This window comes from Methylobacterium sp. J-070 (genome assembly GCF_022829385.1).
In the GTDB taxonomy this organism is placed as follows: domain Bacteria; phylum Pseudomonadota; class Alphaproteobacteria; order Rhizobiales; family Beijerinckiaceae; genus Methylobacterium.
In genome coordinates, this window is the sequence record NZ_JAKSXX010000291.1 from 1 (window position 1) to 56,937 (window position 56,937).

General features: G+C 71.1%; 52 protein-coding genes and 1 pseudogene (1 of these 53 only partly in view). 28 read left to right on the top strand and 25 right to left on the bottom strand.

Going from position 1 to position 56,937, the window contains the following annotated elements:
* On the top strand, positions 1–141 hold a 141-nt coding region (locus MKL01_RS33440; protein WP_243904274.1), incomplete at its 5' end, for a fasciclin domain-containing protein.
* An 84-nt stretch (positions 142–225) separates the two neighbouring features.
* Here the strand turns inward: MKL01_RS33440 and MKL01_RS33445 are convergent.
* The 4 genes from MKL01_RS33445 to croR form a co-directional block, all read right to left on the bottom strand.
* Positions 226–921: an anti-sigma factor domain-containing protein gene (locus MKL01_RS33445; protein WP_243909475.1), complete on the bottom strand. Its 696-nt coding sequence runs from the start codon at positions 919–921 to the stop codon at positions 226–228.
* Positions 918–1,469, bottom strand: coding sequence for a sigma-70 family RNA polymerase sigma factor (locus MKL01_RS33450; protein ID WP_243909476.1), 552 nt, complete (start codon positions 1,467–1,469; stop codon positions 918–920). Before MKL01_RS33450 ends, MKL01_RS33445 begins: the two co-directional genes overlap by 4 nt.
* 243 nt (positions 1,470–1,712) lie before the next feature.
* Entirely contained in the window at positions 1,713–2,540 is an 828-nt protein-coding gene (locus tag MKL01_RS33455; protein WP_243909477.1) for a TrmH family RNA methyltransferase, read from the bottom strand.
* A 2-nt stretch (positions 2,541–2,542) separates the two neighbouring features.
* A complete protein-coding gene (gene croR, locus MKL01_RS33460) occupies positions 2,543–3,016 on the bottom strand; it encodes a 3-hydroxybutyryl-CoA dehydratase (RefSeq protein WP_243909478.1) in 474 nt (157 codons plus the stop codon).
* Between the two features lie 203 nt (positions 3,017–3,219).
* Between croR and MKL01_RS33465 the strand changes: the two genes are divergently transcribed.
* Together MKL01_RS33465 and MKL01_RS33470 are read left to right on the top strand one after the other, a co-directional pair.
* The gene (locus MKL01_RS33465) at positions 3,220–3,810 is read left to right on the top strand and encodes a cation transporter (RefSeq protein WP_243909551.1); all 591 of its coding nucleotides are present in this window, start codon (positions 3,220–3,222) and stop codon (positions 3,808–3,810) included.
* A gap of 8 nt (positions 3,811–3,818) precedes the next feature.
* Positions 3,819–4,670, top strand: a complete 852-nt coding sequence (locus MKL01_RS33470) for a metallophosphoesterase (RefSeq protein ID WP_243909479.1) — start codon at positions 3,819–3,821, stop codon at positions 4,668–4,670.
* 41 nt (positions 4,671–4,711) lie between these two features.
* Here the strand turns inward: MKL01_RS33470 and MKL01_RS33475 are convergent, their stop codons facing one another.
* From MKL01_RS33475 to mnmA, 4 genes are all read right to left on the bottom strand, one after another.
* Positions 4,712–6,187 carry a sensor histidine kinase gene (locus tag MKL01_RS33475; protein ID WP_243909480.1) on the bottom strand — a complete coding sequence of 492 codons (1,476 nt, stop codon included), beginning with the start codon at positions 6,185–6,187 and terminating at the stop codon, positions 4,712–4,714.
* 190 nt (positions 6,188–6,377) lie between these two features.
* Positions 6,378–7,169, bottom strand: coding sequence for a TVP38/TMEM64 family protein (locus MKL01_RS33480; RefSeq protein ID WP_243909481.1), 792 nt, complete (start codon positions 7,167–7,169; stop codon positions 6,378–6,380).
* Positions 7,166–7,819, bottom strand: coding sequence for a class I SAM-dependent methyltransferase (locus MKL01_RS33485; RefSeq protein WP_243909482.1), 654 nt, complete (start codon positions 7,817–7,819; stop codon positions 7,166–7,168). The genes MKL01_RS33480 and MKL01_RS33485 overlap by 4 nt, the downstream gene beginning before the upstream one ends.
* A gap of 25 nt (positions 7,820–7,844) precedes the next feature.
* A complete protein-coding gene (mnmA, locus tag MKL01_RS33490; RefSeq protein ID WP_243909483.1) occupies positions 7,845–8,999 on the bottom strand; it encodes a tRNA 2-thiouridine(34) synthase MnmA in 1,155 nt (384 codons plus the stop codon).
* Positions 9,000–9,413: 414 nt separating this feature from the next.
* Here mnmA and MKL01_RS33495 point away from each other — a divergent pair, with 414 nt between their 5' ends.
* The 8 genes from MKL01_RS33495 (at position 9,414) to MKL01_RS33530 (ending at position 17,592) form a co-directional block, all read left to right on the top strand.
* Entirely contained in the window at positions 9,414–11,045 is a 1,632-nt protein-coding gene (locus MKL01_RS33495; RefSeq protein ID WP_243909484.1) for a flagellar hook-length control protein FliK, read from the top strand.
* Between the two features lie 163 nt (positions 11,046–11,208).
* A complete protein-coding gene (locus MKL01_RS33500; RefSeq protein WP_243909485.1) occupies positions 11,209–11,895 on the top strand; it encodes a flagellar hook assembly protein FlgD in 687 nt (228 codons plus the stop codon).
* Positions 11,896–11,986: 91 nt separating this feature from the next.
* Positions 11,987–12,262 (top strand): DUF1153 domain-containing protein, encoded by a 276-nt coding sequence (locus MKL01_RS33505; RefSeq protein WP_007569077.1) that lies wholly within the window; start codon positions 11,987–11,989, stop codon positions 12,260–12,262.
* 218 nt (positions 12,263–12,480) lie between these two features.
* Positions 12,481–14,112, top strand: a complete 1,632-nt coding sequence (fliF, locus tag MKL01_RS33510) for a flagellar basal-body MS-ring/collar protein FliF (protein WP_243909486.1) — start codon at positions 12,481–12,483, stop codon at positions 14,110–14,112.
* A gap of 49 nt (positions 14,113–14,161) precedes the next feature.
* Positions 14,162–15,208: a flagellar motor switch protein FliG gene (locus tag MKL01_RS33515; RefSeq protein ID WP_243909487.1), complete on the top strand. Its 1,047-nt coding sequence runs from the start codon at positions 14,162–14,164 to the stop codon at positions 15,206–15,208.
* Positions 15,205–15,816 carry a FliH/SctL family protein gene (locus tag MKL01_RS33520; protein ID WP_243909488.1) on the top strand — a complete coding sequence of 204 codons (612 nt, stop codon included), beginning with the start codon at positions 15,205–15,207 and terminating at the stop codon, positions 15,814–15,816. The genes MKL01_RS33515 and MKL01_RS33520 overlap by 4 nt, the downstream gene beginning before the upstream one ends.
* 10 nt (positions 15,817–15,826) lie before the next feature.
* A complete protein-coding gene (gene fliN / locus MKL01_RS33525) occupies positions 15,827–16,156 on the top strand; it encodes a flagellar motor switch protein FliN (protein WP_243909489.1) in 330 nt (109 codons plus the stop codon).
* A 74-nt stretch (positions 16,157–16,230) separates the two neighbouring features.
* Positions 16,231–17,592, top strand: a complete 1,362-nt coding sequence (locus tag MKL01_RS33530; RefSeq protein ID WP_243909490.1) for a sigma-54-dependent transcriptional regulator — start codon at positions 16,231–16,233, stop codon at positions 17,590–17,592.
* Positions 17,593–17,934: 342 nt separating this feature from the next.
* Here MKL01_RS33530 and MKL01_RS33535 read toward each other — a convergent pair whose 3' ends face one another.
* The gene (locus tag MKL01_RS33535) at positions 17,935–18,219 is read right to left on the bottom strand and encodes a hypothetical protein (RefSeq protein ID WP_243909491.1); all 285 of its coding nucleotides are present in this window, start codon (positions 18,217–18,219) and stop codon (positions 17,935–17,937) included.
* A gap of 103 nt (positions 18,220–18,322) precedes the next feature.
* Entirely contained in the window at positions 18,323–19,630 is a 1,308-nt protein-coding gene (locus MKL01_RS33540) for a capsule biosynthesis protein (protein ID WP_243909492.1), read from the bottom strand.
* 179 nt (positions 19,631–19,809) lie between these two features.
* Between MKL01_RS33540 and MKL01_RS33545 the strand changes: the two genes are divergently transcribed.
* From MKL01_RS33545 to MKL01_RS33570, 6 genes are all read left to right on the top strand, one after another.
* Entirely contained in the window at positions 19,810–20,244 is a 435-nt protein-coding gene (locus MKL01_RS33545; RefSeq protein WP_243909493.1) for a hypothetical protein, read from the top strand.
* A gap of 64 nt (positions 20,245–20,308) precedes the next feature.
* Positions 20,309–21,376, top strand: coding sequence for a lysylphosphatidylglycerol synthase domain-containing protein (locus tag MKL01_RS33550; protein WP_243909494.1), 1,068 nt, complete (start codon positions 20,309–20,311; stop codon positions 21,374–21,376).
* A gap of 5 nt (positions 21,377–21,381) precedes the next feature.
* Positions 21,382–22,164, top strand: coding sequence for a flagellar type III secretion system pore protein FliP (gene fliP / locus MKL01_RS33555; RefSeq protein ID WP_243909552.1), 783 nt, complete (start codon positions 21,382–21,384; stop codon positions 22,162–22,164).
* Positions 22,165–22,239: 75 nt separating this feature from the next.
* Positions 22,240–22,785, top strand: a complete 546-nt coding sequence (locus MKL01_RS33560) for a TadE/TadG family type IV pilus assembly protein (protein WP_243909495.1) — start codon at positions 22,240–22,242, stop codon at positions 22,783–22,785.
* 53 nt (positions 22,786–22,838) lie between these two features.
* On the top strand, positions 22,839–23,558 hold the full coding sequence (locus MKL01_RS33565; protein ID WP_243909496.1) for a TadE/TadG family type IV pilus assembly protein: 720 nt from the start codon (positions 22,839–22,841) through the stop codon (positions 23,556–23,558).
* Positions 23,543–25,093 (top strand): pilus assembly protein TadG-related protein, encoded by a 1,551-nt coding sequence (locus tag MKL01_RS33570; RefSeq protein WP_243909497.1) that lies wholly within the window; start codon positions 23,543–23,545, stop codon positions 25,091–25,093. The genes MKL01_RS33565 and MKL01_RS33570 overlap by 16 nt, the downstream gene beginning before the upstream one ends.
* Before the next feature lie 12 nt (positions 25,094–25,105).
* Here the strand turns inward: MKL01_RS33570 and MKL01_RS33575 are convergent, their stop codons facing one another.
* The 4 genes from MKL01_RS33575 to MKL01_RS33590 all read right to left on the bottom strand — a co-directional run bounded on the left by MKL01_RS33575 (position 25,106) and on the right by MKL01_RS33590 (position 30,006).
* Positions 25,106–25,558, bottom strand: coding sequence for an AAA family ATPase (locus tag MKL01_RS33575; protein WP_243909498.1), 453 nt, complete (start codon positions 25,556–25,558; stop codon positions 25,106–25,108).
* 8 nt (positions 25,559–25,566) lie between these two features.
* Positions 25,567–28,920 (bottom strand): hypothetical protein, encoded by a 3,354-nt coding sequence (locus tag MKL01_RS33580; protein WP_243909499.1) that lies wholly within the window; start codon positions 28,918–28,920, stop codon positions 25,567–25,569.
* A gap of 134 nt (positions 28,921–29,054) precedes the next feature.
* Positions 29,055–29,738, bottom strand: coding sequence for an invasion associated locus B family protein (locus MKL01_RS33585; protein ID WP_243909500.1), 684 nt, complete (start codon positions 29,736–29,738; stop codon positions 29,055–29,057).
* A gap of 91 nt (positions 29,739–29,829) precedes the next feature.
* Positions 29,830–30,006: a hypothetical protein gene (locus MKL01_RS33590; RefSeq protein ID WP_243909501.1), complete on the bottom strand. Its 177-nt coding sequence runs from the start codon at positions 30,004–30,006 to the stop codon at positions 29,830–29,832.
* Positions 30,007–30,386: 380 nt separating this feature from the next.
* Between MKL01_RS33590 and MKL01_RS33595 the strand changes: the two genes are divergently transcribed.
* Positions 30,387–31,835 carry a homospermidine synthase gene (locus MKL01_RS33595; RefSeq protein ID WP_243909502.1) on the top strand — a complete coding sequence of 483 codons (1,449 nt, stop codon included), beginning with the start codon at positions 30,387–30,389 and terminating at the stop codon, positions 31,833–31,835.
* A gap of 54 nt (positions 31,836–31,889) precedes the next feature.
* Here MKL01_RS33595 and bioB read toward each other — a convergent pair whose 3' ends face one another.
* The 3 genes from bioB to MKL01_RS33610 form a co-directional block, all read right to left on the bottom strand.
* Positions 31,890–32,906, bottom strand: coding sequence for a biotin synthase BioB (gene bioB / locus MKL01_RS33600; protein ID WP_243909503.1), 1,017 nt, complete (start codon positions 32,904–32,906; stop codon positions 31,890–31,892).
* Positions 32,907–33,050: 144 nt separating this feature from the next.
* Complete coding sequence (locus MKL01_RS35895) at positions 33,051–34,133, bottom strand: methyl-accepting chemotaxis protein (RefSeq protein ID WP_279605056.1); 1,083 nt, start codon at positions 34,131–34,133, stop codon at positions 33,051–33,053.
* Positions 34,134–34,339: 206 nt separating this feature from the next.
* Entirely contained in the window at positions 34,340–35,212 is an 873-nt protein-coding gene (locus MKL01_RS33610; RefSeq protein ID WP_243909504.1) for a fumarylacetoacetate hydrolase family protein, read from the bottom strand.
* Positions 35,213–35,627: 415 nt separating this feature from the next.
* Here MKL01_RS33610 and MKL01_RS33615 point away from each other — a divergent pair, with 415 nt between their 5' ends.
* Positions 35,628–36,929, top strand: a complete 1,302-nt coding sequence (locus MKL01_RS33615; protein WP_243909505.1) for an OmpP1/FadL family transporter — start codon at positions 35,628–35,630, stop codon at positions 36,927–36,929.
* Between the two features lie 85 nt (positions 36,930–37,014).
* Here the strand turns inward: MKL01_RS33615 and MKL01_RS33620 are convergent.
* Positions 37,015–38,637: pseudogene (locus MKL01_RS33620) on the bottom strand (PHA/PHB synthase family protein); the annotation flags it as partial.
* Positions 38,638–39,073: 436 nt separating this feature from the next.
* Between MKL01_RS33620 and MKL01_RS33625 the strand changes: the two are divergent.
* Together MKL01_RS33625 and MKL01_RS33630 are read left to right on the top strand one after the other, a co-directional pair.
* Entirely contained in the window at positions 39,074–39,397 is a 324-nt protein-coding gene (locus tag MKL01_RS33625; RefSeq protein ID WP_243909506.1) for a hypothetical protein, read from the top strand.
* A 168-nt stretch (positions 39,398–39,565) separates the two neighbouring features.
* Positions 39,566–40,783, top strand: coding sequence for an LL-diaminopimelate aminotransferase (locus MKL01_RS33630; protein WP_243909507.1), 1,218 nt, complete (start codon positions 39,566–39,568; stop codon positions 40,781–40,783).
* Between the two features lie 175 nt (positions 40,784–40,958).
* Here MKL01_RS33630 and MKL01_RS33635 read toward each other — a convergent pair whose 3' ends face one another.
* Positions 40,959–41,294 carry a hypothetical protein gene (locus MKL01_RS33635; RefSeq protein WP_243909508.1) on the bottom strand — a complete coding sequence of 112 codons (336 nt, stop codon included), beginning with the start codon at positions 41,292–41,294 and terminating at the stop codon, positions 40,959–40,961.
* 435 nt (positions 41,295–41,729) lie between these two features.
* Here MKL01_RS33635 and MKL01_RS33640 point away from each other — a divergent pair, with 435 nt between their 5' ends.
* The 3 genes from MKL01_RS33640 to prfB all read left to right on the top strand — a co-directional run bounded on the left by MKL01_RS33640 (position 41,730) and on the right by prfB (position 43,880).
* A complete protein-coding gene (locus tag MKL01_RS33640) occupies positions 41,730–41,942 on the top strand; it encodes a hypothetical protein (RefSeq protein WP_243909509.1) in 213 nt (70 codons plus the stop codon).
* A 115-nt stretch (positions 41,943–42,057) separates the two neighbouring features.
* Positions 42,058–42,417 carry a hypothetical protein gene (locus MKL01_RS33645; protein WP_243909510.1) on the top strand — a complete coding sequence of 120 codons (360 nt, stop codon included), beginning with the start codon at positions 42,058–42,060 and terminating at the stop codon, positions 42,415–42,417.
* 334 nt (positions 42,418–42,751) lie between these two features.
* Positions 42,752–43,880, top strand: a protein-coding gene (gene prfB / locus MKL01_RS33650; protein WP_243909511.1) for a peptide chain release factor 2 whose coding sequence is annotated in 2 segments (ribosomal slippage) — positions 42,752–42,820 and positions 42,822–43,880 — 1,128 coding nt in all. Because the reading frame shifts where the segments join, the coding sequence is not laid out codon by codon here.
* Positions 43,881–44,054: 174 nt separating this feature from the next.
* On the opposite strand, the gene MKL01_RS33655 is transcribed toward prfB, so the two are convergent.
* The 6 genes from MKL01_RS33655 to MKL01_RS33680 all read right to left on the bottom strand — a co-directional run bounded on the left by MKL01_RS33655 (position 44,055) and on the right by MKL01_RS33680 (position 51,539).
* A complete protein-coding gene (locus MKL01_RS33655) occupies positions 44,055–45,656 on the bottom strand; it encodes a gamma-glutamyltransferase family protein (RefSeq protein ID WP_243909512.1) in 1,602 nt (533 codons plus the stop codon).
* A 333-nt stretch (positions 45,657–45,989) separates the two neighbouring features.
* Complete coding sequence (locus tag MKL01_RS33660; RefSeq protein ID WP_243909513.1) at positions 45,990–46,913, bottom strand: ABC transporter ATP-binding protein; 924 nt, start codon at positions 46,911–46,913, stop codon at positions 45,990–45,992.
* Positions 46,910–47,926: an ABC transporter ATP-binding protein gene (locus tag MKL01_RS33665; protein ID WP_243909514.1), complete on the bottom strand. Its 1,017-nt coding sequence runs from the start codon at positions 47,924–47,926 to the stop codon at positions 46,910–46,912. The genes MKL01_RS33660 and MKL01_RS33665 overlap by 4 nt, the downstream gene beginning before the upstream one ends.
* Positions 47,923–48,837 carry an ABC transporter permease gene (locus MKL01_RS33670; protein ID WP_243909515.1) on the bottom strand — a complete coding sequence of 305 codons (915 nt, stop codon included), beginning with the start codon at positions 48,835–48,837 and terminating at the stop codon, positions 47,923–47,925. The genes MKL01_RS33665 and MKL01_RS33670 overlap by 4 nt, the downstream gene beginning before the upstream one ends.
* Positions 48,838–49,078: 241 nt before the next feature.
* Entirely contained in the window at positions 49,079–50,023 is a 945-nt protein-coding gene (locus tag MKL01_RS33675) for an ABC transporter permease (RefSeq protein WP_243909516.1), read from the bottom strand.
* Positions 50,024–50,036: 13 nt separating this feature from the next.
* Positions 50,037–51,539 (bottom strand): ABC transporter substrate-binding protein, encoded by a 1,503-nt coding sequence (locus tag MKL01_RS33680; RefSeq protein WP_243909517.1) that lies wholly within the window; start codon positions 51,537–51,539, stop codon positions 50,037–50,039.
* Positions 51,540–51,881: 342 nt separating this feature from the next.
* Here MKL01_RS33680 and MKL01_RS33685 point away from each other — a divergent pair, with 342 nt between their 5' ends.
* From MKL01_RS33685 to MKL01_RS33700, 4 genes are all read left to right on the top strand, one after another.
* Entirely contained in the window at positions 51,882–52,490 is a 609-nt protein-coding gene (locus MKL01_RS33685; RefSeq protein ID WP_243909518.1) for a HupE/UreJ family protein, read from the top strand.
* Entirely contained in the window at positions 52,487–52,852 is a 366-nt protein-coding gene (locus MKL01_RS33690) for a winged helix-turn-helix domain-containing protein (RefSeq protein WP_279605067.1), read from the top strand. Before MKL01_RS33685 ends, MKL01_RS33690 begins: the two co-directional genes overlap by 4 nt.
* A 423-nt stretch (positions 52,853–53,275) precedes the next feature.
* Complete coding sequence (locus MKL01_RS33695) at positions 53,276–54,925, top strand: porin (protein WP_243909519.1); 1,650 nt, start codon at positions 53,276–53,278, stop codon at positions 54,923–54,925.
* Between the two features lie 1,360 nt (positions 54,926–56,285).
* Positions 56,286–56,937: the 5' portion of a porin gene (locus MKL01_RS33700; RefSeq protein WP_243909520.1), read on the top strand. Its footprint extends 938 nt past the window's final position; 652 of the gene's 1,590 nt are visible here — the first part of the coding sequence; the start codon lies at positions 56,286–56,288; its stop codon lies off the right edge, out of view.

Sequence of the window (56,937 nt, forward strand, 5' to 3'; positions counted from 1 at the left end):
GGCGAGCCGCTCGGCGTCTCGGCGCAGGGCAAGAAGGTCTACGTGACCGACGTGAAGGGCAACACCGCCACGGTGACGATCCCGAACGTCATGCAGTCGAACGGCGTCATCCACGTGGTCAACGGCGTGATGATGCCCTGATCGCGTCGCGGGGGAGCGCCTGAGGCCCCGATCGGGCGCGGGCGCTCTCTCGCCCCGGCCCGCGGCGGGACCGCGGTCCGCGTGTCATTCGGCGATCAGCTTGCCGGTGTAGACCACCGGACCTGTGGGCTGGCCGGTCGGCGAGCCCCCGGGCGGCTCCACCGAGACCGCGATCACTCCGTCCGGCGTCGTCTCCGCCGGAAGCCTCACGCGGCTCTGCCCGGCGTCGACGAGACCGAGCGGCTTCGGCCCCTGCGTACCGACATACCACAATTCCAGGCTCCGATCCGCGGGGGCCTCGGCGTTGACGCGCCGCACCTGCGCGATGCCGGTGCGCGTGTCCACGCGCACGATCAGCGCCGGGAGCGTACCGCCGCCCTGCACCACCGCGAGATAGCGGCCGTCCGCGGGCTTCAGCGACGGTCCGACGGCCAGGAACAGCGCGAGGCCGGCGGCCAGCAACCCGGCCCCGCCGGCAGCGGTCCGCCAGCGGCGGAGCTGCGCGCGAAGCGCTTCGATCTGGCGCGCATCCGCTCCCCCCGGCTTCGGCAGGGCCCGGAGCAACGCCGCGCGCACGCGCGGCGGCGGCGGCTCGGCGGGAACCGCCTCCGCCAGCGGGCCCAGGCGACGCTCCCAGGCCGCGATCCGCGCCCGGGCGACCGGATCGCCGGCCGCCTCGCGCTCCACGGCCTCGCGCTCCCGCAGGTCCAGCGTCCCCAGGACGTATTCCGCCGCGCGCAGGTCGGCGTCGTCCGGGTCTGGCGCGCCGGTTCCGGTCACGACGCGGTCTCCAGGCAGGTCTTCAGGGCGGAAAGAGCCCGGTGCAGCCAGGTCTTGATCGTGTTCACGGGCCGATCGAACCGGAGGGCCAGCTCCTCGCGGGAGCGGCCTTCGCAATAGGCCCGCACCACGCACTCCCGGTGCAGCGGCTCGAGCCGGCCGAGGCAGGCGACGAGGGCGTCGCGGTCCAGGAACGCGGCGGCCCCGTCATGCGGATCGATCAGCCGTGCCACCCAGTCCTCGCCGCTATCCAGTTCCGGCCCCTGAACCTCGATCTTGCGGCGCACGCTGTCGATGGCGCGATTGCGTGCGATGGTGGCGAGCCAGGGCATCGGCCGGCCGGCTTCCGGCCTGTAGCCGCCCGCCGCCTGCCAGATCCGCATGTAGACGTCCTGAAGCACGTCCTCGGCCAGGGCCCGATCGCGCTGGATACGCAGGATCAGACCGTAAAGTTTCGGGCTCGTGAGATCGTAGAGCGCGGCCAGCGAGTCCGCCTCACCTCTGCCGATCCCCGCAATCAGCCGGCGCAACGCGGCGTCGTCGGCCAAGGTGGCTCCCCGTAAACACCGGGGCATCCTCCGCCGGACGCCCTCCCGAAGGCTGCTGTAGACCATTTTCCGTGAAGGAGAGGATACCGTGCGCGCGACGGCGGCTACGGTGCGAGGATCCGGCCGTCACGCGATCGCCGCGACCCTGGCCGGGAGCCCGGACGGCGGACCGTCGCGATCCCTTCGCGCATGGATCGCGCGTTGGGGCGCCGAACACCCGATCTCGCCCCAGGGGAGGGCCCGTCACCCTCGGCCGAGCCGCCCCTGCCCGAGGGCCATCGCGTGCAGGGCGATCCCCGCCGCGGTGGCGACGTTGAGCGAGTCGAAGCCCGCGGCCATCGGGATGCGGACCGGCCGGGCCCGGGCGAGCGTCGCCGCGTCGAGCCCGGGCCCCTCCGTGCCGAGGAGCAGCAGCGCGCGCGCCGGCACCGGGACGGCGTCCAGGGTCTCGGCGGCCCCCGGGCTGAGCGCCAGCACGTGCAGATCCAGCGTGGCGGCGCGCGCGCACCAATCCGCCCCCGCGGGAAGCCGCGCGAAGGGCTGGATCAGCGCGGCGCCGGCCGAGACGCGGATGCTCTTCCGGTAGAGCGGGTCGCAGCTCTCCGCGTCGAGGAGCACCGCGTCGGCCCCGAAGGCGGCGGCGTTGCGGAGGGCGGCGCCGACATTGTCGTGGTTGGTCAGCCCGGCAAGACCGAGCACCAGCGCCGACGCGGGCGGCGGCGGTACGAGCGCGGCCGCGTCGGGCTCCGGGCCGCGCAGGCCGATCGCCAGCACGCCGCGGTGGATCGGGAACCCCGCGACGGCGCTCATCACGCTCTTGGCGGCCAGATACACCGGCGGCGGCTCCCGGCAGGAGGCCAAGGCCCCGGCGAGCCCCGGCCAGCGCTCCGGCGCGAGCAGGATCGATTCGGCGCGGAAGCGGCTGCGGCGGCCGAGCAGCAGCCGCAGGGTCACCTCGCCCTCGGCGACGAAGCGGCCGGCGCGGCCGACGAGGTCGCGCTCGCGCATCCGCGTGTAGGGGTCGAGGCGGGGATCGTCCGGGTCGGTGACCGTCTCCGGAACCGGACCCACGTTCAGCCCTGCGACCGCTCGGTGCGGCCGGCGAGGGGGTCGGCCTCGGCCTTGGTCGGCACCTTCACCAGCGCCTCGCCGTCGAGCACGGTCTCGCCCGCCACCGAGCATTGGCAGGCGAGACGCGCGCGCCGCCGCTCGGGCATCAGCTCGGCGACCGTGACGGTCACCTCGACGACGTCGCCGATCCGCACCGGAGCGCGGAAGTTGAGGGTCTGCGAGATGTAGACCGCGCCCGGCCCCGGCAGGCGCGTGCCGAGCACCGCCGAGATCAGCCCGGCCGTGTACAGGCCGTGGGCGATGCGGGTGCCGAACGGCGTGCGCGCGGCGAAGTGTTCGGACAGGTGGATCGGGTTGCGGTCGCCGGTGATCTCGGCGAACCCCACCACGTCCGAGGAGGCGATGGTCTTCGACAGCGTCTCCGACAGTCCGACTTCGAGATCCTCGAAATAGAGCACGCGCAGTTCGGGCAGCATGGCTCGGCAGACCTCCGCTTCCGGCCGGTCTCTCGTCTCGCGCGGCCGGCTCCGGACATCGCCTCGCACGATCGCGGCGCCGAATCCACCCGGACGAAGGCGGAAGAGGCTCGAACTTTCTTGAGGCGCGGACAGGGTTTTCTCAACGGCCCTCGACTCGCGTGCCGCTCTCGGCGAAGACGCGCCCCGTGACCGACACCGACATTCCCCGGCCCGCGCCGCCCGCCCTCCGTCCGATCGTCGCCCGGGTGGCGGCGCTGAACCTCGGCTATTTCGGCATCGAGATCGCCGTGGCCCTCGCCATCGGCTCGGTGGCGCTCATCGCCGACAGCCTCGATTTCCTGGAGGACGCGGCGATCAACCTGCTGATCTTCGCCGGCCTCGGCTGGAGCGCGCGCAACCGCGCCCGGCTGGGCACCGCCATGGCGGGCATCCTGCTCCTGCCGGCCCTGGCGGGCGCCTACGCGGCCTACGGGAAGGTGGCGGATTTCACCGCCCCGGCGGCCCTGCCGCTGACCCTCGCGGGGATCGGGGCGCTCGCGGTGAACCTCACCTGCGCGCTGATGCTCGCCCGGCACCGCACGGGCGCGGGCAGCCTGACCCGGGCCGCCTACCTCTCGGCGCGCAACGACGCCTTCGCCAACCTCGCGATCATCGCGGCCGGCCTCGTGACGGCGCTCCATGCCTCGCCCTGGCCGGACCTCGTCGTGGCGGCCGGGATCGCCATCCTCAACGCCGATTCCGCCGCCGACATCCTCCGGGCCGCCGCGGCCGAGCGCCGGGCGGCGCGGTAGCCTCTCCCATGCGCATCTTCCCCATCTCGGACCTGCACCTGGAGCGGCGGCAGCTCGACCGGATCGCGCCGCCGACGGAGGCGTTCGACCTCCTCGCGTGCCCGGGGGACCTCCACGAGGGGCATCCGGAGCGCGGGCTGGCGGCCCTGCTGCAGCTCGCGCAGGGTCGGCCCATCGTGCTGGTGCCGGGCAATCACGAGCGCTACGCCCCGACCGGCGACTCGCGCACCGCGCCGGCGCTGCTGGCCGCGCTGGAGGCGGAGGTTGCGCGGCTGAACCGGGTGGGCGCCCGGATCCACCTGCTCCAGCGGGCACAGGGCTGCATCATCGACGGCGTCCGCTTCCTCGGCACCACCCTGTGGAGCGACTGGAGCCTCGCCGGCCGCTGGCTCGCCCCCGACACCCCCGACCGGCCGGACGATCCCGTGGCCTACGCGGCCGCCCGCATGACCGACCCGGTGACGGGCTCGCGGGAATACCGCGGGTCGATCCGCAAGGGCGACGGCACCCCGTGGCAGCCCGCGGACGCGATGGCGGAGCACCGCGCCGAGCGGGCGGCGCTGCACGCCGCGCTCCGGATCCTCCATGACGGTCCGACCGTGGTGGTGACCCATCATCCGGCGAGCCCGCTGGCGGCGGACCGGTTCCGGACAGCCCCCGGGGTGCCGTGGTGGGTGCCGGCCTTCTACGCCTCCACGGCCCTCGACGATCTCGCCGATCCCGAGCGGCCGGATCTGTGGATCTCCGGCCATTTCCACGCGGGCCACGACCTGCGGATCGGGCGCTGCCGGTGGGTCTCCAACCCGGTCGAGGGGACGACCTATCGGAGCGATGTCGTGCTGGAGGTCGCGGGTGCCTGATCGACGGCCCCGCGCGGCCGATCGCCCGAACCGGTCCGGACCTAACCCTCCGGCAGCACGATCCGGAAGCGGGCCCCGGCTTCGCCGTCATCGAGCGCCAGCGTGCCGCCGTTGATCCCGATCAGCTCGGCCGCGATCGGCAGGCCAAGACCGGTTCCGCCGGAGCGCATGGAGCCCTGGAACGGCGCGAACAGGTTCTCCCGGGCCCGCGCGGGCAGGCCGGGCCCATTGTCGGCGACCAGGATGGTGACGCGGCCGGGCTCGTCGCGGGTGGCCGCGACCCGCACCGCCGCGTCCGCGACCTTCGCGCCGTCCAGCGCCTGCACGGCGTTGCGGACGAGGTTGGCCAGTGCCCGGCCGAGCTGCTCCGGGTCGGCCTGGACGCAGAGGTCGGCCGCCGCCACCTGCACGGCGACCGGGTGGGCGGCCAGCGCGGCGAGATCCGGAAGCTCGGCGAAGATCGGTGCCAGCGGCGTGCGGACGAGCCGCGGCTCCCGCTCGGACACGCGCCCATAGGCGAGCGTCGCCTCGCAGAAGCGGATCGCCCGGGCGAGCGTGCCCACGAGGCGGGGCGCCACGCGCTGCACGGTCGGGTCGGCGGTCCCCTCCAGGCGGTCGCCCAGGAGTTGCGCGCCGGTGAGCAGGTTGCGCAGCTCGTGGCTGATCTTGCTTACCGCCAACCCCAGTTCGGCCAGCCGCCGCTTCTGGCGGAGCTGGTCGGCGAGGCTGCGCTGCATCCGCCCCAGCGCCCGCTCGGCCTGGCCGATCTCGTCGTTGCGGCGGGACGGGGCGATGATCCGGCCTGCATCCTCCGGGTCGTCCGCGAAGGCCGTGATGCTCGTGGCGAGCCGCCGCACCGGCCGCACGATCAGCACCTGCAGCACCACGAAGACGAGGCCCGCCGCCGCTGCGGCGATGATCAGCGAGGAGATCAGCAGCCGCAGCGCGTAATCGATCATCGCGGTGCGCAGCGGCGCCTCGTCCAGGAGGATCTCGACCCGCTCGAAGCCGATCCCGCCCTCGCCGACCACGCGGATCGGCTCCCGCACGGGGGCGACCAGGGTGCGCCACGCGCCCCGGATCGCCGACAGCGCCGTGACGTCGCGCAGGTCGACGGTGTCGGCGACCTGCTCGGGCATCGGCTCGAGCGCCAGCAGGCGCTGGGCGCCGCCGCCGCGGACCGCGATGGCCCGGGCGTTGACGCCCGCCAGCAACCGGCTCTCCAGGGCCTCCGAGACCGGCTCGCCCGTCCGCCCGTCGAGGACCAGGGCGGCCACCTGGGCGGCCGCCAGGCGGTCGGACATCCACTCGATCCGGTAATTGGCCACCGCCGGCACGTAGGTCAGCACCTCGGCCACCACCACGAAGGCGACGGTGACGAGGAACAGCCGGCCGGACAGGCCGAGGCGCGCCACGCGGCGCTCGGGCGCTTCCCGGGCAGGCGCGGCTGCCAGGGCCGCCGGTGCCGCTGCCGTCTCGGTTTTGGCCGGTACGCCGGTCACGCTTCGCGCGGTCATCGCGGATGCAGATCGGCGGCGTGGGGTTGGTCGATGCTCGAGCCGGGTCCGGCCTTCGCGGGAGACATGTTCACAAGCCCATATTCTCAGACCGGAATACAAGACCCCGGCGTTGAACACTACACGATATCCGGGCCGCTGCAGTTGGCCGAGGTCTGAAACACGGTGGGACTTCCTCGGCGCGCTCGCCTCAGCGGCGCCGCGCGCGCCGGCTCAGGAACAGGCCCGTGAGGGCGAAGACGGCCAGCATCGCGAGGCCCGCCACCATCTTCGGGGTCACGAGGGCCCGCAGCGCGAGGGCGTTCTCGCAACCGCCTTCGCCGGCGGCCAGGCAGGCTGCCCGGGCGGTTTCGTGGGCGGCCACCACGTCCTCGATCCCCGCCCCCGTGGTGGCGTATACGAACGCGCCCGGCAGGAGCCCCAGGAAGGTCGCGGGCACGAAGACCCGCATCTTCACCCCGAAGGCGGCCGGCGCGATGTTGGTCACCCAGAAGGGAAACAGCGGCAGGAGCCGCAGGACCGCGATGTAGCCGAACGCGTCCCGCCGGAAGCCCTCGGCCAAGCCCGCGAGGCGCGTGCCGCCCATCCGCTTCAGCAGCTCGACCCCGGGACCGCGGCCGATGGCGAACACGATCGCCGCGCCCGTGGTGGCGGCGCAGACCGCGGTGAGCGCCCCCGGCACGATCCCGAAGAGGAAGCCGCAGATCATCGTCAGGATCAGCGTGGCCGGGACCGACACCACCACGGCCGCGACGTACAGGCAGTAGGCCGAAACCAGCGCCTGCCCGTAGCCGGCCTCGACGAAGCCGCGCAGCCAGACCCGCGAGGCGAGCAGCCGGTCGAGGCTGAGGAGCTGCGCGGCCCCCGAGACGAGCACGACCGCCGACACGGAGAGGAGCAGCACCAGCGGCAGCCAGCGCCGCAGCCGCGTCCAGCGTCCCTCGCGCCGCTCGGCGAGGGGGGCGAGGTCGGATTCGCTCACCCGGGCTTGCGCATCCGCAGGATCTTGAAGAACCCGCCCGGGAAGGTCGGCTTGAGCCCCACGACCTCGACGCCGTTGCGCCGCGCCCAGGCCTCGATCCGGGTCGCCTTGAAGTCCGACGACCAGCCGATCTTGGTGCAGAGCGGCGCCACGATCTCCTCGACCCGGGCGACGGGGCCCTCGCTCTGGCCGAAATGGTTGGCCAGGACGATGCCGCCACCCGGGCGGACGACCCGGAGGAACTCGGACATCGCGGCCTCGGGGTCGGGCACCAGGGTGATCAGGAACTGCGCCACCACGGCGTCGAAGCTCGCGTCGGCGTAGCCCAGGTGGCAGACATCCATCACCTGCAGGCCCTTCACGTGCGACAGGTTCCGGCGCCGGACCTTCGCGCGGGCGCGCCGCAGCATGTCCTCGGAGAGGTCGACGCCGCAGACGAAGCTCGCCTTCGGGTAGTAGCCCAGCGCCAGCCCGGTGCCGACGCCGGCCTCGAGGATGCGCGGCCCGTGCTCGGCCGCCGCCTCGACGGCGGCGCGGGCGGCGGGCTCGGTGAGCTTGTCGTAGACCACGTCGTAGACGGGTGCCCAGCGGGCATAGGCCTTGCGCATCAGGGCCGTGCTCGGCCCGGCCATCTGCGGCTCGCTCAGCATCGTTCGGAATATCCAGAGGTTGAGATCAGGCGGCCTCGCGGGGCCGGGCCGACAACGCATCGACGCGCCGGATGGTGCCGCCGCCGAGGACCCGGGCCCGGGGGCCGTCATCCGCGTAGATCGCGCAGGCCTGGCCCGGCGAGACGCCGTCCTCGGGCTCGGCGAGCACGATCTCGGCCGCGCCGTCCGGCCCGACCGTGAGCGTCGCCGGGCGCGGCGGACGGGTCGAGCGCACGCGCACCGCCACGGCCAGGTCGCGCACGGCCTCGGGCGGGCCCTCGCCGAGCCAGTTCAGGTCCGAGAGGCGGATCCGGGTCGTCGCCAGGGCGGTGCGCGGGCCGACCACCACGCGGGCGGTGTCGGGTTCCAGGCGGACCACGTAGAGCGGCTCGGGCCCCGACAGGCCGAGACCCCGGCGCTGGCCCACCGTATAGTGCACGATGCCGTCGTGCCGCCCGAGGACGTGGCCCCCGAGATCGACGATCTCCCCCGGGCGGGCCGCGTCCGGGCGCAGGCGGGCGATCACGTCGCTGTAGCGGCCCTGCGGCACGAAGCAGATGTCCTGGCTGTCGGGCTTCTCGGCGAGCGACAGTCCGAGATCCTTCGCGAGCGCGCGGGTCTCGACCTTGGTCATCTCGCCCAGCGGAAAGCGCAGGAAGTCGAGCTGCGCCGCCGTGGTCGCATACAGGAAATAGCTCTGGTCCCGGGCCGGATCGCTGGCGCGGTGGAGCGCCCGGCCGCCGCCCGGCAGCGCCCGGCTCGCCACGTAATGCCCGGTGGCCAGCGCGTCGGCGTCCAGGTCCCGGGCGAGGCCCAGAAGGTCGCGGAACTTCACCGTGCGATTGCACTCGACGCAGGGGATCGGCGTCTCGCCGGCAAGGTAGCTCTCGGCGAACTTCTCGATGACCGCGTCGCGGAACCGGTCCTCGTAGTCGAGGACGTAGTGGGGAATGCCGAGATGCTCCGCCGCCGCCCGGGCGTCGTGGATGTCCTGGCCGGCGCAGCAGGCGCCCTTGCGGTGGCTCGCCGCGCCGTGGTCGTAGAGCTGGAGCGTGACGCCGACCACGTCGAAGCCCTGCCGCTTCAGCAGGCCCGCCACCACGGAAGAATCGACGCCGCCCGACATGGCGACGACGACGCGCGTCTCGTGGGGAGCTTTGGGGAGATCGAGGGCGTTCATCGCATGGATCCGCAGCCGCCGGCTCGGAAGCTTCCCGGCTGCACGGCCCGTCTATAGCGAGACTCCGCCCGGCTTTCCAGGGCGGCGGCTTCCGTTGCCGCGAAGGCGGGAAAACACGGGTCGGGACGCGCCCCGGACCGACGACCCTTTTGGCGGCGGCCGCGCGGCGGAGCCCGGGACCCGGTGCCGCCGGCCTCGCCGGATCTGCACCGCGGGACCTGCCCGGCAGGGCCCGCATCGACGGGGCTTCCGGATCCCGGTGCGGCCGCCGACCCGGCAGATCCTGCCGGGCGCACGGCAGCTTCGACCGCGTCGGCGCCCCGAGGTGGCGGGGAAACTCCAATACCGTCAGAATCTTACGCCTGCGCCGCGATGGCGCGCGGCTTGCTCCGGAGACCGCGAGAGGAGCCCTGTATGGCGAGCGGTACGGCGGATCGGTTGGATGTCACCGCATGGATCCCGTCCGCGCGCACCGCGCCCGCGGCGCGTTCGAGCTGGGAGGCGGCGGGCGTCGCGTCCCGCTCCGGCACCTCGTCGCAGGATCGCTTCGGCGCGGCCTTGAGTGCCGCCAGGGCCGAGGATGACGCGGCGGCGGTCCGGACCCGCACGGCGAACCGGCGCGACGACAGGGAGGCCGTGCAGGACCGGCAGGCGACCCAGCGCGATCAGGCCGAGGCGAGCCGCGCCACGACGGAGCGCGCCCGGGACGCCGCCGTGCAGGCCGATGCCCGGGCCGAAGACAGGCGGGCGAGCATCGCCAAGCCGACGGCGAGCGCGGCGGCCCGGCCGCAGGGCGCCGCGCAGGCGCAGGATCGACCCGCCCCCTCGGGCGCGATTGCGGACAAGAAGGCCACCGCCGCGACGCAGACCGGGAAGGTGGATCGCACCGCCCCGCAGCCCCGCGATGCCGCGGAGGCCGCCCGGGATGGCGCGCCCGACCCGGGCGCCGCCGCCACGCAGGACGCAGGACAGACCGACCCGGCGGTGCCGCCCGCTCAGGCCGACGCCACCGCGTCGCCGCAGCAGGCGGATCCTGCGGCGCAGCCCGCAAATTCCGATCCGACCGCCACGCTGCTCGCCCTCCTGGCCACGCTGGCCGAAGGGGCGCCGGTCCGCGCCGCCGGAATCCCCGGGGACGAGACCGGATCCGGGAAAGACGGCGCGGCCGGCGACGGGACGGTCGTCGCCGCGAAGTCCGGGTCGGGCGCGGCTGCCCCCGCCCCGGCGCTGCCTGGCCCGCCGGGGGCCGGCTCCGTTGGGGAGGCGCCTGCGGCCCTGGGCGCGGTCTCCGGCAACGGCCGAGCGACCGCCGATGCGCGATCGTCCGCCGCCGCGGCGACACTCGGCCAGGCCGGAAAGATCGCCGCCGCCGGGGACGCCGCGCCGGCTGCCGCCGGCGACCCCGCTGCCGCCGCCGCCGCCTCGGATTTCCTCGCCGCGCTGGCGGATACCGGCCAGGGCGGCGTCTCAGCGACCCCGCAGAATCCGGCCGGGGGCCAGCCGCAGGGGCCGATGCCCGCGCCCCAGGGCGGTCCGACGCTCGCACCGTCCGCCGGGACGTCCGCCGCCGGACACGCCGCGGCGGCGCCCCCGGCCGGCATGTCCGCCGCGGCGGATCCCGCCATCCCGATCGGGCAGGTGCCGATGGCCATCGGGCTGCGCTCCCTGGGCGGGTCGAACGCGTTCCAGATCCGCCTCGACCCGGTCGAGCTGGGACGGATCGACGTCAAGCTCGAGATCGACAAGGCGCGCGGCACGGTCATGACCCATCTGGTGGTCGACCGGCCCGAGACCCTGGCGATGCTCCAGCGGGATGCGGGCCAGCTGCAGCAGGCGCTGTCCCAGACCGGCCTCGACCCGTCCGGCGGTGGCCTAAACCTGTCGCTGCGCAGCGATGGCAGCGCCCAGGGCGGCGGAGGCGGCCAGCAGGACAATGCGCCCCGGGGCGGCGCGACGTCCTGGACCCGGGATCAGGCAGAGCCCCCGCAGGACATCACCCCCACCCGCTGGCTGCGCGGCTACGGCGGGGTCGACATCAGGATCTAGCGCGCGATGGGGGATGCGGGCAGCCCGGATCCCCGGAAAACATCGCGCGATAACAGAGACATAGAACCGGCGACGGCCTTCGTGAGACGGGCGCGTCGCCGACCTATACGGAATCATCGCGCGTCCGGGCCCAGCGCCCCGATGCGGCACGGGAGACAACGGCATGACCACCGGCATATCCAGCGTCACCAACACGTCGGCCACGACCGGCTCGTCGACCGCCAGCAGCGGCGACGCCACCGAGATCGCCAGCAATTTCACGCAGTTCCTGACGCTGCTCACCACGCAGCTCAAGAACCAGAATCCCCTCGACCCGATGGACACCAACCAGTTCACGCAGCAGCTGGTGCAGTTCGCCGGCGTCGAGCAGCAGCTCAAGTCGAACGACCGCCTCGACAGCATCCTGAGCGCGTCGCAATCGGCGAGCTCGGCCTCGGCCACGAGCTACATCGGCAAGACGATCACGGCGGACGGCAGCACCTCGCAGCTCTCCGGCGGCTCGGCCTCCTGGAACCTCAGCCCGGCCCGCGCCGCCTCGAAGGCCGTGATCACGATCCTGGACTCCAAGAACAACGTCGTGGCGACGCAGACCACGTCGCTCGCCGCCGGAAGCCAGACCTACACGTGGAACGGCAAGACCTCGGCCGGGCTGACCTCGGCCGATGGCAACTACTCGATCAAGGTCTCCGCCACCGACGCCACCGGCGCCAACGTCGCCGTCGACACGAGCCTGACCGGCACGGTGGACGAGGTCGACCTCAGCGGGACGACGCCCGTGCTGATCGTCGGCTCGCAGAAAGTACCGCTGTCGAGCGTGCAAACCATCGGGTTGTCCACAAGTGGCACCTAACGAATCACATCCGAGTGACTCGCTTCAACATCTCTTAAGCGAGCGCAAGTATGTTCAATGCTCGACAGGTCAGTCGAGTGTAGAGCGTATCATGACCGAACCCAGCCGCCCGAGAGTTAAGTACGTGATCGGGCCCGACGGAAGCCCGCTGACCATCGCCGACCTTCCGCCTCCCAGCACCCGCCGCTGGGTGATCCGCCGCAAGGCCGAGGTCGTGGCCGCCGTCCGTGGCGGGCTCCTCAGCCTCGAGGAAGCCTGCAAGCGCTACACCCTGACCACCGAGGAATTTCTGAGCTGGCAGTTCTCGATCGACCAGCACGGTCTGGCCGGTCTGCGCACCACACGGATCCAGCACTACCGCCACTAGGTCCGGGGCGCCGGCATGGGATCCGTATCCCGCGCCGACCGTCGCCGAGGGGTCTCGAAGCCGCGTCCGAACCCCGGATGCGGCTTTTCGGCTTTCCCGCAACCGGAAGATCCCTCCGCGTGGCCCTGCATTAACGCCACGCTAACCATGGACCGGGCAATTTCTGCCGAGCGGGTCGTAGGGGTCCGCCCCGCGTTCAGAGTGCAGTGAACCATCCCGTGAAGCCGGTCCTCGATCTCGTCACGAAGCTCGGACCGGCCCGCATCGCCGCCATGGCGGCGGTGACCCTGACGTTGATCGGCTTCTTCGCCTTCATCATCCTGCGGGTGTCGCGACCCGACATGGGGGTGCTGTTCTCGGACCTGTCGATGCAGGATTCCGCCGCGGTGGTCCGCGAACTCGACAGCCGCGGCATCCGCTACGAGACCAAGGGCGACGCGGGCCAGACCATCATGGCGCCCAGGTCCGACCTCGCCAAGCTGCGCATGGACCTCGCCGGCAAGGGCCTGCCGGTGCAGGGCGGCGTCGGTTACGAGATCTTCGACAAGGGCGACGCGTTCTCGTCCACCAATTTCGTCCAGAACGTGAACCACCTGCGCGCCCTGGAGGGCGAGCTCGCCCGCTCGATCCGGGCGATCGGCCGGGTCCAGGCGGCGCGCGTACACCTCGTTCTGCCCGAGCGCCGCCTGTTCGAGCGCGACCGCGAGACCCCGAGCGCCGCCATCGTCCTGAAGCTCATGGGCGACCTCGATGCCGGTCAGGTGCGGGCGATCCGCCACCTCGCGGCCTCCGCGGTCGAGGGGCTGAAGCCCGAGCGGGTCTCGATCGTCGACGAGCGCGGCCGGTTGCTCGCGGACGGCGCCCGGGGCGCGGAGTCCGACGCCGCCAGCGGCTTCGAGGACCGGCAGATCGCCCTGGAGCGGCGCCTGCGCGGCCAGGTCGAGGACGTGGTGGCGGGGATCGTGGGACCGGGCCGGGCCCGCGTCCAGGTCAATGCGGAACTCGACCTCAACCGGATCGAGAGCCGTTCCGAAACCTTCGACCCGGAGAGCCGGGTGGTGCGCTCCGCCCAGACCCGGACCGAATCGGCCCTGACCAGCAACGCCGACGGTCAGGTCACGGTCGGCAACGAGCTGCCGGGCGCCAACGGCGCCGACAAGGCGCCCGCGCCGAAGGACGCGACCAACAAGAACGAGGAGACCACCAACTACGAGATCTCCCGCGTCACCAAGACCGAGATCGCCGAGGGCGGCCGGATCAAGCGCCTGTCGGTGGCGGTGGTGGTGGACGGGGTCTACGCCACGTCCCCCGACGGCAAGCAGACCTACAGCCCCCGCGCGCCCGCCGAGATCGAGCGGATCACCGCCCTGGTGCGCAGCGCGGTTGGGCTCGACAAGGGCCGGGGCGACCAGATCGAGGTGGTGAACCTTCGCTTCGCGGAAGCCCCGAGCGTGCCGCAATTCACCGAGCCGAGCCTCGTCCAGTCGCTGCTCGCCCCCACCAAGGAGGACGTGCTGCGCATGGCCGAACTCGCCGTGCTGGCGCTGCTCACCCTGATCGTCCTGCTCACGGTGGTGCGCCCGCTGGTGCGTCAGGTCCTGGCCCCGGTCCCGGCGGCGCCGTCGCTGGCCGGGCCCGGGATGGCGATCGCCGGCGACGCGTCCGCGCTCGCGGGCCCGGGTGCCACGATCGCGGTCATCGACCGGGACAACCCGACCGCGCGGCTGATGGAATTCGCCAAGATCAACGGCCAGGTCCAGGCCGAGACGGTCCAGCGCGTGGTCGACATGGTCCGGGCGAGCCCGGCCGAGACCGTCGAGGTGCTGCGCACCTGGATCCAGGAAGAGTGATGCGTAGGGGGTCGAGGGCAGGCTGATGGCGGCAGGTTTGGCGACAGGGATGATGGCCGGTCTCGCGAACGGCATGGCCAGTGCGGGCGGCGACTCGTTCGCCACGATGCCCGGCCCGCAGCGCGCCGCCGCGCTGCTGCTGATGCTCGGCGAGGAAGAGGGCGCGCCGATCTGGCAGATGCTGGAGGAGGAGGAGGTCAAGAAGGTCAGCCACGCGATGGTCCAGCTCGGTACGCTGGAGGTCGCCACCGTCGAGCGGCTGATCATCGAGTTCGTCACGCGGCTCAGCAACAGCGGCGGCATCTCGTCGAACTTCGAGCGGACCGAGGCGCTGCTCCTGAAGATCTTCCCCAGCGACCAGGTCTCGCTGATCATGGCGGAGATCAAGGGCGCGTCCGGCAAGCGCGTCTGGGCGTCGATCGCCCAGGTCGACCCGGAGATCCTCGCCTCGTTCCTGCGCAACGAATACCCGCAGACCGTCGCGGTGGTGCTCTCCCGGGTGCGGGCCGACTACGCCGCCAAGGTGCTCACCATCCTGCCCGAGGATTTCGCCATCGACTGCCTCAACCGGATGCTGCGCATGGAGACGGTCCAGAAGGAGGCCCTGCGCCACATCGAGGAGACGCTCCGCGTCGAGTTCGTCTCCACCATCGCGCAGACCCAGCGCCGCGACGCCCACGAGATGATGGCCGACGTGTTCAACGCCTTCGACCGGCAGACGGAGGGCCGCTTCCTCGCCGCCCTCGACCAGGCGAATCGCGGCTCGGCCAAGCGCATCCGCGAGCTGATGTTCACCTTCGAGGACCTGCTGAAGCTCGATCCGGGCAGCGTCCAGACCCTGATGCGCAAGATCGACGGCGACACCCTGTGCCGGGCCCTGAAGGGCGCCAACGAGCCGACCCGGGCCTTCTTCATGAAGCAGATGTCGACCCGCGCCGCCAAGAACCTCACGGACGAGATGGCCTCGCTCGGGCCGGTCCGTCTCAAGGAGGTCGACGAGGCGCAGGCCAAGATGACCGAGATCGCCAAGGACCTCGCCGAGAAGGGCGAGATCATGATCGCCAAGAATAGCGCCGAGGAGGAGCTGGTCTATTGAGCGCTCAAGCCTCCCGGAGCGCGAAGCCGTTCCTGTTCGAGACGGACTTCCGCAGCGCCCGCCCGAGCGCCGAGACGCAGCGCGCCGCCGAGGCCGCCGCCCGCGCCGAGGCCGAGGCCCATGCCCGCGGCCTGCAGGACGGGCGCGCCCAGGCCGAATCGCAGGCGCAGGGAAGGCTCGCCGACGCCATGACGCGGCTCGCCCTCGCGGCCGCGGGCCTTCTCGCCCAGGCCGACGCCCGCGACGCCGAGCGGGAGGCCCAGGCCGTCGAAGTGGCCATGCTGATCGCCCGCAAGGTGGCGGGGGACGCGCTGGACGCCGCGCCGCTCGCCGGCATCGGCGAGGCGGCCCGGACGGCGCTCCAGCACCTGCGCGGCGTGCCCCACCTCGTGGTGCGGGTGCATGACGGTCTGGTCGAGGAGGCCGAAACCCTGGTGAAGCGCCTGGCGCGCGAGCGCGGCTACGAGGGCCGCCTCGTGGTGCTGGGCGACCCCGACATGGCCGCGGGCGACGCCCGCATCGAATGGGCGGACGGCGGCATCGTGCGGGAGCGTGCCCGCATCGAGGCGGCCGTCCTGGACGCCCTCGGCCTGACGCCGAGCCCGTGAAGGAACCCGGATGTCCGACGATTTCACCCTGCCCCAGCTCGGCGATCACGACCCCGACTACGCGACGGACTCGATCCGCGACGCGCCGACGTCTCCGAAGACCGCCTCCGACCTCGAGCAGCTCTTCGACGTGCCCGTGATGGTCTCGGCGGTGCTCGGCTCCGCCCGGATGCCGATCGGCGACCTGCTCCGGCTGGCGCCCGGCGCCGTGCTCGAACTCGATCGGAAGGTCGGCGAGGCGATCGACGTGTACGTCAACAACCGGCTGGTCGCCCGGGGCGAGGTCGTCCTCGTCGAGGACCGGCTCGGCGTGACGATGACCGAGATCGTCAAGGGTTGACGCGCCGGGCCGGAAATTTTTCGGCGCGGGCGCCGGGGGGCGGTCCGCGCCAGGATGTTTGAGAGGGACGAACCATGCGGCTCCTGATGATCGGGCGGCTCAACGGCGAGCTGATCACCGCCTCGAAGATTGCCATGCAGCGCGGCGCGTCCGTGACGCAGGCCGACGCGGTGCCGCAGGGCCTCAACGTCCTGCGCGCCCGGGGCGCCGACCTGATCATGATCGACGTCTCCCTCCCCATCCGCGACCTCGTCTCGGCCCTGGAGGCGGAGCGGATCCGCACCCCGGTGGTCGCCTGCGGGGTCTCGGCCGACGCCCAGGCCGCCGTGGCGGCGATCCGGGCCGGCGCCAAGGAATACATCCCGCTCCCGCCCGACCCCGAGATGATCGCCGCGGTGCTGGAGGCGGTCGCCACCGACCGCGCCGCCTTCGTCTGGCGCGATCCGTCGATGGAGCGGGTGGTCCGGCTCGCCGAACAGGTCGCCCGGTCCGAGGCCTCGGTGCTGATCACGGGCGAGAGCGGCACCGGCAAGGAGGTGCTGGCCCGCCACGTCCACCAGAAATCCAACCGGGCGGGGAAGCCCTTCGTCTCGGTCAACTGTGCGGCGATCCCCGAGGCGCTCCTCGAATCCGAGCTGTTCGGCCACGAGAAGGGCGCGTTCACCGGCGCGGTGGCCCGGCGCATTGGCCGGTTCGAGGAGGCCAACGGCGGCACGCTGCTCCTCGACGAGATCTCCGAGATGGACGTGCGCCTCCAGTCGAAGCTGCTGAGGGCCCTGCAGGAGCGGGTGATCGACCGGGTCGGCGGCACCGCTCCGGTTCGGGTCGACATCCGCGTGCTGGCGACCTCGAACCGCAATCTCGTGGAGGAGGTCCGCAAGGGCACGTTCCGCGAGGACCTGTTCTACCGGCTCAACGTCGTGGCCCTGCGCCTGCCGCCGCTGCGCGAGCGCCCGGCCGACATCCTGGAGCTCGCCGACCATTTCGCCAGGAAATACGCCGCGGTGAACGGCGCGCCCGCGCGCCCGCTCTCCGCGGAGGCCCGCGCGCTGGTGCTGAAGAACCCCTGGCGCGGAAACGTCCGCGAGCTGGAGAACACGATGCACCGGGCGGTGCTGCTCGCCTCGGGCGACGCCATCGGCCCCGAGGCCATCCTCTCGCCGGAGGGCGAGGCGATCGCCGCGGAGGGGCCGGCGGCGCGGGCCGCCCAGGTCGCGGAGGCCGCCACCCGCGGCCTCGTGGGGCGGACCGTCGCGCAGGTCGAGTGCGACCTGATCCTCGATACCCTCGACCATTGCCTCGGCAACCGCACCCACGCCGCCAAGATCCTGGGCATCTCGATCCGGACCCTGCGCAACAAGCTCAACGAATACGTCTCGGCCGGGCTCGACGTGGCCGAGCCCGGCGGGGTGCGGGCGGCCGTGGCCTGCGGATAGGCTGGTCCGGCACGGGGTCGCGGCGGGGCGCGACGGATCGGCCGGGCAGAGGCCCCCGGGTCCCTGCAGCGACAGCGCCTCGGGGACGATGTGTCCGCGACCGACCGCGCCATCTCGGGGATGCCCTGCCGCCGGAGATTCTCTCGGCCGTACCATCAGGCGCCCGATCAGTCCGACGCGCCGCGGGCGAGCCCGGGATGACGCAGTTAGGGCTTCAGCGTCCCCGCTTGTGCCAGACGCAAGCGAGGACGAGCGTTCCGGACGCGACCACCCCGCAGCCGTCGCCGACGCCCCGGATCGACGCGTCCGCATCCGAGCGGCGGCCTCTCCGGCGGCGTTCACCTATCGGGGCCGGTTCTGCGCGGCCTTGCTCTCCGCGTTCTGCGCCGCGAAGGCCTCTTCCAGCTTGCGGAGCGATTGGTAGCGGGCGACATCCCCCTCGATATCGCGGATCGTCTCCTCGACGAGGTGACGTTGGAGCGCCACGCGGGGATCCTCGGGGGGCAGCGCCTCGCGCTCCTGAAGGCGGAGCACGGCCTGACGCACCACGGAGTAGACCGCCTCGCGCTCCTCCCGGGTCATCGACGGCTGAATCGCCTTCGCGACGAGATCGGAGAAATCCGACATGGACGGATGGACTTCGCTCTTTACACCGGGGCCGCCCGGGAAACCGGGCCGCCTTCCTCTACAGACCGCACCGCGCGGGATCCAGATCCCGCGCGCGGTCTGTCTACATCCGCTGGTCGCGTATGCCTGCGAGCAGCAGGGCCGACGAACTCCAGATCACCAGGAAGCAGAAGAACGCCACCAGCAGGGTCCGGCCCCGCTCGGGATAGAGGCTGTCGGTGGGCAGGACCGGCGGCACGAAGGTCGCCAGGAAGATGTGCTGCTTGCTGGCGGAGACGCGGGCGCGGTCCAGCAGCATGTGGGCCGATTCCTCGAGCTTCTCGGCGATGGTCCGCTCCACGAGCAGGCCTTCGTACTGGACCAGGGCCTCGGTCAGGTTCGGGCCGCCGGCGGGGCCGGCGCTGGTCAGCTCGTCCTGGAGCGTCTTCATCTGCTGATCGATGGCCGCGATGTTGGCGACCATCGTCTGGATCGAGCGGGACCGCTCGTCGAGGCTCGAGCTGCGCAGGACCTGCAGGTCGTTCTCGGCCTTCAGCTTGTCCTTGCGCAGCAGAGTCAGGGTGGTCAGCGTCCCCTCGGCCGTCTTGATCGGATCGATCACGCCCCACTGGTTGCGGAAAGTCTGCAGCGCGATGTGCGCCTTGGTCAGCCGCTCCTGAGCGACCTTGGCGTCGGACTCGGCCTGGACGACCATGTCGGCCTGCGCGTGCTTCGAGATCTCGTTGATCAGCGCTTCGGCGCGCGTCACCACCTCACGGGCGATGGTGAGGGCGTCCTCGGGGGTGAAGGCGCGGACCGACAGGCGGATCACGCCCGAGATCGAGTCGATATGCGCCTCGACGTGCTTGCGCCAGTACTTGGTGAGATCCTCGATCGGGTCGTCGGGGTTGAAGCGCGTCCAGAAATCCGCCTCGCTCCGGGAGAACATCTTCGAGAGGCCGATGCTCTTCTCCAGAGCCGCGACCATCGTCTGGCTTCCGATATAGTCGCGGACGATGAAGCTGTCCTGGCTGTTGTGCTTCTGGATCAGGTTGGTGAACTGGCCGAGGGCGATGTTCTCCATCGGCTCGACGTTGCCGCGGACCGCGAACTGGGCCTCGGCGACGTACTGGTTGGAGGCGAAGACGAACAGGTACAGGCCGATCACGAGGGTCGGCAGCAGCACGAACAGGCCGACGCGGTGGACGATCCGCGACCCGTAGCTCGACGTGTCCTCCCGCCGGGGCCGCAGGCCCGGCAGCTGCCTCCAGTCCAGGCGCGCCCGGACGGAGGCGACCAGCGACCGGGCGGTGCGCTTCTCGGGAAGCGGCCGGATCGTCTCCGCGCTGCGACGCAGCTCGGCGATCGGCGAGGCGGCGAACGTCACGAGTTCAGCTTCGCGCGTGTCGTCCTTGACGTCGTCGAAGTTCATCCGCTCTTTGTTCCTGGATCTGCGCCGGTCCCGCTGCTGCGGCGCCGGCCGAAAGGCGGCCCGTGCGCGGTTCTGGAATCCCGTTCTTTTAGGCCCTTTTTATGGCACCCGCTCCGTCTGCCGCACCGCGGCGACGGGCGCGGTAGCCCCGCCCGTGTATCGCGGCCTACAGTCTCCGGATGATGACAGCCCCACATGCAGCGCCCGGCGCGAAGGCCCGGTCGACCAACCGGTCTGCGAAGACCAAGCTCACCGAGATCGTGGTCGTGTGCTCCAAATGCGCCAAGCGGCAGGGCCTGCCCGCCGGCCACATGCGCGCACTCCTCAAGAAGGCCGCGAAGCGGGCCGCCCGGGACGCGCCGTCGGGCCGCCGGGGAAAGCTCCGCATCGTCGAGTCGGGCTGTCTCGGACCCTGCCCGAAGCGGGCGGTGGCGGTCGCCACCGGTGCGAGCCTGGCGGCCGGTCGCGTCCTGCTGCTCGACCCCGAGGCCGACCCCCGGGACGCGTTGGCCGCCGTGCTCCATCCGCCGCTGCCGCGCCGTCCGGTCCCCGAATTCGGCCCCAATACCCCACTAGCGGCGGTACCATCCACCGAATCGCCGCCGGTCCGCTGACCGGTCTGACCCTGGAGCGCCCGCGCTTGCCATCTTCCCGACGCGCCATCCGCACGCCCCGGCCGTGAGCGGCGGCCGCGCACCCTGGACGCGCCGGGCGGCTCACGCGGCGCTCCGCCGCCTGCCGCTGCTCGGCACGCTGATCGGGCTCGGCCTCGCCGTGTGGCTCGTGGCGACCAACGACCTCGCGTCCGTGGCCGCCGCCTTCGGGCGGATCGGGGTGGCGGGCTTCGTCGGGGTCACGCTGGTGCGCGCGCTCGTGGTGATCGTCTGCGGCGTCGCCTGGGCACGCATCCTCGACGGGCTGTCGCCCGCGCCGGCCTCGGCCTGCCTGATCCTGCGCTTCGTGCGCGAGGGCATCAATGTGCTGCTGCCCGTCGCCTCGGTGGGGGGCGACGTTCTCGGTGCGCGCCTCCTGACCTTCTGGGGCGTGGCCGGCTCCCTGGCGGCCGCCTCGGTGCTGGCCGACCTGCTGTTCCAGGTCGGGACGCTCGCCCTGTTCGCCGGGCTCGGGGCCTTCCTCCTGAGCCGGGTCGAGGGGGCGGAGGCGGCCGCCCTCGCGAGCTGGACGCTGCGGACGCTTGCCGCGGCGGGCTGCGCGGTCGCGGCGTTCTTCGCGCTCCAGCGCGTCGGGATCGTGCGGCTGGTCGAGGATCGCGTGACCGCCCTCGGCCGGCGCTTCGTGCGCGAGACCGAGACGCGTCCGGAGCCGACCCAGCGCATCCAGGGCGCCCTGGACACGGTCTGGGCGCCGCGGCGGCGCGGACGTCTGGCCCAGTCCTTCGCCCTGCACGCGCTGGCGTGGCTGCTCGGCACCGCCGAGGTCTTCGTCGTGCTCAGCTGCATCGGGGTCGATACGGTCGGCCTGTCGGATCTCCTCGTGATCGAGGCGCTCAGTCAGGCGATCAAGGCCGCCGCCTTCCTGGTCCCGAGCGGGCTCGGGGTGCAGGAGGGCGGCCTCGTGCTGGTCTGCGGCCTGTTCGGCATCGATGCCGGAACGGCGATCGCCCTCTCCCTCGCCCGCCGGGTGCCCGACGTGGTGCTCGGCCTGCCGGCCCTCCTCGTCTGGCAGAACCTGGAGGCGCGGCGCGCCGGCGTGCGCCCCGCCACCCCGACCTGCGACCGCCCGTGACCCCGATGCCCGACCCGTCGACCTGTCCGACCCGACCGGAGCGGCGGCGACGCCCCCGGCGCCGCGCGTGGACCGCCTCCGCGGCGCTGGCGGGCGCGCTGCTCGCCGCCGGTCCGGCGCTGGCGCAGAGCGTCACCCTCGACCTCGGTGCCGGCGGCACCACCGAGCGCGCGCTCCAGCTCGTCGCGCTGATCACCGTGCTGGCGGTGGCGCCCTCGGTGCTGGTGATGACCACCGCCTTCACCCGGATCGTCGTGGTGCTCTCGCTCCTGCGCTCGGCCCTCGGCACCCAGACGGCGCCGCCGACCGCGGTGATCGTCAGCCTCGCGCTGTTCCTGACCGCCTTCGTGATGGCGCCCACCGGACGGGCCGCCTACAGCGCCGGGATCGAACCCCTGATCGCCGGACGGATCACCCAGGTGCAGGCTTTCGAGCGCGCCTCGGCGCCGTTCAAGACCTTCATGCTCCGCAACGTGCGCGAGAAGGACCTCAAGCTGTTCCTCGATCTCGCCAAGGTCCCGGTGCCGAAGGGACCGGACGATGTCGGGCTGGAGATCGTGACGCCGGCCTTCATGATCTCGGAGCTGCGCCGCGCCTTCGAGATCGGCTTCCTGCTGTTCATCCCGTTCCTGATCATCGACCTCGTCGTCGCCTCGGTGCTGATGGCGGTGGGCATGATGATGGTCCCGCCGGCCTCAGTCTCGCTGCCGTTCAAGCTGATCTTCTTCGTGCTCGTCGACGGCTGGACCCTGGTGGCGGGATCGCTCGTCCAGAGCTACGGCGGATAACAAAGTTTAGACGAGAGTGGTCTGTGTTCGGGTTTGCTTTAACAGGCCTTTAGCACTCTCGTGCGAACATGCCGTATGAACTCAATTCGCCACTATGCTCGCGATCGGAGCGGTGCGGCGGCGGTCGAATTCGCCCTCGTCGCCGGGCTGCTGATCCTGACGATCCTGTTCGTCATGACCGTGGCGATGATCCTGTTCGTCAATCAAGCCATCGACTACGCGACGACGCGCGCGTCGCGGCAGGTCGTGACCGGCTCGGCTCAGGCCAAGGCCATGGACCAAGCCGGCTTCAGGAAGGCCCTGTGCGGCTACCTGCCGGCGATCGTGAAGTGCAGCGACGTCGTGATCAATCTCTACATCGTGCCGACCGGGACCTCGCCGAGCGGCTACTACAGCTTCGTCAAGTCGGACGTCTCCGGCCTGCAGCTCCCGGCGCTGACGCCGAGCGCCGGCCAGTACACGCTGGGTGCGCGCGGGGCCTATCAGTATCTGCTGGTGGTCTACCCGATCACGTTCCTGCCCTCCGCCTTCGCGGCGGTGCTGGGCGGCACGGCGAGCTACAACGGTTCTCCCGCCTACCTGGCGGTCTCGACGGCGGCGTTCCGCAACGAGCAGTTCTGATGGGCGGCGGCGCATCGTCCCGAAGGGTGGTCGCCGGCGCGCGGACCAGCCGGATGGCCGATCTGGGCGTCCTGGCGGCACCGGCGGGGCGCTTCGCCGCCGACACGCGGGCGGTCTCGGCGGTCGAGTTCGCGCTGGTCTTCCCGGTCCTGCTGATCCTCATGCTCGCGGGGACCCAGCTCGTCACCTACGTCAACGCCACCCGGAAGGTGGAGCTGATCGCCCAGTCGATCAGCCAGATGCTCTCGCAGGCGCAGCCGCCCCCGAGCGCCACGGTGGCCACCGTCAATGCCGCGGACCTGCATTTCAGCTTCGACTCGTCCCTGGTCCTGTTCCCGTACCTGATGAAGGACGCCCCCAACCAGGGGCTCCAGTGGTGGCAGGACATCGCCATCAGCTTCGCCTCGGTGGCCTTCACGCAGACCGCCACGAACTGCTCGGATACCACCGACCTGAGCAAGTGCTACGCGGCGAACGTCGTCTGGACGAGCACCGGGACCAGCGGCGGGGGCTATCGGCCGTGCACGCCCGCCCAGCTCCCGGCCGACAACACCGCCGCGCCGACCCGCGCCACGCTGCCCCGGTCGGTCTTCGGGCCGGGCTCGCTGATCGCCGTCGACGTGGTCTTCAACTTCAAGCCGAGTTTCGGCGCGCGCTTCATCCCGGCGGTGCGGATCGCCCGCTCGATGTACGTGCAGCCGCGCTACGCCGCGCTCGTCAATTTCGACACGACCGGCAACGATGGGATCGCCACGAAATGCCCCGGATACTGAGCGGGTTTCGCAAGGTCGGCTCAAGGTCTCGGGGCAGGGGCCTGCGACCCCCCCACGACCTCGGCGCCCGGAGCGTCGGCCAGCCCGCCCGGATCCGCTCGGGTCCGGGCCGTCGCCTGCGGGACCGGGCGGCGTCGCTGCTCGGCGCCCGGGCCGGCAACGTGACGATCCTGTTCGCGTTCAGCCTGCTGCCGATCGTCGGCCTGATCGGCTACGGCGTCGATTACGGCGTCGCGATCACCGACAAGGCCAAGCTCGACGCCGCCGCGGATGCGGCCGCCATCGCGGGCGTCGTCGCCGCCAAGGCCTATTTCGGGGCGAACCCGGTTCAGGGCAATCTCTCGGCCAACGCCTTCGCGGCCGGCGCCGCCCAGGCGACCAACGCCTTCTCGGTCAATGCCGGCACGGTGCCGTTCGCCCAGGTGCAGTTGCAGGCGCCGCAGATCACCCGCACCGGCCAGACGATCAAGTCGTCGATCACCTACACGGCCGCGATCAAGAACAACTTCGGGCAGCTCTTCCGGACGCCGACCACCACCATCGGCAATACGGTCACGGCCTCGGCCGACCTGTCCAGCTACCTCGACTTCTACCTCCTGCTCGACGTGTCCGGCTCCATGGGCCTGCCCGCCACGAGCGGCGGCATGGCGCAGCTCGCCGCCAGCAACAACGACATGTGGTCGGACTACAAGCAGGGTTGCCAGTTCGCCTGCCACTACCCGGGGAGCAACGGCTGGGGCCTCGCCGCCGGCAAGATCCAGCTGCGCTCGGACGCGCTGAACAACGCCGTCTGCTCGCTGATCGCGCGGGCGTCCAGCCCGTCGATGGCGAACCAGTACCGGGTCGGCCTCTACCCGTTCGTGAACCAGATGGGCACCCTCGCCGACATCAACAGTTCCATCGCCACGCTGAGCAGCAAGGCCCAGTGCGGCCAATCGTGGCCGCTCGCCCTGACGACGCTCCTGGATACCGGGACGACCCAGCTCGCCACCAACAACGACCCGAGCACCGGCACCGGCGCCGGAGGGACGCATTTCGAGGTCGTCCTGCCCCAGATGAAGACCGCCATCACCGCCAGCGGCGGGTTCGGCGACGGGTCCAGCGCGCTGGCGCGGCGCCCCTTCGTGTTCCTGGTCACCGACGGCATGCAGAACGGCCAGCACTACGCCATCAACCAGAACGGCAAGTACTACTACCCCGGCAACCCTTCGAATTACCCGGGCTATGGGGCCGGCAATTTCGACGGCTCCTCGCCGGCGCAGATCGACCCGTCCTTGTGCACGGCGCTGAAGGCGGCCGGCGCGACGATCTCGATCCTCTACATCCCCTACAACATCATCACCTACACCGATCGCGGCGGCATCGTCGCCTGGGAGAACGGCCGGGTGAACGGGTTCAGCCCGACCCTGTCGACGCCGCTGCAGAGCTGCGCGTCGCCGGGCTTCTTCTACACCGCCAACACCCCGACCGACATCACGGCGGCGCTCAACGCGATGTTCGACCAGGCGCTGCAGGTGGCCCGGCTGACGCAGTAGGCGGAGTCCGGATCAGGCCTCGACGATCCGGACCGAGGCCCACCCCTCCGCAGGGACGGGCGGTTCGAACAGCCGGTCCACGGACCGGATGCTCGCCTCCGGCACGCAAAGGTCGGCCGGACGCCGCCGGTTCCGCTCCAGGGCGACCGCGAGCGGCGCGCGGATCCAGACGGCCTCGACCGGCACCCCGAATGCACGGGCGATGGCGATGATCGGCGCCCGGTGGCGCGCCCCGGGCAGGGCCGCATCGAAAAAGACCGTCCCGGAGGCCGGTTCCTGCCGGGCGATCCCGGTGGATTTGCCCGCCCCCTGCAGGCCGCAGACCACGACCACCCGCCGGACCGATCCCGCGGCAAGCGCCCCGCGCAGGGCCTCGCGGGCCAGCCGCCAGGCCTCGGCGCTTCGCTCCGCCGTCCAGACCCGGCCGTCCGCCGTCTCCAGGAACGCGTCCGGATCGATCACCACGCCGCCGCTCACCCCGGCGGTGCGCCGGCGGCCTCGGCGCTGCTCTGCTGCGCCCCGCCGGGCGCCTCCGGCCGCCCGCGGTCGGGGGCGGCGGCGTCCGGGTAGCGCTTGCGGTACTCGGCGAGGAAAGCCGACAGCGTCTCCGCCTTGGTGGCGCGCGCCGCGATGGCGCGGAAGCCCGGCGCCCGGGTCGGATCGGCGCCGGTGAGCAGCGCGAAGGTGCGCGCGTCCGGGCTCGCCGCCATGGCCTCCGAGAACTTCGCCTTGAGCCGCTCCAGGCCGATCGCCTCGCCGGCGAGGTCGTAGGCGATCGCGGCGCGCACGGCGTCGGCCCGGGACTGATCGTCCAGCGGCTGGCCGCTGCGCCACGCTTCGCCCAGCAGTGCCTCATGGGCTTCTCCGGCCTCCCGCCAGCGGCGGGCACCCCAATAGATGTCGGCGCGCAGGCGCTCGATGTCGGGACCGCTCTCGCTCTCCAGCGCCTCCAGCGCGAGGTCGGTGCGGGTGAGATCCGACAGCGCCCGGGCGCGGATCAGGCCGCGGGCGCGCTTCAGCGACGCCGGGAGCTCTGGCAGATCGGTGGTGTCGAGGACCTGCAGCGCCTGCATCGGCTTGTCGTCCATCAGCCGCACCGTGGCGAGACGTGCCGCGACGGCGGAGCGAGCCGGGCCGGTGAGGCGGTTGTCGATCTGGTACTGGAGGAGGTCGGCGGCGGAATCGAGCAGGTCCAGCCCGACCAGGCGGTCGGCCAGCCGGCGCACCACCTCGTCCCCTCGACGTCCGATCGGGCTCAGCTCCCGGAAATCGAAGAACAGGGCCACGGCCTGGATCCCCGGGAGCGCGTCGCCCTTCTCGGTGAGATACAGGCTCTCGAAGGCGGCCTGGGCCTCGCGCGTCAGCGCCTGCGAGGCGGCGGCGTTCGGCGCGAAGGCGTTTGCCCGGCGCACCGCCGTGAAGGCGTCGCGCCAGCGTCCGGCGGCGAGGTAGAGCCGTGCGAGGCTCGCGGTGATGCCGTCCTCGACCGGACCCCCGTGCCAAGTCAGAGCGAGCCGCTCCAGGCGCTCCATGGCCGCGTCCAGGGTGAGCTTGCCGGCGGCCCGGGCCAGGAGCGCGCCGCGCAGGCTCGCCTCGGCCGCGACCGGCCGCACGGACGCCTGGTCCAGGCGCGCGTAGGCGTCCAGAGCCGCCTCGGTCTGTCCGGTCGCCTCCGCGACGCGGGCCCGGACCATCGCCAGCCGGTCGCGGATCCACGGGGGCAGGTCACGCACGTCCTCCGCCCGGGCGGCGGCGGTCTCGGCGTCGCCGTTCTCGATCGCCGACTCCGCCGCTACGGCGCGGATCTGCTGCGCAAGATCGGCGGGGTAGTCCTTGGCCAGCGGCAGGACCTTGAGGAAACCGGTCTCGGCCGCTTTCCAGTCGCCCGCTCCCGCGCCGGCGGCCGCCCGCCACAGGGCCGCCTCGGGGTCGTCGGCGAGCGGCGCCACCGCCAGCGCCTTCAGCGCCTCGGCGTTCCGCCCGATGCGCACGAGGGCGAGGCCCCGCAGGAGCGCCGTGTCCCGCTGGGCGGCCAGCAGCGGGTCGTCGGCCGCCGCGGTCTCCAGCGCCGCAAGGCCCTCCGGATCGAGCCCGTTGGCCAGATAGGCCCGGGCCAGGGCGAGCCGCGCCGGCCCCCGCTCGGACGGCGTCGCCGCGGCGGCGGCGTTGGCGAGGCCGCGCAGGGTCTCGCGCACGTTCCCCATCTGCGCCCGCTCCCAGGAATCCCGCGCGACGGCGAGGGTCCCCGCCTCGGCGAGGACCGGATCGGGCTTCCGGGACGCGCCGGAGGCGGCGAGGCCGCCGGCCCGGCCGATCGTTACGGCATCGAGCTCGGGCCGCACCTCCAGGTCGTCGGCGCTGGCCTGAACCGCGAGACCGTGCCGGCTCGGCAGGATCTCGAAATCCACGAAGCGCCGGCTCTTCGGGTTGCCCACGGGGCGTTGCGCCGCCGAGGTGACCACCGCGACGCGCTCGCCGTCGAGGTCGAGCCACGTCGCCGAGCCCGGCCGCGGCAGGGCGAGGGTCACGGCGACGCGGCCGGCGGGATCGGGCTTGCGCTCGGGATCGATGGGATCGCTCGGGCTGAGGGTCTCGCCCGCCGACAGCTCCCAGGCGGGCCCGCTCCCCGTGGAGACGGCGCTGAGATCGACGAGGCGGCCCTGCGGCACCGGGAAGCGCAGGATCGTGAGTGCGCCCCGCCGCTCCGGCGTGCCCGTCGGTACGAGGTCGTGGCTTCCCGCCGGCACGGCCACCGGCTCCGAGGTCTCGAAGGCCAGCGTGGCGATGCCGCCCCGCTCGAACAGGACGGCCGGCGGCAGGGCGCGGAACGGAAACACCAAGCCCGATCCGGCCCGGCGCGTCGGCGCCCCCTCGGTGGCGGCCTCCGGCGCGGGCCGCGCGTCCGCCCGGCTCGCCGATGCAGCCGGGGGCCGCGGCGCCGCGGCAGGCGGGGCCGCCGCGGGCGGTCCGGGCACCTCGACGGCGGTCTTGGCGGGCTCGGGCGGCTTGCGCCGGACCACGTCCAGGACGAAGGCGCCGTCCTCGCGCTCGGTGCCGATCGCGAACCCGTCCTCGGGGGTGACGAGGAGGCTCGCCGAGGACGCGTCCGTTTCCGTGGCGAGCTTGGCGATGCCGGGGCGCGGGCGGCCGCGGGTCTCGCCCGTATCGATGGTCCAGGGGCCGACGACCCGCAGGCGCGTGACCGGCCCCTCGGCGGTCACGCTCGTGACGGCCTCCGCGGGCAGGCGCAGCGACAGGCGCGTCAGCGTCGGCAGCCGGGCGATCTCTAGGGACAGGGCCCTGCGCGCGGGCTCGGGCACCCGCGCCTTCAGCGCCTCCTCGGCGGCGCGAGCCCGGCGGGCGAGTTCGGCCACGACCTCCGGCGGAAGCGGCGGCGGCAGCCCGGCCCAGCCCTCCGGCAGGAGGTCGACGAACACGCGCTCGCCCGCACTCTGCAGATTGATCCGGTAGGGCCGCTGCAGGGCGACCCGCAGGCCGATGCCGTCGGGGTCGCGCCGGACGCTCGACACGTAGGCCGGCATCTCCTCGGCGAGGCGCTCTGGACCGGCCGCGATGCGCTCGCCGTAACCGAGGAGGAGCACGCCGCCGGCGAGCTTGGCCTTGACCGCGACCGGCTTGTCGAAGGTGAGCACGATCCGGCCGTAGCCGCCCGCACCGCTGCCCGCTTCACTGCCCTTGGCGCCGATCAGCTTGGCGGCCAGCGCCGGATCGAGCGCCGCCAGCAGGGCGAGCAGGGGCAGCGCCGCGCGGAGCAGCCGCACGCCGAACCCTCGACCGATCCGGGGTCGCCCGCCCACCGATCCCATCGCCTCGCCGCTCGATCCCGGGCCGCCGAACCGGCAGCACCCATTCCGGCGGGATCCTGCGCCGGGCCGGCTAACGCTGCCTTAACCGTAAGCGGAAACTTGGCCGGACCGGGCGACGGACCGGAGGCGCGGCGTCAGCCGCTCAGGGCCACGGCCCGGTCGAGGGCCTGGGGGAAGCCGCTGAGCGGGACCTCGATCGTCGCCGGATCGCTGCCGCTCGCCTTCTGGCCGGTCACGAACAGCTTCTTGGCATTCCGCATGCCGTCGAGCGCCAGCGTCGGGAAGCTGATCGACACGAAGCAGCCTTCGGCGCCGCACATCGTGTAGGGCGCGCCCTTGCCCAGCGTCTGCTCGTCGAGCTTGAAGGACACGCCCGGCTCGACGGCGAGGCCGAAGGGCATCAGCACGAGGCCCTCGGACCGGCCCTCAACTGGGGTCTGCAACTCGAGGGCGAACTTGCGCCGGCCGGTCTGCGAATCGCCCTGCGACTGGGCCACGAGACAGCTGACCTTGTCGCCCGGGCGGGTACAGGTCATCGTCCAGTCGCCGTAACTCTCGCTGACCATGCTGGCGCCGGCGGGCCAGGCGGCGTGCATCGGTGCCGCCGCATGGGCGACCGGCGTCGCAGCCTCGGCGGGCTTGGCCGCGGGCTTCGGCGCCGCGGGCTTGGACCGCGGCTTCGGGCGGGCCTTGGCCGGCGCGTCCGCGGGAGCGGCGGCCTCGGGCTCGGCGTCCTGGGCGCGCGACGCCCCGTTCGGGACGGCAAGCAGCAGCGTCGCGATCAGGCTGGAGCGCGCAAGCGCGCGAAGTGTCGGCATCGAATCACGGTCCCCTTGGCCATCGGACGGCAGAGCCGCCTAATACCCTGGCCGGGGGGACGCAATCGTGCCCTGCGAAGCCCGGCTTCCGTCAGAGCGGGTTCGGGCCGCCGGCGGCACGGGCCAGGGCGCAGCGACGGGCGAAGGCGGCCTCCGCGCCGCCGCGAAGCGCGCGGGCGACGGTGAACATGAGGGTCAGAAAGCCGGGATCGCGGTCGGCGGTCTCGGTGACAGGGCCGGCGATCCGGGAGGTGATGAGCGCGAGCATGGCGGACTCCGAAATGTGAGGTCTCGGGCGCTTCCACACTCCCTGGTGCGTCCAGCCATCTCGGTGGCTGTGCTGCACTGCAATATGAGCCTTGCGGCGATCGCGTGCCAGCCGCATCGGCGCGGACGGCGCATGCAGTGGGATCATGCCGTGACGATCGGATCGTCAACCGCGCGTTAGGAACTCGGCTTCGCCGCGCGGTTGACCGGCGACGGTCCAGCCGCCATTGAGCGCGTTTTACGGCGACTCGGAGCTTGTCCCGGATCGGCAGCGCCCCCCGCGGCGCAGGCCTGTCGCCGCCCTGTCACACGGGCGCCATAACCCGCCCGCGAGCCAGACCCCGCGGACGCGCCCGGCTTCCGCCAACGAGGATCCCCCGCATGACCGATCAGCCGTCCCATCACCCGATCCATGGCCGCATCACCGGCCCCATCGTGATGATCGGCTTCGGCTCGATCGGCCGGGGCACCCTGCCGCTCATCGAGCGCCACTTCGCGTACGACCGCGCCCGCTTCACGGTGATCGACCCGGTCGACACTCACCGGGCGCTCGCCGAGACGCACGGGCTGCGTTTCGAGAAGGTCGCGCTGACGCCGGAGAACTACCGGGACGTGCTCACCCCGCTCCTCACCGAGGGCGGCGGACAGGGCTTCTGCGTCAACCTCTCGGTCGACACCTCCTCGCGCGCGATCCTGGAACTCTGCCGCGAGCTCGGTGCCCTCTACATCGACACCGTGGCGGAGCCCTGGCCGGGCTTCTACTTCGACAAGTCCAAGAGCCAGGGCGACCGCACCAACTACGCCCTCCGCCAGGACATCCTCGACGCCCGTGCCCAGAAGCCCGGGGGCACCACCGCGGTCTCCTGCTGCGGCGCCAATCCCGGCATGGTGTCGTGGTTCGTCAAGCAGGCGCTCCTCAACGTCGCCCGGGATACCGGGCTGCAGCGGCCGGAGCCCAAGACGAAGGCCGACTGGGCCGGCCTGATGAGGGAGCTGGGCGTCAAGGGCGTGCACATCGCCGAGCGGGACACTCAGCGCGCCAGGAACCCGAAGCCGCGCGGCGTCTTCGTCAACACCTGGTCGGTGGAGGGCTTCGTCTCCGAGGGCAACCAGCCGGCGGAACTCGGCTGGGGCACGCATGAGACCTGGATGCCCGCCAATGCCCGCGAGCAGGAGACGGGCTCGCGCTGCGCGATCTATCTTCTGCAGCCGGGCGCCGACACGCGGGTGCGCACCTGGGTGCCCACCGCGGGCCCGCAATTCGGCTTCCTGGTGACCCACAACGAGGCCGTCTCCATCGCCGACTACTACACGGTGCGCGAGGGCGAAAAGCCGGTGTTCCGGCCGACCTGCCACTACGCCTATCATCCGGCCGACGACGCGGTGCTGTCGCTCCACGAGATGTTCGGCAACGCCGCCAAGGTGCAGGAGCGGCACCACATCCTCGACGAGACCGAGATCGTCGACGGGATCGACGAACTCGGCGTGCTGATCTACGGCCACGCCAGGAACGCCTATTGGTACGGCTCGCAGCTCTCCATCGAGGAGACCCGCAGGATCGCCCCCTACCAGAACGCCACCGGCCTGCAGGTGACCTCGGCGGTGCTGGCCGGCATGGTCTGGGCGCTGGAGAATCCGGAGGCCGGCATCGTCGAGGCCGACGAGATGGATTTCCGGCGCTGCCTGGAAGTCCAGACCCCGTATCTCGGTCCGGTCGTGGGCGTTTACACCGACTGGACCCCGCTCACCGATCGCCCGGGCCTGTTCCCGGAGGATATCGACGCCAGCGATCCCTGGCAGTTCCGCAACGTGCTCGTGCACGGGGCCTGAGCCGCCACGCCGCCGGTCCCGACGGTCGGGGCCGGCCCGACGGGGCGCGGGGCCTTACTCGGCCGCGGCCAGGACCGGCTCGGCGACCGGGATGCCGAGGTCGGCCAGCAGGGCGGCATCCGCATCCGCTTCGTTATTGGCCGTGGTGAGCAGGCGCTCGCCGTAGAAGATCGAGTTCGCGCCGGCGAGGAAGCACAGGGCCTGCGCCTCCCGGCTCAGCGCCCGGCGTCCGGCGCTGAGCCGCACCCGGGCCTTGGGCATCACGATGCGGGCGGTCGCGCACATGCGCACCATGTCGAACGGGTCGATCGCCGTCGCGGCGTCGCCGAGCGGCGTGCCCGCGACGGCGGCGAGCGCGTTGATCGGCACGCTCTCCGGATGCGGGGCGTGGTTGGCCAGGACCTGCAGCATGGCCACCCGGTCGCCCGCCCCCTCGCCGAGGCCGATGATACCGCCGCAGCAGACGCCGATCCCCGCCGCCCGCACCCGCTCCAGCGTGTCCAGGCGGTCCGCGTAGCTCCGGGTCGAGACGATCTTGTCGTAGTAGTCCGGCCCCGTATCGAGGTTGTGGTTGTAGGCCGTCAGGCCGGCCTCGGCGAGGCGCTCGGCCTGGCTCGCCGTGAGCATGCCGAGGGTCACGCAGGCTTCCATCCCGAGCCCGCGCACGCCCCGCACCATGGCCAGCACCGCGTCGAAGTCGGGACCGTCCTTGGGGCTGCGCCAAGCCGCGCCCATGCAGAAGCGGGTCGCGCCGGACGCCTTGGCGGCCGCGGCCTCGGCCAGCACCGTCTCCACCGGCATCAGGCGCTGGCGCGCGAGGCCGGTCTCCTTGTGGTGGGCCGATTGCGAGCAGTAGCCGCAATCCTCCGGGCAGCCGCCGGTCTTGATCGACAGCAGGCTCGCCCGCTGGACGTCGGCCGGATCGTTGTGCGCCCGGTGCACCGTGGCGGCCCGGTGCACGAGATCCAGCAGGGGCAGGTCGTGGATCGCGCGGATCTCCGCCACGCTCCAGTCGTGGCGGATCGCGGCGGGCTCGTCTTGCGGGGGACGGGGGAGGATGGTCGCGCTCATCCCGTGTTTGAGCCGGATCGGCGGCCAGAAATCAAGCGCCCGGGCAGCCGAGCATCCCAGGGTCAGAGCCTCGCACAGGACGTCCGCCGCATCGCCGTCCGCAAAATTGGAACGCCCGGCGGCCAAGAACTGCGCGCGACGCGCTCAGTCCGTCTGGACGATGGCGCCGTACCAACCCAGTCCGCGATAGGTCTCGTAGCCCGGCGTCCGATGGAACGCCGTCACCGCTCGGCCGTGCGGAGCGCGCACGACGCCGTTCGCCTGACCGTCCAGCCGGCACGCGATCCGTTCGGTCAGGATCCCCTTCCGGTCCGAGGCGGCCAGGACGCATCCGCGGGCATCGACGAGCAGCACGCGCGTGCGGTCGCGATCCTCGGGCGCGACGCGGATTCCCGAGACGATGGCGTGGGCCTGCGGCTCCCAATCGAAGTGGATGGCGAGGACCCCGAGCGGAGCGCCGTCGACACGGCCATCCGCGCGTACGCTCGCCGCGTAGGTGGCGACCTGGGCCCCGCCCAGGGCCGCGTCCCGGCGCACGTCGGCACACACGAAGGCATCCCCGCTCTGCAGGGCGAGCGCCTCCTGGAACCACGCTTCCCCCGAAACGCTCCGGCCGCGCAGATCGGCATAGCGATCCGCTCGACCCGTCGCCAGGATGCGGCCGTCCCGGCTGCAGATCCAGAGGTCGAGATAGACCGTGTAGGCGGCGAGGATGACGCCGAGGCGCTCCTCGGCATAGGCCGCCGCCGCCGGGCTGGGCTCGCCCACGCACGCCACTACGGCGGCGTCGGTCGCCCACCAGCGTACGTCGCAGGTCCGCTCGTAGAGGTTGCGGTCGATCAGCTCGACGGCATTGAGCGCGAGGTCGATCAGCCGGGCGCCCTGGACCTCGTCGGCCATGGCCGCCACGGCTTTCTGCAACTCGATGATCCGGCCGGAGAGGTGGAGATCCAGCTCCCCGGCGATCGCCTCCACCGCGGCGCCGAGGGTCCGCACCTCCTGCGCGACGACCGCGAAGCCGCGACCCTGCTCCCCGGCGCGTGCCGCCTCGATCAGCGCGTTCAGCGCGAGGATCTTGGTCTGGTCGGTGATTCGCCGGATCTGGCCGGTCTTCTCCTGGGCCGCCCGTTTCGCAGCCACCGCCAGCAACTCGATCGTCTTGAGTGTCGCCGGCTTCGACTCGGTTACGGCACCAGAGGATGGCGTGATGTTCGGTGAGACGTGCATGGGAAACCCGGCCGGTGGCGACCAAGAGTATGTAACGATCGTCTAAAAGGACCTTAATCCGGGCCGACGGTCGGAATTGAAGTCTGATTCCGGATCGGTCGCGGCCGCAATTGAAAGTAGTATCGATATGACTGTATTCGCGCCGTCAACGAGTCCGGGCTGCCGCCTCCTGGAATCGGAGGCGGCGGCCGGTGTCAATCTCTCGACTACCCGGCCGAGACCTTGGCGGTCCAATCGTCGAAGGCGATCACCGACTGGCGCTGCTCGCCCAGTCGCTCGATGCGCACCACCATCTCGTCGCCGGCCTTCAGGTAGCGCGGGGGTGTCATGCCGAGGCCGACGCCCGGCGGGGTGCCGGTGGTGATCACGTCGCCCGGCTCCAGCAACATGAAGTGCGACGTGTAGGCGACGAGCTGCGGCACGTCGAAGATCATGGTCGCGGTCGAGCCGGTCTGGCGGCGCTCGCCGCTCACGTCGAGGCTCATGGCGAGGTTCTTCAGGTCGGGGATCTCGTCGAGGGTCACCAGCCACGGGCCGAGCGGCCCGAAGGTCGGCGCGCTCTTGCCCTTGGTCCAAGTCGGCCCGCGGTTCATCTGCCACTCGCGCTCGGACACGTCGTTGCAGATGCAGGCGCCCGCCACGTAGTTCAAAGCCTCGTTGGCGTGGACGTAGCTGGCGCGTCGGCCGATCACCACGGCGAGTTCCACCTCCCAGTCGGTGCTGTGCGAGCCCTTGGGGATGATCACCGTGTCGTTTGGCCCGCACAGGCTGGACGGCGCCTTGTTGAAGATGATCGGCTCCGTGGGAATCGGCGAGCCGGTCTCGGCGGCGTGGTCGGCGTAGTTCAGGCCGATGGCGACCACGTTGCGCGTGCCGCCCACACAGGGGCCGAGCCGCACGTCCGGCGGGAGCTTCGGCAGGGTCTCGGGATCGAGGGCGCGCAGCCGCGCCAGCGACTCGGGCGCGAGCGCGGGGCCGGCGATGTCGCGCACGAGCCCCGAGAGATCGCGCAGGCCCCCGCTCGCATCCACGAGGCCGGGCTTCTCGTCGCCGCTCGGGCCGTGCCGGAAGAGCTTCATCGCCGCGACTCCTCATCCTTCCCTAGAACCGGTCTACGCCGGAGGCCGGGACCATGGCGGGGCGTCGTTCCCGGCGCAAGCGCGGGTGCCCTTACGCTCCCCCGGATGTGTCGCATTCTGGCAACAACATGGCGGAAAAGTGCATAACCGCGCGCTTCCGGATCTATTATTCAGGTCACAAGATCTGAGCTGCAATACAATTGTCGCCCATGAATAGCCTTGTTTCCGAAACGATGCGCAGTCGAAGGGGCGCATCTTCCGATGGCGTCACTGCTAATCCGCGCGCCGCCGGAAGTCGCCTTGGCGATTGCGATCATGCCCCTGGAACCGGCACCATGCGCGAAACAACGCCGGCGTCGGATCGTCAACCGCGCCGGACACGACATAAGGGTTGGGGGACCAGATGGACGGGACAATGCGCGCGGCTATGCTCGCGGCGACGGCGATGATCCTCGGCGCCGGTCAGGCGCAGGCGGGGGCGTTCGGGATCCGGGAGCAGAGCACCGAGGCGCAGGGCCTCGCCTTCGCGGGCGCCGCCTCCGGCTCGGGGGGCGTCTCGTCGATCTTCTGGAATCCCGCCACGATCACCATGAACCCGGGCTTCGTCTCGGAGCAGAACCTCACCTATATCGGTCTGTCTTCCGAGATCCGCCCCGCACCGGGGACCAATCCGGGCTTCGCGCGGCTCGGGGGCTCCGGCGACATCGGGCAGGGTGCCGTGGTGCCCGCGGGCGCGACCTCCTACCAGCTCAACGACCGGCTCTGGCTCGGAATCGCCACCGGCGCGCCCTTCGGCCTCGTGACCAAGCCCAACCAAGTTTGGGCCGGCGAGGTCTACGGCCGCTCGTCGCGGATCTTCTCGCTGGCCTTCAATCCGGTCATCGGCTTCAAGGTCAACGAGTGGCTGTCGCTGGCGGCCGGCCCGAACATCGAGTATTTCCGCCTGACCCTCCGGCAGGCGCTGCCGATCCCCGGCCTCCTGCCGACCTCCTATCCGAGCTCGTTCCTCAAGGGTGAATCGTGGGGCGTCGGCTTCACCGCGGGCGCCACCCTGACCCCCCGCGAGGGCACCGTGCTGGGCATCGGCTACCGCTCCTCGGTGCACCACGACATCGACGGCTCGATCGGCGTGCCGCTGGTGGCGCTGGCGCCCCTCGCCGGTCAGGTCCGCTCCAAGCTGAACACGCCCGACAAGCTGAGCGTGGGCCTCACCCAGGCGGTCTCGCCGGTGGCCCGTGTGAACCTCGGCTTCGAGTGGGACAACTGGTCGAGGCTCGGCACTGTCGGCATCGTGTCGAAGACGCTCGGCCTGCCGGTGAATTCCCTGCCGCTGAACTACAAGGACGGCTACACCTACTCGATCGGCGCCGAATACGATGCGGCACCGAACCTGACGCTGCGGACCGGCTTCGCCTACGAAACCTCGCCGATCGACTTCTCGAACCGCTCGGTGCGCCTGCCCGACGGAGACCGCTACAATCTCTCGGTCGGCGCCAGCTACCGCTGGAACGAGCGCCTGACCCTCAACCTCGCCTACTCGCACCTCTTCCTGAACCGGTCACGGGTCCTCGCCGGCATCGGGCGCGACTACAACGTCGGCAACATCGCCTTCGCGGGCTTGGTCGATTCGAGCGCCGACATCGTCTCGGTGGGCTTTCGCTACGTCTTCGGCGCCCCGCCGACCCCGGCTCCGGCCCCGCTGGTGCGGAAGTACTGAGTCCGACCCGCGGAACGCCCGGGCTCCGGGCGTTCCGATGCTATGCATCGCCGACCGGGGTGCATCCCGCCGGGGAGGATGCGCCTCAGGCGCGCATCCGCACGTAGGTGCCGGGCGCCGGTCCCAGCGACGGCAGCGCGTCGCCCCCGGGCTTCCGGGCCGCGACCCGCTCGGGCGCCTGCGCCTCGAGCCACTGGAACCAGTAGGGCCACCATGAGCCCTTGGTCTCCACGGCGGCGCTGATCCAGTCCTCCAGCGTCCCCTTCACCGGGCCGCCCGTCCAGTAGCCGTATTTCGGCTTCGACGGCGGGTTGATCACGCCGGCAATGTGACCCGAGCCTGCGAGGACGAAATCGACCTTGCCGCCGAAGGTCTTCGAGCCCTCGAACACCGACAGCGCCGGCGCGATGTGGTCCTCGCGCGTGGCGAGGTTGAAGATCGGCGCCTGGACCTTCTTGAGGTCGAGGCGGACGTTGCCGAGCACCATCCGGCCCTGCGCCAGCGCGTTGTCCAGGTAGCAGTTGCGCAGGTAGAACGAGTGATTGGCCGCCGGCATCCGAGTGGCGTCCGAATTCCAGTACAGCAGGTCGAAGGCCGAGGGCGTCTTGCCCTTGATGTAGTTGTTGACGATGTAGGGCCAGATCAGGTCGTTCGGCCGCAGCATGTTGAAGGCATTGGCCATCCGGGCGCCGTCCAGGTAGCCCTGCTCGGCCATTCGCGCCTCGACCTGGCGGATCTGATCCTCGTCGGCGAAGACCTTCAGGTCACCGGCATGGGTGAAGTCGACCTGCGTGGTGAGCAGTGTCGCGCTCTTGATCCGACGGTTGCCCGTGGCCGCCTGCATGGCGAGCGTCACGGCGAGGAGCGTGCCGCCCACGCAGTAGCCCGCCGCCGTGACCTCGCTCTCGCCGGTGGCGACGCCGATCGCGTCGATGGCGGCCTCGATGCCCTCGCGCATGTAGGACTCGAAGTCCTTGTCGGCGTGGCGCGCATCCGGGTTGACCCAGGAGATGCAGAAGACCGTCAAGCCCTGGTCGACCATCCACCGGAGGAAGCTCTTCTGGGGATTGAGATCGAGGATGTAGAACTTGTTGATCCAGGGTGGCACCATCAGAAACGGGCGCCGGAGCACCGTCTCGGTGGTGGGGGCGTACTGGATCAGCTCGATCAGGTCGTTGCGGAACACCACCTCGCCGGGGGTGACCGCCATGTTGCGGCCGACCTCGAACCCGCTCGGATCGGTCTGGCGCACCCGCAGCTGCCCGCCGCCGGCCTGAAGATCCTCCTCGTACATCTTCAGGCCGCGGACGAGATTGGCGCCGCTCTCCTGAAGGGTGTGTCGGATCAGCTCCGGGTTGGTCGGCAGGAAGTTGGACGGCGAGAGCATGCTGGTGAACTGGCGCAGGTAGAACTGCGCCTTGTGGCGCGTGTGCGCGTCGATCCCCTCGGCCTCCTCCACCAGGCCCTCGGCCCAGCGGGTGGCGAGCAGGTAGGCCTGCTTGATGAAGTCGAAATACGGGTTGGTCGACCACTCGGCGTGGGCAAAACGCGGGTCCCGCGGCTCTGGAAGCGCCACCGGCTCGGCCTGCTGCCCCTGGAGGCGCAGGAAGGTGGAGCCCCACAGCGACAGGAAGGCCTGCGACAGGCGCGCCTGGGCCTCGGCGCTCCGGCTCGGATCGGCCATCCATGCCTCGGCGACCTGCCCCAGGACCTTGGCGGCGTCGTTCATCTCGCTGCCGGTCCCGCCGCCCTGGGCGTCGGGCGCCAGGAGGCGGCCGACGTTGCGGCCCATCGCCTCCATGAAGTGTCCGGCATTGCGCGAGAGCGCCTCGAAATCCGGAAGCGGTGGGCTCGCGCCGTCCGGGGTCGCGCCGTTTGAGACCGACTTCGGAGGTTCGGTCCGGTTCGGCGCCTGCGGACTCGTCAAGCGTGCCTCCCTGTGCTTCATCCGACAACCCGATCGCGCGGGCCTCGTTTCCGACAAAATAAGGAGCGAGCCAGAGATTTCGCCAGTCCGGCCACGGAAAGCCGAAACATCCTGTCGATCTTCTCATGCCCCTGTGACTATGGATCACGCCCTTTCACACCCGGTCCCCCGCGCGCGCGGGAGCGCCCGCCGTCGTCGCGTCGTCGGTTCGGCCGCCGTGGCAGCGCTCGCCGGGTCCCTCGCGTCCTGCTCCGGGGACGTCGTGCGCTCTCTGGCGTCGGATGCCGGGTACGGACCGCGGGTGGTCGCGGCGCCCGATTTCGTCACCGAGTCCCGCGGTAAGGGGAAGCCCGACTTCATGCCGGTGGGTGTCGATGCGCCGAAGCGCCCGGATCGGGCAAAGTCCGTCACCGGACAGAAGGCCCTGGAGGCGGACCTGGAGAGCGCCCGCGGCCGCAACGAGGCCCGCGGCCGGGCCGCGGCGAGCGCCGGCCAGGGGGCCGCATCCACCATCAAGCCGGCCCCGGTGCCGCCGCAATAGCGCGCGTCCCCGAGCCCCTGCGCGGGTCACGCCTGCGAGGCATCGGGAACGGCTCGGGACGGTCGTTTTGAGGGTCGGCGACGGCCCGCAACTCTGCTAGAGGCAATGGTTCGCGCGACCGGCCCAGATGAGAGACGCCAGATTCGGGACGCGCCGATGGACACGCCCATGACCGACTTCCACCGCATCAAGCGACTGCCCCCCTACGTCTTCGAGCAGGTCAACCGGATCAAGGCCGCCGCGCGGGCTCAGGGCGCCGACATCATCGATCTCGGCATGGGCAACCCGGATCTCGACGCCCCCAAGCACGTCATCGCCAAGCTGTGCGAGACGGCGGGGCGTCCGCGCACCGACCGCTACTCGGCCTCCAAGGGGATCGCGGGCCTGCGCAAGGCCCAGGCCGGCTACTACCAGCGCCGCTTCGGCGTGAGCCTCAATCCCGACACGCAGGTCGTGGCGACCCTCGGCTCGAAGGAGGGCTTCGCCAACATGGCCCAGGCGATCACCGCCCCGGGCGACGTCGTGCTGGTTCCGAACCCGAGCTACCCGATCCACGCCTTCGGCTTCCTGATGGCCGGCGGGGTCATCCGCTCCGTCCCGGCCGAGCCGACGCCGGCGATGTTCCCGGCGCTGGAACGGGCCATGCGCCACTCGATCCCGAAGCCCGTGGCCCTGGTGGTCTGCTACCCGTCGAACCCCACCGCCTACGTGGCGAGCCTCGACTTCTACCGGGACCTCGTGGCCTTCGCGAAGCAGCATGAGCTGATCCTGCTGTCGGACCTCGCCTACGCGGAGGTCTATTTCGACGGCAACCCGCCGCCTTCGGTCCTCCAGGTGCCGGGCGCCATCGACTGCACGGTGGAGTTCACCTCCCTGTCGAAGACCTACTCGATGGCGGGCTGGCGCATGGGCTTCGCGGTCGGCAACGAGCGTCTGCTCGCGGCGCTGACCCGGGTGAAGTCCTACCTCGATTACGGCGCCTTCACGCCGATCCAGGTCGCCGCCACCGCGGCCCTCAACGGGCCGGACGACTGCATCGACGAGATGCGCGGCATCTACCGGAAACGGCGCGACGCCCTCGTGGAATCCTTCGGCAAGGCCGGCTGGACCATCCCGTCGCCCGCGGCCTCGATGTTCGCCTGGGTGCCGATCCCGGAACGCTATCGGGACCTGGGCAGCCTCGAATTCTCCAAGCTGCTGCTGGAGAAGTCCGACGTGGCGGTGGCGCCCGGCATCGGCTTCGGCGAGTTCGGCGACGAATACGTGCGGATCGCTCTCGTGGAGAACGAGCAGCGCATCCGCCAGGCCGCGCGCAACGTCCGCCGGTTCTTCGACGGCACCGACAAGACCCTGCACAACCTCGTGCCGATGGCGCGGGCCGGGTAGCGCGCGGCATCGAAGGGGAAACGCCGTTCCGGGCCGGCTGGGCCAGCCCCGGCCCGGAACACGGAGCCCGGCGGCGCTCCGCGTCGGTTCCCGCTCTATGGAAATGGGCAGCGTCGACCGCGGAGCTTTAGAGCGCTGAGATCTGACGCGTTCCGGACCTTCGGGCCCCGCCGCGTCACGCCGAGGCGGAGGCATCCGGGAAGCGCCGCCGCGGGGCGCAGGCCCGTCCGGCCGCGATCGTCGCCCGCATCGCGAGGCCGTTCGCCCTGTAGGTGATGGATGCGATCGCGGTCGACCTGTCCGGCGCACCGGCCCCGGCCCCTGCCGGCACCGCATCGAACCGGCTGACCCACAATGCGACCAATCCGGTTTCGAAGACCTGCGCCGCAGCCGCGACCGCGGCCATGTCGCCGCCCGGCGGTTCCATGCCGGCGCTCCCCCGGCCAGTGCGGCGCATCACCGGATCGGGGGATGCGGCCGCCATCACCGATGTGCGCGAAAGTCTCTTCATCGAATCCGGGTCCGATTGCATGGGATCGCGGTGCTCATTGTCGATAAATTTGATTAATAGGTTCTCAACACGTTCATAAAGTCAAAGTTTAACTCGATTGATGCGGCACACCTTACGATAAGATTTAGCTGATGTCTTAGCGATGCTTTCGAAAGCGCCAGGAAGATTTGAGTCCATTTGGGATCGTCGCGCAAGTCCGGTATCGGTCGTGGCCGTCCGGGCACCCCTTCGACCCTGGCGGCGGTCGGCCCGCGGCAGGGCCGGTCCCTGCCGGACATCGCCGCGGCCGTGGATCGGGCGGTCGCATGCGGAGCCGTTGTTGCCGTGGGGCGACAGGGTCCGCCAAAGGCGTCGTTGTCCCGCTGCGGCGCTTGTCAGGGCCGGCCGTGATGGCCAGGGTCAGGCGCGGGGGTTCTCCCGCGTCCCGAGTGCCGCATGCGCCGCCTGAACCTGATCGTCGCCCTGCTGCTCGCCGCCGCGGCCTCGGCCTGCGCGCCGAACCCGATCATCGCCCGCGATCCGGTGGCCGCGCCGGGCCCGATGGATGCCTATGCGTGCGACTCCAAGCCGTTGCCGCTCAACACGTTCATATCGGATTGCCGCCCCGCGCCGTCCAGCCCGCAGGTGGTTCTGCGCGCCCGCGGCTGATCCGGCCCGGCATCCCGGTAACCGGTCGGGCCGAACAGGCCGGACACCACGCCCGCGATCCGCTAGACTGCAGGATCCCTGCCGGCCCGGCCGGCTCCCGACGACGGAGTACCGCGTGAGCACCAAGACCCTGATCGCCGCCGGACTTCTCGCCCTCGTGGCGGGACGGGGTGCCTCTGCCGCCGACGCCGGCTACCCGGCCGCTCCCTACCAGTCGCGCGCCTTCGTCTTCACGGCTCCGAACGGTCCGGCGGTCCTGCAGCCGGAGGGATGCTGCCAGGTGGTCGTGCCGCCGGGTCGCCCGGATCTCGCCCTGCCGCCGGTACCCGTGGCCGAGGTGATGAACGGCGGCGGCTTCGGCTACACCGGGTTCGACTATTACAACGACCAGATCACGGAAGGCCGTTTCGGCGCGCGCAAGCGTCCGAAGGCGTACGTGATCGCGCCCGCCTACGTGGTGCCCCCGCGGTACTGAATCGAGCCTACACCGGTCGGGCCCTCAATCCGTGTGCGGATCGTGGGCCCCGTTCATCGGCGACAGCCGCCACGGGGAACCGGGGTCCCTTCCGGGCCTCGCCGCCCTGCCTGAGGTGGCGGTGGACGTCCCTGACGAGCGTGCGCATGGCGGCGGCGTCGTCATCGGTCAGCTTGGCCTTCTCGTCCTCGATCGCCAGGTCTCGTCGCCGGCCCTGCGGTCGGGCGGTGCATGGTCCGTCGAGGTCCGTCCGGCGGCGTTTACAGGCCGGCCCCCGGCGGGTATCACCCCGGCCCGACCCCATCCTTCCCGCACCCCATTTCCGAAAAGCCAGATGCGCGCCGAGATCGAGCAAGCCTCGGATGCCGCCAAGCAGTCTATAGGGCTGCTGAGGAGGCATCTTTGACTGGGATACCGTCGATAAACGCCTCGCGGAGCTGAACGCGGCGTCCGAGAACCCCGACCTCTGGAACGATGCCGAGGCCGCCCAGAAGGTCATGCGGGAGCGCCAGCAGCTGGATGAGGCGGTCTCCGCTATCCGCAAGCTGGAGCGCGACCTCGAGGACGGCGCGACGCTGATCGAACTCGGCGAGATGGAGGGCGACGAGTCCTCGATCCGCGAGGGCGAGGCCGCGATCCTCGCCGTCGAGAAGGAGGCGGCGAGCCGCCAGGTCGAGACGCTCCTGTCGGGCGAGGCCGACGGCTTCGACACCTATCTCGAGGTCCATGCCGGCGCCGGCGGCACCGAGAGCCAGGACTGGGCCAACATGCTCCAGCGCATGTACGCGCGCTGGGCCGAGCGCCGGAAGTTCAAGGTGGATGTCGTCGAGATGACCGACGGCGAAGAGGCCGGGATCAAGGGCGCGACGCTCCTGATCAAGGGCCACAACGCCTATGGCTGGCTCAAGACCGAGTCCGGCGTGCACCGCCTCGTGCGGATCTCGCCCTACGATTCCAGCGCCCGCCGGCACACCAGCTTCGCCAGCGTGTGGGTCTATCCGGTGATCGACGACCGGATCGAGATCGAGATCAAGGAATCCGATTGCCGGATCGACACCTACCGGTCGTCCGGCGCCGGCGGCCAGCACGTCAACACCACCGACTCGGCGGTGCGCATCACCCACAATCCGACCGGGATCGTGGTGGCCTGTCAGCAGGAGCGTTCCCAGCACAAGAACCGGGCCACCGCCTGGAATATGCTGCGCGCCCGGCTGTACGAGGCCGAGCTGAAGAAGCGCGAGGAGAAGGCCAGCGCCGAGGCCGCGGCCAAGACCGATATCGGCTGGGGTCACCAGATCCGGTCCTACGTGCTCCAGCCCTATCAGCTGGTGAAGGACCTGCGCACCGGCACCCAGTCCACCGATCCGGACGAGGTGCTCGACGGCGACCTCGACCCGTTCATGGAGGCGTCGCTCGCCCAGCGGGTCTATGGCGGCAGCGAGGCGGTCGAGGATATCGACTGAGCCGGGCTGCCCGGCCCGTACGATCCAATCACCTCATCCTGAGGTGCCGGAGCGCAGCGGAGGCCTCGAAGGAGCCCTCCAGATCGCTCCGAGATCCCTGGAGCCCTCCTTCGAGGCCCGCTTCGCGGTCACCTCAGGATGAGGGGGATTGGTGGGACGTGCCCCGAATGCCCCTCAATACCCCAGCGCCGACCCGTCCTTGCGCGGGTCCGAGCCGGCGGCCAGCGTGCCGGCCTTGCGGTCGATCCAGATGATCTGGCCACCGCCGAGCGGCAGGGGCGCGCGGATCGCCGGGTGGCCGCGCTCGACGAGGCCCGCCATCACGGCGTCGGGAACGCCGCCCTCGACCTCCAGGGTGCCGCCATAGGCGAAGCTGCGGGGGGCATCGAGGGCCGCCTGGACGTCGAGGCCCCGGTCCAGGATGGCGGAGAGCAGCTCGACATGGCCCATGGCCTGATAATGACCGCCCATCACGCCGAACGGCGCGACCGCCTGCCCGTCCCTCATCAGCATGCCGGGAATGATCGTGTGCATCGGCCGCTTGCCCGGCCCGATGGTGTTCGGATGGCCGCCCTCCGTGCGGAACGACAGGCCGCGGTTGTGCAGCAGCACGCCGCTCTCGGGCGCCAGGATCCCCGAGCCGAAGCCCTGGAAGATCGAGTTGATCAGCGACAGGGCGTTGCCGTCCCGGTCGACCACGCAGAGGTAGACCGTATCCTTATGGGCGCGGCCCTCGGCCACCTCCCGGGCGATCTCGGGATAGATCTCGGGCTCCCGGGCCCGGCCCATGTCGATCGCCCCGTGGGCGGCGGCCTTCCAGGCGTCGGAGAGCAGGTGCTCCACCGGGACGCCGGCGAGGGCGGCGTCGCCGAACAGGACATCGCGGTGGTGGTAACCCTGCTTGCACACCTCGGCGAAGAGATGAAGCCGGTCGAGCTCCGACAGGGCGCCGACGTCGTAGTGCGCGAGCACGTTGAGCATCATCAGCGCGGCCAGGCCCTGGCCGGCGGGGGGGCACTCGTAGACGTCGTAGCCGCGGTAGCGGGTCGAGACCGGCACGACCATGTCGGGACGGGCGGCGGCGAAATCGTCCGGCGTGTGCAGGCCGCCGAGGGCATTGAGCCGGCTCACCATGTCTTCGGCGACCGGCCCGGCGTAGAAGCCGCGCGGCCCCTCCTGGGCGATGCGCCGGAGCGTCGCGGCGAGTTTCGGCAGGCGGAACACGCTGCCGATGGGCGGCACCTGTCCGCCGGGCAGGTAGGTCTCCGCGGAATGGGGATCGCCGGCGACCCGGGGGGCGCACCGCAGCCAGTCCCACCCGACCCGCTGCTGGATCACGAACCCGTCCTCGGCGTAGCGGATCGCCGGCTGGAGCAATTCGCCCAGCGAGCGCGTGCCGTGCTCGCGGACCAGCAGGTCCCAGGCCCCGACGGCGCCCGGCACCGTCACGGCGTGCGGCGAGGTCGGCGCGATGGCGACGCCGTGCTCGGCGTACCAACCGGGGGTCGCGGCGGCCGGAGCCCGGCCTGACCCGTCGAGGGCGATGGGCTTCGTGGCGCCCGCCGGGGCATAGAGGGCGAAGCAGTCGCCGCCGATCCCGGTCATCAGCGGGTCGACCACGCATTGCACCGCCACGGCGGCGATGCCGGCATCGACGGCGTTGCCGCCCGCGCGCAGCACCTCGATGGCGGCGAGGGTCGAGAGCGGGTGCGAGGTCGCGACGGCGGCGCTGGCGGCGTAGACCGGTGAGCGCCCGGGTGCGGAGAAGTCTCTCACGGGATGTCCTGTCGTTTCAAACGCGTTCAGAAATTCCACTCCCCGTGCGGGGAGGGGTTACACAGGGTTGAGGTCTCCGCGGGCTGGCCAGCTTGAAGCGGCGCGGGCCTCCTCTCCCGTGCCGGAGCGGGACAGGGTGAGGGCCAAGAAGGTTCAGAACGAGGCGCGCCCTTTCGGCGCTTCGATGGCGTGCCTTCTCCTGCGCCGTCTTGTCCCTCACCCGAACCCTCTCCCGCACGGCAGAGGGGGCCTGTCGCGCTCCGTCAGCCGCCGCATGCCCCAAACCGATGTCGCCCATCGCCGCAAGGGGGCGGAGAGACCGTCGCGCCGTGCTCATGCGGCTTCGATCCTTGGCATCGCCACCCAATGGCCCGGCGCCACCTCGGTGAGCGGCCCGTCCGGAGGCTGATCGTGGCGGCCGATGTCGCGGGCGGCAAGCCGGGCGCGTTCCGCGGCCGGGTCCGGCAACGGCACGGCGGCGAGCAGGCGGCGCGTGTAGGGATGGCGCGGATCCGCGTAGAGGACATCCGCCTCGGCCATCTCGACGATCCGCCCGCGCCACAGCACCGCGACCCGATGGCAGAGATAGCGCACCATCCGCAGATCGTGGGAGATGAACAGGTAGGACAGGCCCATCTCGTCCTGCAGGTCCTGGAGGAGGTTCACCACCTGCGCCTGGATCGACACGTCGAGCGCGGCGATCGGCTCGTCGGCGACGATGAAGCTCGGTTTGAGGGCGATCGCCCGGGCGATGCAGATGCGCTGACGCTGGCCGCCGGAGAATTGGTGCGGGTAGCGCCCCATAAAGCGCGGATCGAGCCCCACCCGCTGGAACAGGGCCGCAACCGCTTCCCGCCGCTCGGGACCGCGCATCTCCCGCCGGTGCAGCACGAACGCCTCCGCGACGTAGTCCCCGGCGCTCATCCGCGGGTTGAGGGCCGCGTAGGGATCCTGGAACACGGTCTGCATCCGGGCGCGCATCCGGCGCATCGCGCCCGCCGAGAGCGTGGCGAGGTCGGTGCCCTCGAACGCGATGGTGCCGGAGGTCGGCGGGTTGAGCATCGTGACCGCCCGGCCGATGGTCGATTTGCCCGAGCCGGATTCGCCCACGAGCCCCAGGGTTTCTCCGGGGCGGATGTCGAAGCTGACCCCCTCCACGGCGCGGAACACCGATCCCTTGCCGCCCCACCAGGAGCGCAGCGGATAATGCTTCGCCAGGTCGCGCACCGAGACGACGGGAGGATCCTGCGGGCTCATCGCACGGCCTCCGCAGCCAGAAGCTTCGGCAGATCGTACCAGGCGGCGACGAGGTGGCCGGGGGCGGCGCCGTGGGCCTGCGACAGGGGCGGCATCTCGGCCCGGCAGCGGGGCGTCGCGAAGGCGTTGCGCGGCGCGAAGGGATCGCCCGGCGGGAGGTGGCGCATGTCCGGGGGCGCCCCCTCGATCTGGTGCAGGCGGCGGCGTCCGGCGCGGCTACCGGAGAGGTCCGGCAGGGAGCGCAGCAGGCCGAGGGTGTAGGCGTTGCGGGGATCGGCGAAGATGTCGTCCACCGGGCCGCGCTCCAGGATCCGGCCGGCATACATCACCTGCACGGTGTCGCTGATCCCCGCCACCACGCCGAGATCGTGGGTGATCCAGATGATCGCCATGCCGAGCTCGCGCTTCAGCTCCTGCACGAGGGCCACGATCTCGGCCTGGACGGTCACGTCGAGGGCGGTGGTCGCCTCGTCGGCGATCAGCAGCTTCGGCCGGCAGCTGAGGCCGATGGCGATCATCACCCGCTGGCGCTGGCCGCCGGAGAACTCGTGCGGGTACTGGTCGAGGCGCGCGGCGGCATTCGGGATGCGCACGAGGTCGAGCAGGTCCTTCGCCCGGGCCCGGGCGCCGCGGGCGTCGAGGCCCAGATGGATCCGCAGGGGCTCGACGATCTGCGCCGCGACGGTCATGCCGGGGTTGAGCGAACTCATCGGGTCCTGGAACACGAAGCCGATCGCGCCGCCGCGGATCTTCTGCAACTCCCGCTCCTTCAGGGCGAGGAGGTCGCGGCCCTCGAACAGCACCTGCCCGCCGGTGATGCGGCCGGGCGGTCGCGGGATCAGGCCGAGCATGGCGAGCACGTGGACGCTCTTGCCGGACCCCGATTCCCCAACGATGCCGAGCGTCTCGCCCTCGCGCAGGGTGTAGGAGACGCCGTTGACCGCGTGGACCGCACCGCCATCGGTGTCGAACGCCACCGCGAGGTCCCGGACGTCGAGCAGGGGCTTCGTCATGTCCGCTGCCTCGGGTCGAGGGCGTCCCGCAGGCCGTCGCCGAACAGGTTGAACGCCAGCACCGCCAGGAAGATCGACAGGCCGGGCCAGATCGCCATCCAGGGCGCCTGATCCATGAAGTTCTTGGCGGTGTTGAGCATCGCCCCCCAGGACGGTTCGGGCGGCTGCTGGCCGAGGCCGAGGAACGACAGGCTCGCCTCCGCGATGATCGCCGCCGCGATGGTGAGCGTCGCCTGGACCAGGATCGCCGGGACGATGTTGGGCAGGATATGCCGGATCGCGATCCGCCAGGGCGGGTTGCCCAGGGCGCGGGCCGCCTCCACGAATTCCTCCGCCGCCACCGCGCGGACCTGTGCGCGGGTCAGCCGGATGAAGGTCGAGGTCGCCGAGAGGCCGATGGCGATCATCGCGTTGACGAGGCTCGGGCCGAGGAAGGCGGCGAGCGCGATCGCCAGGATCAGGAACGGGATCGCCAGGAGCGCGTCGGTGAGCCGGGAGATCGCCCCATCGATCCAGCCGCCGGCGTAGCCGGCCAACAATCCCAGCGGCAGGCCGAGGGACACGGCGAGCGCCACCGAGACGAGGCCGGCCCCGAGGGAGGCGCGCGCGCCGTAGATGATCCGCGCGAGGACATCGCGCCCGACCTCATCGCCGCCGAACGGGTGCGCGAGGCTCGGCGCGCCGCGGACGTTCCCCCAGTCGGTGGCAGTCGGGTCGTAGGGGGCAATCCAGGGGGCGAAGACCGCCATCAGGATCAGCAGCCCGACGATGACGAGGCCCGCGACGGCGCTCGGGCGGGCGCGCAGGCGGCGCCAGAAGGCGGAGAGGGTGCCGGGTTCCTGGAGGAGGGCCGGGCTTCCGGCGGGCGCGGCGAGGGCGGTGGTCTCGGCGATGGGGGTGCCGGTGCTCATCGGGGCCTCGGAACGTTGGCTGCAACGATGCCACCACGCAGTCTCCCTCCCCCCTTCGCGGGGGAGGGGGACCCCTGCATGAGCAGGGGTCGGGAGAGGGGAGCGACGGTGCAGAACGAGGCTGCGGGCTGCGTGTAGGCCTCGACAATTTCTGATGCCGGGTTCCCTTCTCCCGACCCCCTTCGGGGGCCTCCGTCCCCCGCAGAGGGGGGAGGGAGGGCGTCGCGGGAAATCATTTCCCTCATGCCCGCCTCAGTTTCGGGTTCACGGCCGCCGAGAGCAGGTCGGCGGCGAGGTTCAGGGCGATGTAGGTGGCGGCGGTGCAGATCACGACGCCCTGGACGGTGGCGAAGTCCCGGTTGAACACCGCATCGACCATCAGCTTGCCGAAGCCCGGCACGGAGAAGACCTGCTCGGTGAGCACCGCCCCCGACAGGAGCTGACCGAATTCGAGGGCCCCCAGGGTGATGATCGGGATCGCGGCGTTGGGCAGGGCGTGCCGCAAAGTCACGCGCAGCGGCGAGACCCCCTTGGCGCGGGCCGTGCGGACGTAATCGGAGCCGAGCACGCCGAGCATCGCCGCGCGGGTGTGGCGCATCATCACCGCCGCGATGGCGTTGCCCAGAACGAAGGCCGGCATCACCATGGCGGCGAGGTTTTCCGACAGGCTCTCGAAGGGCGAGACGTACCCCGAGGCCGGCAGCCAGCCGAGCTCCACCGAGAACAGCAGGATCAGCAGGATCCCGAGCCAGAAATTCGGCACCGACAGGCCCCACAGAGCGATCCCGTTCGCGACCGTGTCGGCAGTCTGACCGCGCTTCACCGCCGACAGCACCCCCATGGGCACGCCGATGGCGAGCGCCACCAGCATGGCCAGGCAGGCGAGTTCCAGCGTCACCGGCAGCTTCTCGACGATCAACTCGGAGACCGGCTTCTGCAGGCGGATCGAATCGCCGAGATCGCCCCGCAGGACGCCCCCCGCCCAGTAGCCGTAGCGCACCGGCAGCGGCTCATCGAGGTGGTACTTCTCGCGGATGAAGGCGATCACCTGCGGGTCGCGCTCCTCGCCGGTGAGCGCGGTGGCCACGTCCCCCGGCAGCAATTGCTGAAGGGCGAAGATGATCATCGAGGCGAGGATGAGGGTCGGGACCGCCAGGGCGAGGCGTCGGGCCAGAAAACGAAGCATCAGGAGCGCAGCATCAGTTGAGCTTCAGGCCTGTGAAGCGCACGAGTCCGTCCGGGTAGGGCACGAAGCCCGTGAGCTTCTGGCTGTAGGCCCAGAGCAGCTTGCGGTGCAGGATGTAGATCCCCGGACGGTCCTTCAGGACCTGATCGGCCAATGCCTTCCAGGCGGCCTTCCGCTTGGCCGGATCCACCGTCCCGCGCTCCGCCTGGAGCGCCGCGTCGGCCTCCGGGCTGCAGTATTTCGGATAATTCAGTGCCGCCTTGCAGGCGAGGAAGCTGAACGTGTTGCCGTCCGGGTCGGAGCGGCCACTCCAGGAATAGAGCTGCGCCTCGTAATTGCCCTTGTCGGCGGCATCCAGCGCGGTGGTGAAGTCCACCGCCTGGATCTTCACGTCGAAGCCCGCCTCCTTGGCCATGGCCTGGATCACCTGCCCGGTGCGCGGCGAGTCGCTGTCGGCGTAGACGGTCAGCGTGATCTGCGGGTTCGGCTTGCCGGCCTCGGCGAGCAGCGCCTTGGCCTTGGCGACGTCGCGCTTCGGGATCGGGTACTCGGCGACGTAGTTCGGGTTCTTCGGGTTGACCCACTGGTTCCCGGCCAGGAATTCGCCGTTGTAGACCACTTGGTTGATGGCGTTGCGGTCGAGCGCCGCCTCGAAGGCCGCCCGCACCTTCGGGTCCGCGACCGGCGACCCCGCCTTGTTGGGGTTGAACAGGACCTCGAGGAAGCCGAGTTCATAGGTCGATTCGAGCTTCAGCTTGGCGTCGCGCTTCACCTGCGCCACGTCGGTGGGGGCCAGCCGCTCCAGCAGGTCGAGCTGCCCGGCGCGCAGGTTGGTCAGCCGCACGGTGGCGTCGGGAATCGGCCGGAACTCGATCCGCTGGATGTGGATCGCGCCCTTGTTCCAGTAGTCGGGGAAGCGCTCGACCACGATCCGGTCCTGCGGCACCCGCTCCACGAACTTGTAGGGCCCGGCGCAGACCGGCGCGGACGCGAACTTGTCGCCGAGCCGCTCGGCGGCCTTCGGCGAGATCATCATGCCGGCGCGGTCGGTGAATTGCGCCAGCAGCGGCGCGAAGGGCTGCTTCAGGTTGATCCGGAACGTGAGGTCATCGACGACGTCCACAGAGCCGATCGGCGCGATCTCGGAGCGGCGCTGCGAGCCCGGCAACTTCATGTGCCGCTCGATCGTGTATTTGGCCGCGGCGGCATCGAGCTTCTCGCCGTCGTGGAACAGCACGCCCGGGCGCAGATGCATGGTCAGCGCCTTCTCGTCGGGGGCGAGCTCCCAGGAGGTCGCGAGCTGCGGCACCGGCTTCAGGTCGGGCCCGATATCGACGAGCTTGTCGCACAGGGCGGCGAACACCATCCGGCTCGCGAAGGTGCGGGCGAGCGTCGGGTCGAGGGCGTCCGGATCCTCCATCATCCCGTAGCGCAGGGTCTGAGCCGCCGCAGGGCCGGCGCAGGCGATCCCGTGCAGGGCGATCCCGGCGAGGAGGCAGGCGGCGAGACGCAACATGAGACCGTCCGGGTGCAGGCGAAAGTAGCGGGAGGCGGCCGGCCGGGCCGCCCCTGAGGCGGGCGGCACTGTCGCGCGCCGCGCTGGCATGCACAATCCCAGGCAGCATCCATGCCAGATGTTCGGGCCGCATTTTGTATTCATCGCGCAGGTCGCCATCGGGCGGCCCGCAGCCCGCCGGTCCTGACGGATGCCCGACGCGAAGCCCCTCGATCTCAGGTGCATGGAGGCGGTGCCCTGCGACGGCGCGCCGGCCGGCGAAGACCCGGCAACCAGGCGCGAGGGTCTCGCAGAGCCGCGGGAAGGGCGCTACATCTGGTTGGAGCGAGTGAAGGAACCCTCATGAAGCGCCTGCTTTCAGCCCCCCGCGCCGCCGGTTTGGCCGTGCTCCCGGCCGCGCTCGCACTGCTTCCGCAGGCGGCCCTCGCCCATCCCGGCCATGGCGCCGCGATGGGCGCGGAAACCGGCTTCCTGCATCCGCTGATGGGCGCCGACCATGTCCTGGCCATGGTGGCGGTCGGCCTGCTGGCGGCCTTGCGGGGCGGGAGGGCCCTCTGGCTGCTGCCGGCGTCGTTTCTGGCGTTGATGAGCGCGGGGGCAGGGCTGGGCATGACCGGCGTCGCGCTACCCTACGCCGAGACCGGCATCGCGCTCTCGATCGTGGTCTTCGGTGTCGCGGCGATCGTCGGCTTGCGGGCGCCGGTGGCGCTGCTCGCCGCCCTCGTCGGAATCTTCGCGGTGTTCCACGGTTACGCCCACGGCATCGAGATGCCGGAGACCGCCTCGGGCCTCTCCTTCGGCCTCGGCTTCCTGACGGCGACGGCGCTTCTCCACGCGGCCGGTCTCGGGCTCGGTCTCGGCGCAACGCGGATCGGCGCAACCCGCGCTCCGGCCGCCCTCGGGGCCGCCCTCGCGGCGGCGGGCCTCGCCCTCCTGGCGCTGCCGGCCTGAGCGCGGCGGCCGACCCGCCCGCCGGGAACGCCCCACGCCTGAGCATCCGCATCGATCTCGCCCCGGACCACCGCCTCGGGCCCGGCAAGGTCCGCCTGCTCGAGATGATCGCGGCGCACGGTTCCATCTCGGGCGCCGGCCGGGCGCTGGGCATGTCGTATCGGCGGGCCTGGCGCCTTGTCGAGGCGATGAACACCGGCTTCGGATGCCCGGTGGTCCACGTGCAGATCGGCGGCCGGTCCGGCGGTGGCGCGCGACTCTCGGCCTTCGGCGCCGAAGTGGTGGCGCGGTACCGGGCCGCCGAGGCGGCCGCGCAGGCCGCTGTCGCGCCGATCCTCGCGGAGCTCGGCCGCACCGGGTGATCGCCCCCGCGGGGTGGGAACGGCGCCGGGCCGCTTCTGCGGGCCGACGCTTCCGACGTGCCCGGTCCAAGCTCGAATCGGCCGGCCCGCGCCGGATCGGCGCCGGGATATTCACACCCGAAGACGGATCCGAATTCGCGCTCCGGATTGCCATCCGGCGCTGCCGCCGAGCCGATTTCCGGCCAATAGACCCCGAAATTGTTGCCAGAGGGCAACATCGCATCGGAACAGCCAAGGCTGACGCGAATCCTCGTTGCCGGCCACAACCCGTTCGCACATGGTGTCGGTGCACGGGGGCATCGCCAAGCGAGAGCCCGCAGGAGCCTGCCGCTCAAGACGCAGGCCAAACCTACAGAACGTGCGGCCAGACCCGGTCAACCGGGCACGTCCGCATCATCGGGTCTCGAAGCTTTGGAGATGTCAATGAAGCTCTTGAAGAGCTCTTTGCTCGGGTCGGCCGCCGCGTTCGCGGCGATCGGTGCCGCGCACGCCGCCGACCTGCCGGTCAAGAAGGCGGTTCCGATCGAGTACGTCCGTGTCTGCACCGCCTACGGTGCCGGCTTCTTCTACATCCCCGGTACCGACACCTGCCTGCGCATCTCGGGCCGCGCCCGGTTCGAGGGCGGCTACCAGACCAGCTACTCGCGCCAGTACGGCAACAATATCGGTGACACGTCGGGCTACCAGGCCCGGATGCGTATCAACCTCGATGCCCGCACCCAGACCGCCTACGGCACCCTGCGCGCCTTCGTGCGTCTCGATGCCGGGTCGCGCACCGGCTACTCCGGCGTCGGTCAGTCCGGCACGCAGCAGCGCATCGGCCAGGCCTACGCCGCCATCGGCACCGACCAGTTCGGCCGCGGCTCGCAGTTCATGAACGTCGACAAGGCGTTCATCCAGTTCGCCGGCCTGACCGCCGGTCGCGCCTCGTCGTTCTTCGACTTCTACGCCCACGACTTCGAGATCGCCGCCGCCACCGCGGGCTCGGACATCGCCTCCACCAACCTGCTCGCCTACACGGCGACGGTCGGCAACGGCCTGTCGGCCACGATCTCGATCGAAGATCCGATCTTCCGGCGGACCCCGATCTTCTCGCCCTTCGCGGTCTCCCCGACCGTCTCCACCGGCAGCGCCTCGAACTTCGGCATCACCGTCCAGCCGACCCCGATCTTCGTCGGTCCCGGCCGCTACGGGCTGGAGGACAGCATCGAGAAGTCGCGACTGCCCGACTTCGTCGGCGTCGTGCGCCTCGACCAGGCCTGGGGCTCCGCGCAGATCTCCGCCGCCACCCACGAGCTGAACGTCGGCAACCTGTCGAGCGCCGCCAATGCCGGCGGTGGCGGTACCGGTCCGATCCTCGTTCCGGCGCACACCAAGAACACCCAGGGTTGGGCGGTTCAGGGCGGCCTGAAGATCAACACGCCGTTCATCGCGCCTGGCGACGCCCTCTACCTCCAGGGTGCCTACGGCGACGGCGCCCAGCTGTACACCGGCTACTCCAACTACACCGGCTCGTACATCCAGAGCACGACCACCATCCAGGGCCAGAAGTTCGCTCAGTACTTCTCGGACGCGACGATCAACCCGTTCACCGGCCAGCTGCAGACCTCGCAGAGCTTCACCGCTGTCGCGTCGTACCTGCACTACTGGACCCCGGAATGGCGCTCGGCCATCTTCGGCTCCTACGGTGAGCAGAGCTTCTCGCAGAGCGCGCGTGCCGCCCAGGGTGCCATCTACGGCCTCACCAGCAGCATCACCGGCAGCCCCGCCTTCGGCACGAACGCGGTGGGCGTGCCCGGCACCCGGTTCTACCAGCTCAGCCAGGCGCTCCGGGACACCTACCAGTTCGTGGCGGGCGCGAGCCTGATCTGGTCGCCGGTCAAGGACCTCGATATCGGCGTGGAAGGTTTCTACACGCAGATCGGTCTCAAGAACGGCCGGGCCATCGACCTCGACAAGGCCCCCGGTGCCTACAACCTCGTCGCGGCGATCAATGCCGGCACCTACGTGCCGCGCACCGCCACGCAGGACTCGGTCTCGCAGGTCCGCTTCCGCGTCCAGCGCGACTTCTGATCCGAGACGCCGGCGGCGGGACCTTCGTCCCGGCGCCGGACCCTGTGCGCAACGTCTATCGAGGCCCGGCATCGCGCCGGGCCTTTTTCGTTGCGCGCCGATCTTGGCCCGGAGCGCGCCGTGGGGCCGTCGCCGCTGCGACCGCTCAGGCTTGAGCAACTTTGCTCCGGCGCGTCCCTGCGCGCCGGCGCCACGCGATCCGGTGCGGGATCGCAGGCCGGCTTCGGAAGTCGCGTCCGAGGCCGGCGCCCCGCGCCCCAGAACACCGCCGCGCCCGCCAATTGCAGACCGTCGCCGACCGAGACGCCACGCGGGGCGACGCCTTGCGCCCGCCGGCGCCGGGAGCGCCCTCCGGCACAAGGAAGACCCCCTTGGCCCCGAGCGCGTCGCCACCGAGGCGTCCCGGGTGGGATGCGTCCGACGCGCGCGATCGCTGTCCATGGACGCGGCGGCGAACCGCATCCGATGCCGGTTCGTTCAGGGCGCAGGCGTGCCGTCACCTCTCAGGGGAAGGCGACCGACCCGCGATTGCCGCAGGAACGAGCGTGGCCGACCCGCAGGGGCAGACCGCGGCCGTGCGGGACCCTGCGGCTCCGACGCCGGATTTGTGCCCGATCGCCTTGCCGTCGCAGCCGGCTCCACGCCTGCAATTGAATGCGGTCTCCCGTGCCAGTTCGGCGTCGGCCTCGGCGGAGCCCGCTTGGGGCCGACCGCCGGCGGTCTGTGTGCCGACGCGGGACAGGCATGGCGCCGCCGCGTTCAAGTCCCGGCCGCGGGACTGACCCGCGTCGCGGTAAAGGGGGGCTAGCGTCGCCGGCGTGCCGCTCGGGTAGGCGGTGCCGATTCCGACTCACGCCGCCCGGTTTTCTGATTCGGCCGCTGATCCCTATGCCACCTGTCGGACGCAGGGGCTTCGCCGTGCCGGACCTGCGCCGTGCCGCGCTTCCTCCGGTCTAGGGCCGGCAAATCTTCGGCGCGTTCGCTCGTTCCCCGTCCTGCAAGTATAATTTTCAAATTCTCACCGCATAGTGGTAGATGACTGAGAAAAACTCGCTGGATCTATGCGCAGTTCCATCGAACTGGAACCATTATTATTTTCAAATGATCAATTTTTATCTTGAAAAACCGTATTTCTTGTCGCGCATCGGCAACATAGATCGTTGATCGTCTGCAAGAGATAAAATCCGAGTTGATGAATCCGATCGAACCGAAGAGCTTGGTTGCGCTCAGCGGATGTCGGAAAGCATAACGTCTCCGGTTTCCGCGGAAGAATGGAATAATTAAAAAAATAAACGGCACGCCGAAGCGGTAAATCACTGATCGACGTGCAATTTCCGGTCTTGAAGTCTTGGAGATGATTATGAAGCTCTTGAAGAGCTCTTTGCTCGGGTCGGCCGCCGCGTTCGCGGCGATCGGTGCCGCCCACGCTGCCGACCTGCCGGTCAAGAAGGCGGTTCCGATCGAGTACGTCCGTGTCTGCACCGCCTACGGTGCCGGCTTCTTCTACATCCCCGGGACCGACACCTGCCTGCGCATCTCGGGCCGCGCCCGGTTCGAGGGCGGCTACATGGTCAGCACGTCGCGTCAGGCCGGTTCGAACGGCGGCGATACGTCGGGCTACCAGGGCCGGCTACGCATCAACCTCGATGCCCGCACCCAGACCGCCTACGGCACCCTGCGCGCCTTCGTGCGCCTCGATGCCGGCGCCCGCACCGGGTACTCCGGCGTCGGCACCTCCGGCACGCAGGTGCGCATCGGCCAAGCCTTTGCGGGCACCGGCGTCGACAGCAACGGACGCGACATCCAGCAGGTGAACGTCGACAAGGCGTTCATCCAGTTCGCCGGTCTGACCGCCGGTCGTGCCTCGTCGTTCTTCGACTTCTACGCCCACGACTTCGAGTTCGCCGGTGCCACCGCCGGTTCGGACATCGCGTCGACCAACCTGCTCGCCTACACGGCGACGGTGGGCAACGGCCTGTCGGCGACGCTGTCGGTCGAAGACCCGCTCTACC

Bases quoted from the DNA above. Each gene is read 5' to 3' on its own strand.
- MKL01_RS33680 (WP_243909517.1), bottom strand. From the start codon at position 51,539: ATGTTGCGTCTCGCCGCCTGCCTCCTCGCCGGGATCGCCCTGCACGGG.
- fliP (WP_243909552.1), top strand. From the start codon at position 21,382: ATGCCCGACCCGTCGACCTGTCCGACCCGACCGGAGCGGCGGCGACGC.
- bioB (WP_243909503.1), bottom strand. From the start codon at position 32,906: ATGAGCGCGACCATCCTCCCCCGTCCCCCGCAAGACGAGCCCGCCGCG.
- MKL01_RS33545 (WP_243909493.1), top strand. From the start codon at position 19,810: ATGATGACAGCCCCACATGCAGCGCCCGGCGCGAAGGCCCGGTCGACC.
- MKL01_RS33665 (WP_243909514.1), bottom strand. From the start codon at position 47,926: ATGACGAAGCCCCTGCTCGACGTCCGGGACCTCGCGGTGGCGTTCGAC.
- MKL01_RS33585 (WP_243909500.1), bottom strand. From the start codon at position 29,738: ATGCCGACACTTCGCGCGCTTGCGCGCTCCAGCCTGATCGCGACGCTG.
- MKL01_RS33500 (WP_243909485.1), top strand. From the start codon at position 11,209: ATGACCACCGGCATATCCAGCGTCACCAACACGTCGGCCACGACCGGC.
- MKL01_RS33485 (WP_243909482.1), bottom strand. From the start codon at position 7,819: ATGCTGAGCGAGCCGCAGATGGCCGGGCCGAGCACGGCCCTGATGCGC.
- croR (WP_243909478.1), bottom strand. From the start codon at position 3,016: ATGCTGCCCGAACTGCGCGTGCTCTATTTCGAGGATCTCGAAGTCGGA.
- MKL01_RS35895 (WP_279605056.1), bottom strand. From the start codon at position 34,133: ATGCACGTCTCACCGAACATCACGCCATCCTCTGGTGCCGTAACCGAG.
- MKL01_RS33535 (WP_243909491.1), bottom strand. From the start codon at position 18,219: ATGTCGGATTTCTCCGATCTCGTCGCGAAGGCGATTCAGCCGTCGATG.
- MKL01_RS33590 (WP_243909501.1), bottom strand. From the start codon at position 30,006: ATGCTCGCGCTCATCACCTCCCGGATCGCCGGCCCTGTCACCGAGACC.
- MKL01_RS33595 (WP_243909502.1), top strand. From the start codon at position 30,387: ATGACCGATCAGCCGTCCCATCACCCGATCCATGGCCGCATCACCGGC.
- MKL01_RS33540 (WP_243909492.1), bottom strand. From the start codon at position 19,630: ATGAACTTCGACGACGTCAAGGACGACACGCGCGAAGCTGAACTCGTG.
- MKL01_RS33630 (WP_243909507.1), top strand. From the start codon at position 39,566: ATGACCGACTTCCACCGCATCAAGCGACTGCCCCCCTACGTCTTCGAG.
- MKL01_RS33470 (WP_243909479.1), top strand. From the start codon at position 3,819: ATGCGCATCTTCCCCATCTCGGACCTGCACCTGGAGCGGCGGCAGCTC.
- MKL01_RS33565 (WP_243909496.1), top strand. From the start codon at position 22,839: ATGGCCGATCTGGGCGTCCTGGCGGCACCGGCGGGGCGCTTCGCCGCC.
- MKL01_RS33695 (WP_243909519.1), top strand. From the start codon at position 53,276: ATGAAGCTCTTGAAGAGCTCTTTGCTCGGGTCGGCCGCCGCGTTCGCG.
- MKL01_RS33560 (WP_243909495.1), top strand. From the start codon at position 22,240: ATGAACTCAATTCGCCACTATGCTCGCGATCGGAGCGGTGCGGCGGCG.
- MKL01_RS33475 (WP_243909480.1), bottom strand. From the start codon at position 6,187: ATGACCGCGCGAAGCGTGACCGGCGTACCGGCCAAAACCGAGACGGCA.
- fliN (WP_243909489.1), top strand. From the start codon at position 15,827: ATGTCCGACGATTTCACCCTGCCCCAGCTCGGCGATCACGACCCCGAC.
- MKL01_RS33495 (WP_243909484.1), top strand. From the start codon at position 9,414: ATGGCGAGCGGTACGGCGGATCGGTTGGATGTCACCGCATGGATCCCG.
- MKL01_RS33660 (WP_243909513.1), bottom strand. From the start codon at position 46,913: ATGAGCCCGCAGGATCCTCCCGTCGTCTCGGTGCGCGACCTGGCGAAG.
- MKL01_RS33515 (WP_243909487.1), top strand. From the start codon at position 14,162: ATGATGGCCGGTCTCGCGAACGGCATGGCCAGTGCGGGCGGCGACTCG.
- MKL01_RS33685 (WP_243909518.1), top strand. From the start codon at position 51,882: ATGAAGCGCCTGCTTTCAGCCCCCCGCGCCGCCGGTTTGGCCGTGCTC.
- MKL01_RS33505 (WP_007569077.1), top strand. From the start codon at position 11,987: ATGACCGAACCCAGCCGCCCGAGAGTTAAGTACGTGATCGGGCCCGAC.
- MKL01_RS33675 (WP_243909516.1), bottom strand. From the start codon at position 50,023: ATGCTTCGTTTTCTGGCCCGACGCCTCGCCCTGGCGGTCCCGACCCTC.
- MKL01_RS33640 (WP_243909509.1), top strand. From the start codon at position 41,730: ATGCGCCGCCTGAACCTGATCGTCGCCCTGCTGCTCGCCGCCGCGGCC.
- MKL01_RS33570 (WP_243909497.1), top strand. From the start codon at position 23,543: ATGCCCCGGATACTGAGCGGGTTTCGCAAGGTCGGCTCAAGGTCTCGG.
- MKL01_RS33580 (WP_243909499.1), bottom strand. From the start codon at position 28,920: ATGGGATCGGTGGGCGGGCGACCCCGGATCGGTCGAGGGTTCGGCGTG.
- MKL01_RS33530 (WP_243909490.1), top strand. From the start codon at position 16,231: ATGCGGCTCCTGATGATCGGGCGGCTCAACGGCGAGCTGATCACCGCC.
- mnmA (WP_243909483.1), bottom strand. From the start codon at position 8,999: ATGAACGCCCTCGATCTCCCCAAAGCTCCCCACGAGACGCGCGTCGTC.
- MKL01_RS33610 (WP_243909504.1), bottom strand. From the start codon at position 35,212: ATGAAGCTCTTCCGGCACGGCCCGAGCGGCGACGAGAAGCCCGGCCTC.
- MKL01_RS33615 (WP_243909505.1), top strand. From the start codon at position 35,628: ATGCGCGCGGCTATGCTCGCGGCGACGGCGATGATCCTCGGCGCCGGT.
- MKL01_RS33635 (WP_243909508.1), bottom strand. From the start codon at position 41,294: ATGAAGAGACTTTCGCGCACATCGGTGATGGCGGCCGCATCCCCCGAT.
- MKL01_RS33670 (WP_243909515.1), bottom strand. From the start codon at position 48,837: ATGAGCACCGGCACCCCCATCGCCGAGACCACCGCCCTCGCCGCGCCC.